Source organism: Pseudomonas koreensis, from assembly GCF_025447595.1.
GTDB lineage: Bacteria > Pseudomonadota > Gammaproteobacteria > Pseudomonadales > Pseudomonadaceae > Aquipseudomonas > Aquipseudomonas koreensis_H.
This window is the reverse complement of record NZ_JAOEJU010000033.1, coordinates 1-56,211: the sequence shown is the minus strand read 5'-3', so window position 1 is coordinate 56,211 and position 56,211 is coordinate 1. Positions and strand designations below refer to the sequence as shown.

The following is a 56,211-nucleotide window of genomic DNA, read 5'->3' as shown; positions in this document are numbered from 1 at the left end:
ACATTTCTCTATAAAGCCTGCCTGGTTGCAGCAAGTGCACGGGATTGCCGTGGCGCATGCTGATCCGTCCGTGGTGGCCACGGCCGACGCGAGTTGGACGGATACTCCTGGAATTGCTTGTGCGGCAATGACAGCCGATTGCCTGCCGGCGCTGTTCTGCGACCGTGCCGGTACTCGCGTTGCTGCGGCTCATGCCGGTTGGCGTGGACTGGCGGCCGGCGTGCTGGAAGCCACCCTCGAAAGCCTGGATGTGCCAGCCGAAGACGTACTGGTCTGGCTCGGCCCGGCTATCGGCCCGCAAGCTTTCGAAGTCGGCCCGGAAGTCCGGGAAATCTTCATCAATCAATTGCCCGAAGCCGAGACAGCCTTTGTCCCGAGCCACAACGCCGGCAAGTTCATGGCCGACATCTATAAGCTGGCACGGCTGCGTCTGGCGGTTCGTGGTGTCACCGCTGTTTATGGCGGCGGTTTCTGTACCGTGACCGATCCGCGCTTCTTCTCTTATCGCCGTGCATCGCGCACTGGTCGCTTCGCCTCCCTGGTTTGGCTCACCCGCTAGACTTGCCTGATCTGCATCACACCTCTGACGCTTGAATCTTCCAGAATCGACCGCATCTATAGCGGTATCTGGCAGGTTTCTTTATTCAGGATGGTTTTTAGGTCCGGCCTGCTCAAAAGGAAGGTGACCCATGCGTATAGACCGTTTAACCAGCAAATTGCAGTTGGCGTTGTCCGATGCCCAATCCCTGGCTGTCGGCCACGATCATCCGGCCATCGAGCCGGCGCATTTGATGCAAGCCATGCTTGAACAGCAGGGTGGTTCGATCAAACCCCTGTTGATGCAGGTGGGCTTCGACGTCAACAGCTTGCGTAAAGAGCTGACCAAAGAGCTCGATCAATTACCGAAAATCCAGAACCCGACCGGCGACGTGAACATGTCGCAGGATCTGGCGCGTCTGCTCAACCAGGCCGACCGTCTGGCCCAGCAGAAGGGCGACCAGTTCATTTCCAGCGAGCTGGTGCTGCTCGCCGCGATGGACGAGAACAGCAAGCTTGGCAAGTTGCTGCTCGGCCAGGGCGTGAGCAAAAAAGCCCTGGAGAATGCAATCAACAACCTGCGCGGTGGCGAGGCGGTCAATGACGCCAACCACGAAGAGTCGCGTCAGGCGCTGGATAAATACACCGTCGACCTGACCAAGCGCGCCGAAGACGGCAAACTCGATCCGGTGATCGGCCGTGACGACGAGATCCGTCGCACCATTCAGGTTCTGCAACGCCGCACCAAGAACAACCCGGTGCTGATCGGTGAGCCTGGCGTGGGTAAAACCGCAATTGCCGAAGGGCTGGCCCAGCGCATCATCAATGGCGAAGTGCCGGATGGCCTGCGCGGCAAACGTCTGCTGTCCCTCGATATGGGGGCGCTGATTGCCGGTGCCAAATATCGCGGCGAGTTCGAAGAGCGCCTGAAAGCGCTGCTCAACGAGCTGTCGAAGCAGGAAGGGCAGATCATTCTGTTCATCGACGAACTGCACACCATGGTCGGCGCCGGCAAGGGCGAAGGCTCGATGGACGCCGGCAACATGCTCAAACCGGCGCTGGCCCGTGGTGAGTTGCATTGCGTCGGCGCAACTACGCTCAACGAGTACCGCCAATATATAGAGAAGGACGCGGCCCTCGAGCGGCGCTTCCAGAAAGTACTGGTGGATGAGCCGAGCGAAGAAGACACCATCGCGATCCTGCGTGGCCTCAAAGAGCGTTACGAGGTTCACCACAAGGTGGCGATCACTGACGGCGCGATTATCGCGGCGGCCAAGCTCAGCCACCGCTACATCACTGACCGGCAGCTGCCGGACAAGGCGATCGACCTGATCGACGAAGCGGCCAGCCGCATCCGCATGGAGATCGACTCCAAGCCGGAAGTGCTGGATCGTCTGGAGCGGCGCCTGATTCAACTGAAAGTTGAATCTCAGGCCCTGAAGAAAGAAAGCGACGAAGCGGCGATCAAACGCCTGGAAAAACTCCAGGAAGAAATCGTCCGCCACGAGCGGGAGTATTCGGACCTGGAAGAAATCTGGAACTCGGAAAAAGCCGAGGTGCAGGGTTCTGCGCAGATTCAGCAGAAGATCGAACAGTCCCGTCAGGAACTGGAAGCCGCGCGCCGTAAAGGCGACCTGAACCGCATGGCCGAGTTGCAGTACGGGGTGATCCCGGATCTGGAGCGCAGCCTGCAAATGGTCGACCAGCACGGCAAGAGCGAAAACCAGTTGCTGCGCAGCAAGGTGACCGAAGAGGAAATCGCCGAAGTCGTTTCGAAGTGGACCGGTATTCCAGTGTCGAAAATGCTCGAAGGCGAGCGCGACAAGCTGATGAAGATGGAAAGCTTGTTGCATCAACGCGTGATCGGCCAGGACGAAGCGGTGGTTGCCGTGGCCAACGCGGTGCGGCGTTCCCGTGCCGGGCTGTCCGACCCGAATCGCCCGAGCGGCTCGTTCATGTTCCTCGGCCCGACCGGTGTCGGTAAAACCGAGCTGTGCAAGGCGCTGGCCGAATTCCTCTTCGATACGGAAGAGGCGATGGTGCGGATCGACATGTCCGAGTTCATGGAGAAACATTCCGTGGCACGGCTGATCGGTGCGCCACCAGGCTACGTCGGTTATGAAGAGGGCGGTTACCTGACCGAAGCGGTACGGCGCAAGCCTTACTCGGTGATCCTGCTGGACGAAGTCGAGAAGGCGCACCCGGATGTGTTCAACATCCTGTTGCAAGTGCTGGAGGATGGACGCCTGACCGACAGTCACGGCCGCACGGTGGACTTCCGCAATACCGTGATCGTCATGACCTCCAACCTCGGTTCGATGCAGATCCAGGAACTGGTAGGCGATCGTGAAGCGCAACGTGCAGCGGTGATGGACGCGATTTCCACCCACTTCCGTCCGGAGTTCATCAACCGGGTCGACGAAGTGGTGATCTTCGAGCCATTGGCGCGGGATCAGATCGCGGGCATTACCGAGATCCAGCTGGGCCGTCTGCGCAGCCGTCTGGCCGAGCGCGAGCTGAAGCTGGAACTGAGCCCGGAGGCGATGGACAAGCTGATTGCCGTCGGTTACGACCCGGTCTATGGCGCACGACCGCTGAAGCGTGCGATCCAGCGCTGGATCGAGAACCCGTTGGCGCAGTTGATTCTGTCGGGACGTTTCCTGCCGGGCGAGACCGCGACCGGCGTCGTAGAGAACGACGAGATCACGTTCAACTGACGCTCGACGGTGTTGAAGTAATCAAGGCCTCGCATTGCGAGGCCTTTTTTTTCGCCAGGCTGTTGAACTCAAAGGAAAAGGCTTGTAAAGTGCGCCCCGCAGTCAGTCACCCACAGGGTTTCAGCTCACTGAGCAGAAATCTGAAATAAGTTGCAAATCATTAACTTGAAAGCAATTTAGGGGGTTGACAGAGGTGTTCTAGGTTGTAGAATAGCGCGCCTCAGACACACGAACGCAGCGATGCGGACGAAGTCGAGAAGCTGCAAGTTTCACCGTTGTAAATTGAAATATGTAGTTCCGTGATAGCTCAGTCGGTAGAGCAAATGACTGTTAATCATTGGGTCCCAGGTTCGAGTCCTGGTCACGGAGCCAATTTCAAGCCGGGGTATAGCGCAGTCCGGTAGCGCGCCTGCTTTGGGAGCAGGATGTCAGGAGTTCGAATCCCCTTACCCCGACCATTTTTGGGTCGTTAGCTCAGTTGGTAGAGCAGTTGGCTTTTAACCAATTGGTCGTAGGTTCGAATCCCACACGACCCACCATTTTTGAAACCAGGTAACACTGGGATCGAATCTTAAGATCAGAGGCCAAAAGCGCTGATCGAAGAAGGCGATCTTTGAAAGATCGCCTTTTTTTTACCGGGGTATAGCGCAGTCCGGTAGCGCGCCTGCTTTGGGAGCAGGATGTCAGGAGTTCGAATCCCCTTACCCCGACCATATTAATAATCCTCGTATCGAAAGATACGGGGATTTTTTTTGCCCTCCGGAAATGTTTCATTCAAGTCATCGTACAACTTGCCGATAGCCCGCTAACCAAAGGGGCCTGCCGCATCAAAACGCCCCTGAATTCTGCCAATACAAGAAAAAGGGCGTTCGTCATGTTGCTTCGTCAGTTGAATATTGCTCCCCGCGCTGCTCTGGGATTTGCCCTCATCGCGGTGCTGGTGGCGTTGCTCGGGGTGTTTGCGCTGGGGCAGATGTCGAGCATCCGCGACAGCGAAGTGGCGGTGGAGACGCAGTGGCTGCCGAGCATTCGTGGTGGCGACGAGATTCGCGAGATCATGTTGCGCATTCGCACTATCTCCCTGCGCATGGCGCTGGATCAGGATCCGGCCAACATCGCCACGTACCGCAGCCAGATGGACACCCGAGACAAGGAATTGAGCGAGAAAATCGCGGCCTACGATCGGCTGGTCACTACACCTGAAGGCCGGCAGATATATGACCAGTTCAAGAAAACCTTCGCTGCCTATCGCACCGGAATCGCACAGTCATTCACCCTTGCCGACCAAGGAAAGCGTGACGAGCTGACCAAACTGCTGCTGGTCGACATGAAAACCGTGGTCGACGGCTCCGGCAAACAACTCAACGACCTGGCGGATCTGTTCGCCCGGCAGGTCGCCGCCGAAAGCCAGAACTCAGCCGCCCATTACGATACCTCGCGCACCATCGTGACTTTGTTCATCGCTCTGGCGGCACTGGCAACCGTAGCTCTGGCCATGTTGCTGACCCGCAGCATCGTTCGCCCCCTGAGCGCCGCCGTCGACGCTGCTGAACACGTCGCCAAAGGTGATCTGACCCGCCCGATCGAAACCCACGGCAACGATGAAGTCAGCCGCTTGCTCAAGGCGTTGGCGACCATGCAGCAGAACCTGCGCGAAACCCTGCAAGGCATCAGCGGTTCGGCCACGCAACTGGCGACCGCTTCCGACGAACTGAGCGCGGTCACCCACGACAGCACGCAAGGACTGCAACAACAGAACAACGAAATCGAACAGGCCGCCATTGCCGTTAACGAGATGACCACGGCGGTCGAGGAAGTCGCCCGCAATGCGGTGTCGACGTCCGACGCTACCCGTCAATCCAGCGAGTCGGCACAACTGGGACAGGAACGTGTCAGCGAAACCGCGAGCGCCATCAACGCCTTGGCGAGCGAAGTCGAACACACCGGCGAGCTGGTGCAATCACTGGCTAACCAGTCGCAAGACATCGGCAAAGTGCTGGACGTGATTCGTGCGATCGCTGAACAGACCAACCTGTTGGCACTCAACGCTGCCATTGAAGCGGCCCGGGCCGGGGAGAGTGGACGCGGGTTTGCGGTGGTCGCCGACGAAGTCCGCGCGCTGGCTTATCGCACACAGCAATCGACCCAGGAAATCGAGCAGATGGTGCAGGGCATGCGCAACGGTTCAAGCCTGGCGCTGGAGTCGATGCAGGCCAGTGCCTCGCGCGCCGCCACCACCCTGGTGCTGGCCGAGCGGGCCGGTGAAGCGTTGCAGACGATCACGGCCTCGGTACACGAAATCCACGAGCGCAATCTGGTGATCGCCAGCGCCGCCGAAGAACAGGCGCAAGTGGCGCGGGAAGTAGATCGAAATCTGGTGAACATTCGCGATCTGTCGGTGCGCTCGGCGGCGGGTGCCGATCAAACCAACGCGTCGAGCCATGAACTGTCGCAACTGGCCAATGCCCTGCAAGGCATGGTGCGACGCTTCCAGCTGTAATCATGCAGGCGTGAAAAAGCCGCGCTTCTCGTCGGAGAAGACGCGGCTTTGTTTTGTCGGGCGTCTGAGAAATCAGACACCGTCCTGGTCTTTCAGGTGTTCGAACAGACCTTTCGGCATTTTCTTGCCGTTGGCTTCGAAGTTGGCTTTGACGTTGTTGTACGCCTCTTGCTCGTCGATGAAGCCGTCGTGGTTGGTGTCGATCTTGTCGAAGTCGGACTTCGGCGCGACCTTCAGGAACTCGGCGCGAGAGACCTTGCCGTCGCCATCGGTGTCGGTCTTGGCCATCGACGCATCGCCGCATTTGCCTTCACCGCATTTGCCTTCCGGGGTTTTCACCGAGGTCTCGGCCGAGGCGACCATGTAGCCTTGGGCCAAAGGTTGCGCGGCGAACACCGAGCCGGACAGCATCAGGCCGCCGGCCAGTACGGCACCGACCAGGCCAAGGGAGTTTTTGCCGATTTTCGAAGTATGGGACATTGCATTCTCCTTCGGTTGCACAGCGCAACCACACGTTAAGGGCGATCAAGCCGGAGCAGGTGTGCTCGGGTGTGGCCATTAAGCAGTGGCGGTGTATCGCGTCTGTGTCGAGGAGTGGGGGCGTTTGTAATCGAAGGTGCGAACATGTGGCGCAGATACAGTAGGAAACAGAGCTTTCAATCAACACAAATCATTGTGGGAGCGAGCTTGTTCGCGAATGAGGCGGGTCAGCCGATGCATTTATCGACTGATCCACCGTCTTCGTGAGCAAGCTCACTCCCACAGGGTGTTACATCAGTGCAGCTTCAGGCGTGGCTCGGTGCCGCGTCCGATCTTGCTGCCCAGCATCAGCATCGCCGTGCGGAACGGCCCGTACAGCGCCATCTGGTGCATGCGGTACAGCGACACGTAAAACATCCGCGCGAGCCAGCCTTCGAGCATCACGCTGCCGGTCAGGTTGCCCATCAAGTTACCCACAGCCGAAAAACGCGACAGCGAAATCAGCGAGCCGTAGTCGGTGTACTTGTACTCCGGCAGGGTCTTGCCTTCGATCCGCAGTTTCAGCGACTTGGCCAACAGCGACGCCTGTTGATGCGCAGCCTGGGCCCGTGGCGGAACGTTGCGATCCGAGCCCGGTTGCGGGCACGCGGCGCAGTCACCGAAGGCGAAGATGTTCTCGTCGCGGGTGGTTTGCAGCGTCGGCAGTACTTGCAGTTGGTTGATGCGGTTGGTTTCCAGGCCGTCGATATCCTTGAGGAAACCCGGTGCGCGAATCCCGGCAGCCCAGACTTTCAGACTGGCCTTGATCTCGTTGCCATCGGCGGTGATCAGGCTGTCGGCGGTAACCTGGCTGACCGAAGCGTTGGTCATCACGTTGACCCCGAGTTTCTCCAGGGTCTTGTGCACCGGCCCGCTGATCCGCTCCGGCAGCGCTGGCAGCACTCGAGGCCCGGCTTCGATCAGGGTGATGTGCATGTTTTCCGGTTTGATCCGGTCCAGACCGTAAGCCGCCAGTTCATGGGCGGCGTTGTGCAGCTCGGCGGCCAGTTCGACGCCTGTGGCGCCCGCGCCGACGATGGCCACGCTGATCTGCTGGACCGCATCGGTCTGCCCGGCGTGGGCACGCAGATAGTGGTTGAGCAGTTGCTGGTGGAAGCGCTCGGCCTGTTTGCGGGTGTCGAGGAACAGGCAGTGCTGCGCCGCGCCCTGGGTGCCGAAATCGTTGGTGGTGCTGCCGACCGCTATCACCAGCGAGTCGTAGGGCACTTCCCGCGCCGGGACCAGCTCAACGCCGTTTTCGTCGTAGGTGGCAGCCAGCTGGATCTTCTTCTGCTCACGGTCGAGCCCGCTCATGCGCCCCAGCTGGAACTCGAAGTGGTTCCATTTGGCCTGGGCGACATAGTTGAGTTCGTCTTCGGAAGAGTTCAGCGATCCGGCGGCCACTTCGTGCAACAGCGGTTTCCAGATGTGCGTGAGGTTCGCGTCGACCAGCATGATGCTGGCGGTGCCGCGTTTGCCCAGAGTCTTACCCAGACGGGTAGCCAACTCCAGACCGCCGGCGCCGCCGCCGACAATGACAATACGATGGGACATAGGAATAGCTCGCAAGGTTTTTAAAGGAAATCTTTGTCGTCGTAACCCGAGCGAGCGCGATGCAGCTCATAGCGTCAGGTAACTGATAAATCGGCTCAGCAGGCCCAGACCAATGGTCACTGCCAGCACCAGCACCAGGAGCATCCACGGCCGGAATGGCCGGCGCTCGACACGGTGTTGGGACAACTGCAGGTACTCTTCGACATGCTTCTGGTCTTCGGGGTTCAGGCGGCTGGTCATAAAGGCCTCGTCAGGTAGACGTTACTGAATGAGAACACGCTACAGCGGTTTTCAACCGGGATTGAACGCAGCATAGCCACTGTCCGGGACCGGTTCGACAGATACACTGTCCCCGAGGCGAATGATCCCGCTTTGTAACACTCGCGCGGTGATTCCGCCATGTCCGCGCACGGCCTGGAACGTTCCGGGGCCGAGGTTGTTTTGCAGACGCGCACACGGCTGGCACCAGCCTGTGGTTTCGAAAATCGCCTGACCAATGCGAAAGCGCCGCCCCTTGAGGCTGAACAGGTTGATCCCGCTTATAACGAGATTGCGCCGCAGATCTTCAGGCGTGACCGGTTGTTCGGCCGACCGGCCCATCAAGGCACTGATGACAGCCAGATGTTCCCACTGAATCAGCGTCACCTGCCGCGCATTGCGCACCCCGGGACGAGCATGGTCGCCGGTGAGCCCCGCTTCGAGCCGCGCTTCCACTGCGTCAAGCGCGAGCATCGGCCCCCGTGACTCGGGGCGCACGCCAATCCAGCGCACGCATCCGGTCTGCGGGACATCGGCAATCAGTTGTTGAAGTGGCGTCACAGGCTGATCCCGACATCGAACACGATGCTGCGCCCCAGGTTACCGCGCAGGAAATCCGGGGCATCGGGATGGGCGAACAGCACCCGGGCAAAAGTCGGCCCGACCAGCGACAGTGAGCGCCAGCCCTGACGCAGGTATTCGGTGGGCGGCGGAAAATGGCTGTTGAGGTCGAGCACTTCGCGTTTGAGGCTGGCGAAGGCAATGATGTCCAGCTCGCCCAGGTCCATGCCGCGTTCTTTGTAGTTGTGCGCTTTCTTGCGCAAGGTCGGCGCCAGTCTCAGCAGAAATTCATTGGCCGGAATCCGCCGCGGCTTGGCTTCACGGCGTACCAGTTGGCTGAGGGAAAACGCACTGCGCCGACGTTGCAGCTCATCGCGCCATTCGTCGTTGAGCCGACGGCCCTCGTCGAGGACGAAAAACACCTCGAAATTGGCGTCGCGAAACAACACGTCCGGCGGCTCACCGGCGGGGGCGAATTCGTCGGCACGATACGGAATATTCAAGCCTTGCAGAAGGCGCTGGCAGACCCAACGCTCACGCTCCCATTTGCGGGCATTGGACAGGAAGGCGTTGGCTTGCTCGGCCGCGATGGTCAGCAGGCGTAAATAATCTGAGTCATCCATAGGCCCAAGCTTAGCGTTCAATTGCGACAAGCAGAAAGCTTTGCATCGGCAGATGTTCCGCCGTGCAGGTGTAGACTCCGCCGCAGGAGCGCCAATCAAAGGAGTCTGCGGTGCGAATCAAGGTGATGGGATCATGATCGGTGCAGAACTGCTGTCATCGGCAAGTCTGACCCTCGGCTGGCTGATTTACCTGCCGGTCCTGCTCTGGGCGATTGTCCGCGCACCGTGGGTCGAACTGTTCAGCGACAACCGTCGTCAGCATTTGCTGTTCGGCACGGTGTTCGCGTTGTTTCTGCTGTGGCTGGTGCGCAGGGATTTCGACACCGGAGTGTCTTACCACTTCATCGGCATGACAGCGGTGACGCTCCTGCTGGACTGGCCGCTGGCAATCGTCGGTGGACTGGTGGCGCAGTCGGGACTGGTGCTGTTGGGGCGTCAGGATCTGGTGGCCGTCGGGGTCAACGGCGCCTTGCTGATCCTGTTGCCGGTGCTGATCACCGAATGCGTGGCGATCCTGGTCGAGCGTGCACAGCCGCGCAATCCGTTCGTGTACATTTTCTGTTCCGGCTTTTTCGCCGCGGCGCTGTCGGCGTTGTTCTGTCTGACACTGAGCCTGACGTTGCTCTGGTACGACGGTCTGTTTGCCATGCCCGAATGGCTTGAGGATTTCATCGGTTACCTGTGGTTGCTGATTTTTCCCGAAGCCTTCATCAACGGCATGGTGGTCAGCGCTTTGGTGGTGTTCTGCCCGGAATGGCTGGAAACGTTCAACCGCACCCGCTACCTTTCGGCGCCCTGGAAGGACGACGATCCCAAGTCTTGATCCACATCAAATCCACTCTGCGCGCGGCATTTCATGCTCGGCCAAATCCCTTCAGGAGCAGCGGCATGAGCGTGTACGAGTGGGCGAAGCAGGAAACCCGGCAGAGTCTGGAGATGGCGCAGGAGGTGGGGTTCGATCCGGGCCTGAGCCTGCGCGCCTTGCTCAGTGCGGTGGTGCAGCAGAGCAAGGCGGTGCGTAACGCCGAAGACCTGGCTGACGAGTTGCGCTTTCTGGCCGAAAACCTCGACGACGATCAGGACTACGGCTTCATGCGGCCCTGAGCGGGATCAGTGACGCGGGTCGAAATCGCCGGAAAACAGTTCGTCCTCGGCATCCGGGGTCACCGGAATCTTGTGTTCTTCCGACGCCCAGGCGCCGAGGTCGATCAGCTTGCAGCGGTCCGAGCAGAACGGACGGTATTTGTTTTCCGGGGTGAATTCCACGGGCGCGCCGCAAGTCGGGCAGTTGACGGTTGGGGTCTGGCTCATGATTGGCCTCCGGATAAAGTCAGGTAAAAGTGATGCAGGCGCTCGACCTCGCTGTGCAGCCAGGCGAGGTCGCGGTCGTTGAACACCACGTCGTCGGCACGGCTGACGCGGTCTTCGCGGCTGGACTGGGCCTTGAGGATCGCTTGGACCTGCTGTTCGCTGGTCTGGTCACGCTGCAAGGTGCGTTCGATCTGCAGTTGTTGCGGGGCGTCGATCACCAGGATTCGCTGGGTCATCGTGTATTGCCCGGACTCGATCAGCAGCGGCGAGACCAGAATTGCGTAAGGCGATTGTGCCAGCGCCAGGTGATGGGCGATTTCTTCGGCGATCAGCGGATGCAGCAGCGCTTCGAGCCAGCGCCGTTGCTCCGGCACCTCAAAGATCAGTTTGCGCAGGGCCGCACGATCCAGCGTGCCATCGGCCTGCAGCACATCCGGGCCGAAGTGCTCGGCGATCTTCGCCAGCGCCGGACGGCCCGGTTCGACCACCCAGCGCGCCGCGTGATCGGCGTCCACCACGTGGACACCAAGATCGATGAAGTGCTGGGCGGCGGCGCTTTTGCCGCTGCCGATGCCGCCGGTCAGGCCGAGAATCCAGGGTTTTTCCACAGGGGTATTCATTTCAAACCGACAAACTGCCAATAGAAGCCGGTTATTTGACCACCCCAGAGCAAGGCAATCCAGCCGGCAATTGCCAGATACGGGCCGAAGGGGATCGGCGTCGAGGTTTTCTGGTCACGCAGCTTGAGCAAAATCACCCCAAGCACGGCGCCCACCAGCGAGGACAAGAGGATGGTCAGCGGCAGAATCTGCCAGCCACCCCAGGCCCCGAGCAGCGCCAGCAGCTTGAAATCGCCGTGACCGATGCCGTCCTTGCCGGTGATCAACTTGAACAGCCAGAACACCGACCACAGCGCCATGTAACCCAGCACCGCGCCCCACAGCGCGTCGTGCAGCGACACGAATAGCTCGAAGCTGTTGACGATCAGTCCCAGCCACAGCAGCGGCAGCACCAGCACGTCGGGCAGCAATTGATGTTCGGTGTCGATCAGGCTCATGGCCAACAGGCCCCAGGTCAGCACGATCAGCAGGCACGCCGGCCAGCCGAAACCCAAGTGCCAGGCGATGAACGCCGAGAGCAGGCCGCTGGCCAGTTCGGTCAGCGGGTAGCGTTTGCTGATCGGTGCGCTGCAACTCGAGCAGCGCCCGCGCAGGAACACGTAACTCAACACGGGAATGTTTTCCCACGCCCGGATCCGGTGGCCACAGTGCGGGCATTGCGAATGCGGCAGCATCAGGTTGTAGGTGGGCAAAGGCGCTTCACCGGGTAGCCCCAAAACATCGTGGGCCTGCTGGCGCCATTCACGCTCGAGCATTTTCGGCAGGCGCCAGATCAACACGTTGAGGAAACTGCCGACCACCAGCCCCAACAGCAGGGCGGTGAAGACAAAGGCCAGCGGATACAGGCTGAAGAGTTCGTTGATAGGCATGTCAGATCGCTGAGCCGAGTTGGAAGATCGGCAGGTACATCGCCACCACCAGACCGCCGACAATCACCCCGAGTACCACCATGATGAATGGCTCCATCAGGCTGGTGAGGTTGTCGACCATATTGTCCACTTCGTCCTCATAGAAACCCGCGACCTTGTCGAGCATCTCGTCCAGCGCGCCGGACTCTTCGCCGATAGCAGTCATTTGCACCGCCATGTTCGGAAAAATGCCGGTGGAGCGCATCGAGAAATTCAGCTGCATGCCGGTGGAAACATCCTGGCGGATGCGCAGCACGGCGCGCTTGAATACCACGTTGCCGGTGGCCCCGGCCACAGAGTCCAGCGCTTCCACCAGCGGCACGCCAGCCGCGAAGGTGGTCGACAGGGTGCGGGCAAACCGCGCCACAGCGGACTTGTACATCAATGTGCCCACCAGCGGCAGCTTGAGAAACCAGGCGTCGCGCCGGTCGCGCAGGGCCTGGGATTTTTTCAGTGCGTGACGTAAACCGAAAAAACCGCCAACCAGTGCTCCGAGAATCGCCCACCACCATTGCTGCATGAATTCCGAGAGGCCGATGACCATCAGGGTGAATGCCGGCAATTCGGCACCGAAGCCGGAGAACACTGACTGGAATTGCGGCACCACTTTGACCAGCAGAATCCCGGTGACCACCGCAGCCACCAGCACCACGGCGGTCGGATAGGTCATGGCCTTTTTGATCTTGGCCTTGAGGCTTTCGCTCTTTTCCTTGTAGGTCGCGACCCGTTCCAGCAAGGTATCGAGGGCACCGGACTGCTCGCCGGCATCCACCAGGTTGCAGTACAGCTCATCGAAGTATTGTGGCTTCTTGCGTAGTGAAGCGGCGAAGCTGTTACCGGCTGCCACCTCTTGTTTTACCTCGTCCACCAGTTTGCGCATGGCCGGGTTTTCGAAGCCTTCGCCAATGATGTCGAACGACTGCAACAGTGGGACGCCGGCCTTCATCATGGTCGCCATCTGCCGGGTGAACAGAGCGATGTCCTGAGCCTTGATGCGCTTGCCCAGGCTCAGCAGCGAGGCGGATTTCTTGCGCACCTTGCCGGGGTTGATGCCTTGCTTGCGCAATTGAGCCTTGATCAACGCGGGATTCTGGCCGCTCAACTCGCCGGTCACCTTGCTGCCTTTGCGGTCCGTGCCTTCCCAGGCGTAGATGCTGATTTTCGCTGCCTTGACCGCCATGTTCAGTCCTTGGTGACCCGGTTGATTTCTTCAAGGCTGGTAATGCCTTGCATGGCCTTGATCAGGCCCGATGTGCGCAAGTCGTTGAAACCGTCCCGGCGCATCTGGGTATCGATTTCCAGCGAGTTGCCCTCGGCCATGATCAGGTGTTGCAGCTCAGGGGTGTTTTTCACCACTTCATAAATTCCCACGCGACCCTTGTACCCGCCGTTGCAGTGATCGCAACCGGAGGGCTCATAGATCGTGAATTGGCCGATGCGTTCCTCGGGAAAACCTTCCTTTATCAGGGTTTCGCGGGGGATCTCGATGGGCTTCTTGCAGTGGCTACAGAGTTTTCGCGCCAGCCGCTGGGCAATGATCAGGCTCACCGAGGTCGCGATGTTGAAGCCGGGAATGCCCATGTTGTGCAGACGGGTCAGGGTTTCCGCTGCGCTGTTGGTATGCAGGGTGGACAGCACGAGGTGCCCGGTCTGGGCCGCCTTGATCGCGATTTCGGCGGTTTCGATATCGCGGATCTCGCCGACCATGATCACGTCCGGGTCCTGACGCAGAAACGAGCGCAAGGCTTGAGCGAAGTCCATACCTTGCCGGGGATTGACGTTGACCTGGTTGATGCCTTCCATATTGATCTCCACCGGGTCTTCGGCGGTGGAGATGTTGATGTCGACGGTATTGAGGATGTTCAGCCCGGTGTACAGCGACACGGTCTTGCCTGAGCCGGTGGGGCCGGTGACCAGAATCATGCCTTGTGGTTGCTTGAGGGCGGCCATGTACAGGTCTTTCTGCTCCGGCTCGTAGCCGAGGGCATCGATGCCGATCTGGGCGCTGGACGGGTCGAGAATCCGCATCACCACTTTCTCGCCCCAGAGCGTGGGCAGGGTGTTGACCCGGAAATCGATCGACTTGCTCTTCGACAGGCGCATCTTGATCCGCCCGTCCTGAGGCTTGCGCCGTTCCGAAATGTCGAGGCTGGCCATTACCTTGAGGCGGGCGGCTATTCGCCCGGCCAGTTGAATCGGCGCCTTGGCCACCTCACGCAGGATGCCGTCGGTGCGTACCCGCACCCGGTAGTTCTTCTCATAGGGCTCAAAGTGCAGGTCGGAGGCGCCGCCCCTGATCGCATCCAGCAGCATCTTGTGGACGAATCGCACCACCGGGGCATCGTCGGCATCAAGCCCGCCTATCGCTTCTTGCCTGTTGTCGTCGATCGACTCGATGTCCACTCCGTCGAGGTCGACGTCCCCCATTTCCTCCAGGCCGGTAGCATGATGGTCGAAGAATTTTTCGATGGCATCGGTGAGCTTGTCGTCCTCCACCAAAATGGCTTCGGTGCTCAGCCCGGTGCTGAACTGAATGTCGTTGATCGCCTGATGATTGCTCGGGTCGGAAATCCCCACGAACAGCTTGTTGCCGCGCCGCCAGAGGGGCAGGGCATGGTGCTGGCGCACCAGTTTTTCGCTGACCAGCCCTTTGGGCTGGGTTTCCTTGTCGAGGCAGTTGAGGTCGAGAAATGCCATGCCGAAATGTTCCGAGGCGATCTCGGCGACCTGCCAGCTCTTCACCAGTTTGTTCTGCACCAGGTAGCTGACCAGCGACACGCGATTGCGCTGCGCCTGTTGCCAAGCTTGCTGGGCACTCTTTTCCGTGAGCAATTCGGCCTGCACCAATTGTTTGGCCAGACCGCTCAGAGCGATGTCATTCATGGGGTTTCCACGTGCTTGCCGTTCATGACTTATAGCCTAGTCAAGTGACAGCGCCAAACACGGGAGGTGCAGGTGACAAAAAGTGTCAGATAGTGCGGTTACGGGTTGTAGGAATCGGCACGTCAGCCGGAGGACGACCAGCAGGCCGGGGCTGCAAGCGCTTGGCACGGGCTGTGCTGAGTCCTGTTCAGATCATGAGATTCCGACTCATGCATGGAGCGTGTCTATGAAGAAACAACAAGGTTTCACTCTGATCGAGCTGCTGATCGTTGTGGCGATCATCGGTATTCTGGCCACCATCGCGTTGCCGCAATATTCCAAATATCAGGCGCGGTCCAAGGTGACTGCCGGTCTCGCAGAGATTTCAGCGCTTAAAGTGCCCTTTGAAGACACCATTAATCAGGGGACAGATCCTTCACTTACAAACGTTGCCGGTGGCAACACCACAACATCGAATTGCACACTGACTGCTTCGGGAACCGCATCGACGGGTGCCGGCACCATTACATGCACGCTGCTTAATGCTCCAGGTCCTGTGCTGGGCAAAACCATTACGCTCACCCGCTCTGGCGCGGCCACGGGCGCTACGTCGGGTGTCTGGACATGTGCTTCGACGGTCAACAATGAATACGCACCGAGAGGTTGCCCTGGCAGCGGCGCTTGATACCTGAGCGATACAGCAAGAAATGCCCCGCTTCGCGGGGCATTTCTTATTGCGCGGCAGCTCACAAAAGCTTCAATAATTTCAGGGTGTTAGGAACTTTCTGAAAAGCCGCAACTTGCATGTAGATATTTCACAGGTCATGCAAATTGCATGATTTCGAAAATATCTCATATTCTTAACTTGTTGATTTTAAAGGGAATATTTCGATCTTAAAAGTTGGCACAGCGTTCGCAATATCTCCGGTAACCCTGCTGACAAGACATCCAGCAGACTTTCCAGAAAAACAGGAGTTACTCGTATGAAGAAGTTCGCTATCACTGCCGCTGCTGCTACCGCGCTGACCCTGACCATGGCTTCCGGTGCATTTGCTCAATCGACTCAGGCCACTCAGGCGCCAATGACCCTGGCTGCCGGTGAAGTCACCAAGGCTAAAGAAGCTACTTCCGATACCTGGATCACTACCAAAGTCAAAAGCGACCTGGTAACCGAAAAAGGCATTCCTGGTACCGACATCAAAGTCGAAACCAACAAAGGTGTGGTTTCCCTGTCCTCTGAGGTCGCCATCACCGAAGCCCAGAAAACCACCGCAGTGAACATCACCAAGAAAATCAAAGGCGTGAAAGCGGTCTCCGCTGACGGCCTGAAAGCCGAGTAAGGCAAGACTTCTCGCCTGGACCGGGAGAAGACGCGACAGGCGGGCCGAGCAATACGTCTGCCGCACTTTAGAGTTCATGCGAACGGCCACACGGAATGTGGCCATTACAGGCCCCGGCATTCATGTCGGGGCCTGTTCTATTTCAGAGACGGGAAAAGCGGAGAGGTCAGTTGCCGCGCTTGCTGTTGATCTGCTTCAGGCGATTGCCTTCGAAGCGCAGGTATTGATACATGCCGTTGCTCGGGCCGTAGGTCCATTCCTCGACCTGAAACTCTTCACGACGATTGGCGCTGCGTTTGTAACCGAGCAGATCGCGACTGACCGGCTCGCCACACTTCTGCAGCACCTCGCTGGCACGGTCGCCAAGGCTCACCAGTTGGCTGCCGCAGCGCAGGGTATCGGACGCCGCGGCCTGACTGGCGATTAACGCCAGTCCCAGTGCAGTCAGCCACTTGCACTTCATTACTCGGCATCCAGATGCATTTGTGTCACCACCCGGCCGTCGCTCTCCGCTTCGCCGAGGTTGGCGTCGATGAAGTACACGCGATCGTCGGCCAGTTGGCCCTTGTCCACCAGGTAATCCTTGATGCTGCTGGCCCGGTCCTGACCGAGCTGGCGCAGCAGCACGTCGCTGGAACTCCAGAACTTGATTACGTCGGCGCGCATTTTTGCCGTGCGTTCTTCCTTGCCCAGATCCTTCCATTCGGCCGGTGGCTGGGTTTTCAGGCGGGTGCGGTAGATGCCTTCAAGCAGCGGGCCTTTTTCGTTATCCGGTACCTGAATCAGCGAAGCCTGAGCCGGCACCTTGTCGCCCCGGCGCTGGAGCATCTTGTAGTAGTTGTACTGGTATTCACGTTCCAGGCGCTGTTCGGCGATCAACGGGCCGTCGCTGCTCTGGGCGGCGGTGCCTTCGATTTCCAGGCGCAGGGCAGGACGCTCCTTCAGCGCTTGCGACAGCTTCACCAGCGCGGCTTCGGCGTCTTTGCTCAGGTCGCTGGAGCCCGGTGCGAAGGACACGGTGCCGAGGTCTTCGGAACCACCACCGCTGACCAGTCCGCCGATCAGCTTGAACGGTGCGGCGGCGGCTTTGACGATCAAATTGCGCAGGGTCTGCCAGACAATCGGCATTACGCTGAATTGCGGGTTGTTCAGGTCGCCGGTCACCGGCAGCTCGATAGAGATCTTGCCGTCGACGTCCTTGAGCAGGGCAATCGCCAGTTTCAGCGGCAGGCTCACGGCATCCGGGCTGTCGACCTTCTCACCCAGTTGCAGTTGCTCGACCACCACTTTGTTTTCGGCCTTGAGCTGGCCTTTGGTGATCAGGTAGTGCAGATCAAGATTGAGTCGGCCCTTGCGGATCCGGTAGCCGGCGAACTTGCCGGAGTACGGCGTCAGAGTGGTCAGCTCGACCCGTTTGAAACTGGTGGCGATGTCGAGGCTGGCCATCGGGTCGAACGGATTGACCGCGCCTTTGATGGTCACCGGCGCATAGCGGTCGACCTTGCCCTTGATGTCGACACTGGCGGGCTTCGCCTGACGGCTGTCGATGGTGCCGATCTGACCGTTGAGTTGCTGGATCGCAGTGGCAAAGTTCGGGGTCAGGCTGAAGTCGGCGAAGTTGGCCGAGCCGTCATTGATCGCGATGCCACCGATGTGAATACCCAGCGGTTTGTCATTGCTCGCCGGTTTCGCCGCGGCTGTCTTTGCCCCGGAATCGGCCGGTTGCGGGATCAGCAGGTCGTCGATGTTGGTGGTGCGGTCATCGTTGATCATGAACCGCGCATACGGCTGGAACAGGTTGACCTTGTCGATCGACAGGCTGTCGCCGTGCTGATAGTTCAGGCCTTCCACCACCACTTGCTGCCACTTGAGGAAGTCGCGGGTTTTCAGGGTGTCGAGGGTGTGTAACTGATCGACCTGAGCACGACCGGTGACGCTGAGGGCCAGCGGGTCGGTGCTTTTCAGGTTCACTTTCAGGTCGCTGCCGAGCATGCCGCTGCGTAGTTCGAGACGAATGAACGGGTTGATGTACGACTGCGCGACCCGCAGGTCGATGTCCTGGGTTTTCACGTTGAGCTGCGCGGTGACCGGGGCCAGATTGACCACGCCGTCGGCGCTGATCTTGCCTTGCTTGCCCAGGCCGGTGTCGAGTTTGAGGTTGAAAGGCGAGCCATTGAGGCTGTCGAAATTCTGCAGATCGACGTTCAGCGGCGTGACATCCAGGGTGACTTCCGGCTTCGCCGAGCGATCGGCCAGATGCACTTTATAGTCACGCAGTTGCACGTCCTTGAGCAGCACTTGCCATGGCTTGCTCGGCGCAGTCGGCTCGGGTTTCGGCGAGTCGGCAGCGGCCGGAGTGCTTTTCGGTTCCGCAGCCGCTTTGGCGGCAGGTTTTGATGGCTGGCTGGCGAACAGTTTCTGCCAGTCCAGTTGTCCGTCCGCTTCCAGGGCTGCCCAGGTTTCCAGTTTCTGGCTGCGGATCTTGCCGACCACCACTTGCTGTTTGGCTAGGTCCACGGTGGTGTCGCTGACGTCGAGGCGCTCGAGTTTCGCCAGTTGACGCCCGTCCGGCGCCTTGATGGCGAACGGGGCGATGTTGACCGCGACGTTGCTCAGCAGCAGTTCGGTTTCCTTGGACAGGTTGAGCTTGTAGTCGGTGCTCAGGCTGACGACACCCTCTTCCAGCACCAGTGGCACGGCGTCGCGCACGTAGGGCCAGAAGGCTTTCATCTTGCCGTCGGTGATCTTGAGAGTGCCTTCGGAAGCGATCGGAACCAGGCTGAAGTTGCCTTTCCAGTCGATCTGCCCACCGGCCGGGCCGATCGCGACGAGGGTCATGTCAGCGTTGTCTTCGGGCAGGGTGCTGAGGTTTTTCAGCTCGAAGTCGAGCTTGTCGTAGACGAACTCGATCGGTTCGCTCGGACGTGCATCCACGAAATGCAGGTTGCCGCCGGCCAGCTGGATCCGGTCGATGCGCAGCGGAAACGGTTTGGCGTCGGGATCGGCCGGGGTGGGCTCGCTGGCCGGGAGCTTGAACAAGCCGAGAAGATTGAGCTGGCCGTCTTTGGCGAACAGGATCTCGGTTTTGGATTTTTCCAGTTCGATGTCGGACAGATGCAGGGCCTTGGTCCACAGGCTGTCGAGTTGCAGGTTGGCGTACAGACGTTCGAAACCGACCTGTTCCTTGCCTGGCTCGCCGATCACCAGGCCCCAAAGCGTGAGTTCAAGGCTGAACGGGTTGAGCTCGATGCGCTGCAGATGCGCCGGCACCGTGGCGTAGTTGGCCAGTTGCTGATTCACCACCCTGAGCGCAATGCCCGGCAAAATCAGGAACCCCAGCAGGCTGTAGAGGGCCAGGGCAGTCAACAGGGCGCCAATCGCGCGAATCAATCCTTTGGGCATGTGCGGCTTCATCTGTCTGAATCGGAGTGCCTTGGAGTATGGCACGCGATTCCGGTTCCGAAGTACATCGCGCGAGACAGGATTGTTCAGATTTGTCTGCAATTTCTGTAGGAGCTTCCGAAGGCTGCTCCTGCAGGGGTAAAGATCAGAGCTGCAGGATCAGTGTCTTCAACGGCGGTTGTTGATCCCGCGAAGGGAAGTCGGCACCTGGCGTCATCACGCTCCATTCACGCACCGGCCGCCCGGCTTTTTCAGCGCAGCGCAGCACCTGTTCACGCCAGTCGTCCATGCTGACTTTCGCCAGGTTGTTGCAGCAGATCAGCACGCCATTCTCGGCAGTGGTCAGCAGGGCAGGCTTGAGCAGGCTCTGATAATCGCGCAGCAGGTCGACGGTGCCGAAAGCGCTCTTGGCCCACGCGGGTGGGTCTAGCAGCACGAGGTCGTACTGGCGCTGTTCGAGTCGCTGATAGCTCGGCAGTTTCTGCCCGCGACGCTGGCTGATCGGCAGACCGGCCAGTTGGCGGATCGCCGGGAAGTAGTCGGACTGGATGAATTCCATGGTCGGCAACTGCGGATTGAGCTGACCGTTCTCGCGGCCGACCGCCAGATTGCCCTCGGCGAAATCCAGGTTGCACACTTCGCGCGCACCGCCGGCCGCTGCGCTCAGACCGACGCCGCAGGTGTAGGCAAACAGGTTGAGTACGCTTTTGCCCTTGGCGTGATCCTTGACCCAGCCGCGGGTGTTGCGCAGGTCGAGGAACAGCAGCGGATCCTGCCCGGAGTGGCGTCCGCGCACTCGATAATTCAGGCCCCATTCGTGGCCGACCAGATCGGCCAGTGCCGCGTCGTCGGCGCGGTAGACGCTGTCTTCGCGGTCGATTCGCGAGTTGCCATGGGAGCGGTCGTTGTAGATCAGAAGGGTTTCAAGGCCCAGGGTCTGGTTGACCATGGCGTGCAGTTGCAGCAGGTCTTCGCGCGCCAGGGTCTGGTGGAAACTTTGCACCATCAGTTGCGGGCCGTAGCGGTCGATGGTCAGGCCGCCGGCACCTTCCTGGCTGCCGTGGAACAGCCGATAGCAGTCGGTGCCCTGGCGGTGCAGCTCGGCGAGCAGATCCTGGCGTTGATCGAGGGCGGCGCGCAGCGCCAGGTTCAAGGAAGACATGCGGGCGCCTTGCTGGAGGGTATCGGGGCGCGGGAGTTTAGCAGTTTGGCAGGCAGTCGAGGGGTTCCCATCGCGAGCAGGCTCGCTCCCACAGACGATCATAAGTCCTGGTGGGAGCGAGCTTGCTCGCGATGCTTTTGCGCCCTTACTGGTTCAAGCGTTTATCGATCAAGCCCTGCACCACGCTCGGATCTGCCAGCGTCGAGGTGTCGCCGAGGCTGTCGAGTTCGTTGCAGGCGATCTTGCGCAGGATCCGCCGCATGATCTTGCCCGAGCGGGTCTTCGGCAGGGCGGGCGCCCACTGGATCAGGTCCGGTTTGGCGAAGCTGCCGATTTCCTTGCTGACGTGGGCCAGCAGTTCTTTCTTCAGTTCATCGTTGGGCTCGGTGCCATTCATCGGTGTGACGAACGCATAAATCCCCTGACCTTTGACGTCGTGGGGATAACCGACCACGGCGGCCTCGGCGATGCTGTCGTGCAGCACCAGCGCACTTTCCACCTCGGCGGTGCCGATGCGATGGCCGGAGACATTGATCACGTCATCGATGCGCCCGGTGATCCAGTAATCGCCGTCTTCGTCGCGGCGGGCGCCGTCGCCGGTGAAGTAGTAGCCGGGGTAGGGCTTGAAGTAGGTGTCGACCATGCGCTGCGGATCGCCGTAGACGCTGCGGATCTGCGCCGGCCAGCTCGACTTGATCGCCAACACGCCACTGCCGGCGCCTTTGATTTCCTTGCCGTGCTCATCGAGCAGCACCGGTTGCACGCCGAACATCGGTTGGGTGGCGCAACCCGGTTTGATCCGCTGGGCGCTGACCAGCGGGCTGAGCATGATGCCGCCGGTCTCGGTCTGCCACCACGTATCGACAATCGGGCAGCGCTGTTCGCCGACCACGTTGAAATACCATTCCCACGCTTCCGGGTTGATCGGCTCACCGACACTACCGAGCAATCTGAGGCTTTCGCGCGACGTTTCCTGCAAGGGCCCGGCGCCTTCGCGCATCAACGCGCGCAGGGCGGTGGGGGCGGTGTAGAAGATGTTGACCTTGTGTTTGTCGATCACCTGCCAGAACCGCGAAGTGCTCGGATAGCTCGGCACGCCTTCGAAGATCAGGGTGGTGGCGCCGTTGGCCAGCGGGCCGTAGACGATGTAACTGTGGCCGGTGACCCAGCCGACATCGGCGGTGCACCAAAACACTTCGCCGTCGCGGTAGTCGAGCACGTACTTGAAGGTCATCGCCGCTTGCAGCAGGTAACCGCCGGTGGTGTGCAGCACGCCTTTGGGTTTGCCGGTGCTGCCGGAGGTGTAGAGGATGAACAGCGGGTCTTCGGCGTCCATCGGTTCCGGCGGGCAATCGTCGCTGACGTCGCGCACCGCCTGGTGATACCAGAGATCTCGACCATCAACCCAGTCGACTTTGTTCTGGGTACGCTCGACCACCACGACGGTGCTGACATTCGGGCAATTCTGCAGGGCCTTGTCGACATTCTGTTTCAGCGGCACGAATTTGCCACCACGCACGCCTTCGTCGGCCGTGATCACGGTGCGGCAGTCGGCATCGAGAATGCGGTCGCGCAGGGAGTCCGGGGAGAAACCACCAAACACCACCGAGTGAATTGCACCGATTCGCGCGCACGCCAGCATCGCGTAAGCGGCTTCGGGGATCATCGGCATGTAGATGCACACCCGGTCGCCTTTTTTCACGCCACGGCTTTTCAGCACGTTGGCCAGGCGGCAGACGTGGTGATGGAGTTTGCTGTAGGTGATTTGCGTCGATTCGGCAGGGTCGTCGCCTTCCCAGAGGATGGCGGTCTGATCGCCGCGCTTTTCCAGATGGCGGTCGATGCAGTTGTAGCTGACGTTCAGTTTGCCACCGGCAAACCAGTTGGCTTCGCCGGACTTCAGGTCATAGCGCTGGACGGTCTGCCACGGCGTGCTCCAGTCGAGGAAGCGGGTGGCCTGTTCGGCCCAGAAGGTGCTGGGGTGTTCAATGGATTCGCGGTACAGGCGCTGGTAGTCGTCCTGACTCAACTGTGCAGCCCGGCGGACGGCATCGGCTTTGGGGAACGTGCTGATATCGAACATGACGGTTCCTTATTCTTGTTGTGCGACAAGGATAAAGATGCGCCGAGAGGTCAACAGGTTCAAGTCACGCGCAAAACAACTGTGGGAGCGAGCTTGCTCGCGATAGCGGAGTTTCAGTCAACGTTGATGTTGAATGAATAACCGAAATCGCGAGCAAGCTCGCTCCCACAGGGTTACTACAGCGCGATCAAATCAGCCGCGGTGACGGCCGCGGAAGTAGTTGATCAGGCCTTGGGTGGACGGGTCTTCAGCGGCGGTTTCTTCGCTGCCGACCAGGCGGTTGTAGACGCCTTTGCCCAGTTCCTTGCCTAGTTCCACGCCCCACTGGTCGAAGGCGTTGATGCCCCAGACCACGCTTTGCACGAAGACTTTGTGTTCGTACATCGCCACCAGTGCGCCGAGACGACGCGGGCTGATGCGCTCGACCACCAGGGTGTTGCTCGGACGGTTGCCCGGGATCACCTTGTGCGGTGCGATCTTCTGCACCTGGTCTTCGCTCATGCCTTTATCGCGCAGTTCCGCTTCGGCTTCCGGCAGGGTCTTGCCGAGCATCAGCGCCTGGCTCTGCGACAGACAGTTGGCGTACAGCCACTGGTGGTGGTCGGAAACCGGGTTGAAGCTGACGATCGGCACAATGAAGTCGGCCGGGATCAGTTGGGTGCCCTGGTGCAGCAACTGGTGGTAAGCGTGCTGACCGTTGCAGCCGACGCCGCCCCAGATCACTGGTCCAGTGTCGGTCGACACCGGGGTGCCGTCCTGACGCACGCTCTTGCCGTTGGATTCCATGTCCAGTTGTTGCAAGTGCTTGGTGATGTTACGCAGGTAGTGGTCGTATGGCAGGATCGCGTGGCTCTGCGCGCCCCAGAAGTTGCCGTACCACACGCCGAGCAGGGCCAGCAGTACCGGCATGTTCTGTTCGAACGGCGCGCTCTGGAAATGCTGGTCCATGGTGTAGGCACCGGACAGCAGTTCCTTGAAGTTGGACATGCCGATGGCCAGCGCGATTGGCAGGCCGATGGCCGACCACAGCGAGTAACGGCCGCCGACCCAGTCCCACATCGGGAAGATGTTTTCTTCGCGGATACCGAAGGCCACGGCTGCCGCGTTGTTGCTCGATACGGCGATGAAGTGGCGATACAGCTCGGCTTCGGAACCACCCTGAGCCAGGTACCAGGCGCGGGCGGCCTGGGCGTTTTTCAGGGTTTCGAGGGTGTTGAACGATTTCGACGAAACGATGAACAGCGTGGTCTCGGCGCGCAGTTTTTGCGTCAGCTCGTGGAATTCGCTGCCGTCGATGTTTGCCAGGTAATGGCAACGCACGCCTTTCTGGGCGTAGGACAGCAGGGCTTCGGAGACCAGTTCGGGGCCGAGGAACGAGCCACCGATGCCGATGTTCACAACGTCGGTGATCGGCTTCTCGGTGTAACCGCGCCACAGACCGTCGTGGATGCGGCCCACGAGATCGGTGATCTGGTTCAGCACCTTGTGTACTTCAGGCATCACGTTGACGCCGTTGACCGACAGCTTGTCGCCGACCGGGCGACGCAGGGCGGTGTGCAGCGCCGGGCGGCCTTCGGAGGAGTTGACGATTTCGCCGTCGAAAAGCGCTTTGATCGCGCCCTTGAGATCGACTTCATTGGCCAGGCCCACCAGCAGGTTGCGGGTCTCGGCGTTGATCAGGTTCTTCGAATAGTCGAGAAACAGTCCGCAGCTGCTGAGGGTGAACTGATTGAAGCGCTGCGGATCGGCGTTGAACGCTTCGCGCATGCTGAAATCCTGCATGGCCTGGCGGTGATCTTTCAACGCTTGCCAGGCAGGCAGAGCGGTAACGTCATGAGGAGTGCGGTAGTACGCCATCGCTGCGGTTTTCCTTTTTACTTGAACGGCCTTTTGAACTCTGAAAAGACCTCCCCGCCATGTTTGGGCGAGGGGGCAACTGCGTCGACACGATTACTTTGGCGCAGGGCGAATACAGTAAACCCAGCGCCGCGATCTGTCTTGGCTTTGTCTGACCTGTTTTCGGTACTTTTTTAACATTGATAACAGACGGGGCCGACAGACGGCGGGTAATGCGAGCAAGTCCCTGCTTATCGCGTGGAGTCGAACGGCGGCAGTTTGCCCGATGGGCAGGTGCTCAGCAATACGGTCTGGAAGCGCGTGCAGACGCTGTGGAAGCGGGGTGGCTCCCACAGCGTTTGCCGGTGTTCAGGCGGGGGTATCGAGATTCAGATGCAGGTTGTCGATCAACCGGGTGGTGCCGAGGAAGGCCGCGACCAGAATCACCAGATCACGATCGTCCGCCGTCGCCGGACGCAGGGTCAGGGCGTGGCGGATCTCCAGGTAGTCCGGACGCAGGCCGGCGGCTTCCAGTTGCTGGCGTTGCGCCTGGATCAGGGCAGGGAAGTCGCGTTCACCCTGCTTGATCGACTCGGCAATGCTGCTCAGGGTGCGATAGACCACCGGCGCCACGGCGCGCTGCTCTTCACTGAGGAAACCGTTGCGCGACGACAGCGCCAGCCCGTCGGCGGCGCGTACGGTCGGCTCGCCGATGATCTGGATCGGCATGTTCAGGTCGTGCACCAGCGCGCGGATTACCGCCAGTTGCTGGAAGTCTTTCTGGCCGAAGATCGCCAGGTCCGGCTGAACCATGTTGAACAGCTTGCTGACCACCGTTGCCACGCCTTCGAAGTGCCCCGGACGGCTGGCGCCGCACAGGCCTTCGGACAGTTGCGGCACGCTGACCCGGGTCTGACCGGCCATGCCGTCGGGGTACATTTCTTCGACAGTCGGGGCGAACAGCAGATCACACCCGGCTTCCAGCAGTTTTTCCTGATCCGCCGCCAGGGTGCGCGGGTACTTGTCGAGGTCTTCGCCGGCGCCGAACTGCAGCGGGTTGACGAAAATGCTCGCAACCACGAAGTCCACTCGCTGTTTGGCCTTGGTGATCAGCGCGATGTGGCCGCTGTGCAGGTTGCCCATGGTCGGCACGAAGCCGATGCGCTTGCCTTCACTGCGGGCGCGCGCCACGGCGGCGCGCAGTTCACGTACGGTTTTGACGGTGTTCATGCAGAGAATCCGTGTTCGATCCCGGGGAAAGTGGTGGCTTTGACTTCACTGACGTAAGCCTTCAGCGCGGACTGGATGCTGTCCTGGCCCTGCATGAAGTTCTTCACGAATTTCGGTACGCGGCCGCTGATCGACAGGCCGAGCATGTCGTGCAGTACCAGCACCTGACCGTCGGTGGCGTTGCCGGCGCCGATACCGATCACCGGAATCTTCACCGCCTGGCTGATTTCAGCCGCCAGTTCGCTCGGCACGCATTCGAGCAGCAGCATGGCTGCACCGGCCTGCTCCAGCGAGATCGCGTCGGCGCGCATCTGGCGTGCCTGGTTCTCGTTGCGCCCCTGCACTTTATAACCACCGAGAATGTTCACGGCTTGCGGGGTCAGGCCCATGTGGGCGCAGACCGGAACACCGCGTTCGGCCAGCAGGCGGATCGAGTCCGCCAGCCACAAGGCGCCTTCGACTTTGACCATGTGCGCGCCGGCCTGCATGAGCAGGGCGCTGTTGGTCATGGTTTGTTCGAGGGTGGCGTTGGCCATGAACGGCAGGTCGGCCAGGATCAGGGCATCTGAGTTGCCGCGTTTGACGCTGGCAACGTGGTAGGCCATTTCTGCGGTGGTCACCGGCAGGGTGCTGTCGTGACCCTGCAGGACCATGCCGAGGGAGTCGCCCACCAGCAGCACTTCGACACCGGCCTCGTTGCAGGCGTGGGCGAAGGTCGCGTCATAGCAGGTCAGCATGGTGATCTTTTCACCTTTCTGCTTGAGGCTCTGGAGCGTGGTCAGGGTGATGGCTGGCATGTAAGAAATCCTCGTTCAGGCGCTCTGGAAACTACTGCGAGTAACGCGCGTGATTCGTCATCTATTCAGGCGCACGCTCTTTTGTCGTGCTTATAAGGCCTGGATTGCGCCCTTGTATGCCGGGTTGGCGGCAGCGGGACGCCTATAGTCGTGATGAGGCCTCAGGAAGTCAATTGCATGTGTTACCGCATTGTTACGAGGGGAGTGTTACCGGCGTTACTGATGCGATTCAGCGGGCCAACGGGCCTGATCCACAGGATTTTCGTCCTACAAAAAAACCTGTGGGAGCGAGCTTGCTCGCGAAAGCGGTCAGTCAGCCAATGCAGATATTGACGGTCAGATTGCCTTCGCGAGCAAGCTCGCTCCCACAGGGTGTGGTATCAGTTTGAGGTAATGCGTTCGAGGCCGACGAACGGGCAGGCTGCGAGAAGATCGGCAAGAGCACGGCCATCGGCCAGACGCAGATCTTCAGGCGCCAGTTCGGCCAGGGGATAGAGAACGAACGCGCGTTCCTGCATGTGGTAATGCGGGACTTTCAGGCGCGGTTCGTCGATCAGGCGATCACCGAACAGCAGGATGTCCAGATCCAGCGTGCGCGGGCCCCAACGCTCCAGGCGTTCGCGGCCCTGATCGTTTTCGATCGCCTGCAAGGCATCGAGCAGATCCAGCGGGGCAAGCGCGCTATCGAGTGCGGCGACCGCGTTGGTGTAACGCGGTTGGCCCGGTAGCAGCGAGTCGCTCTGGTAGAAGGCAGACACGCCAACCAGTTCGGTGTCGGGCAATTGCCCCAGCGCGTCGACCGCGCTGCGCAGTTGTTCGGCCGGGTCAGCCAGATTGCTGCCCATGCCGATGTAGATGCGTTCCATCACTTATTCGCCCGTGGCGCTCGGTGCGCCAGCACGTTTGCGCTTGGAACCGCTGCTGCGACGACGCTTGCGCGGAGCGCCACTGGCGTCATCACCCTTGCCGCTGAGGTCACGGATCATGTCGCGACGTTCGCTGTCGTTGGCGTCCTGATAATCGGTCCACCATTCGCCCAGGCCATCAGTCTGCTCGCCAGCGCTTTCACGCAGCAGCAGGAAGTCGTAGCCGGCGCGGAAGCGCGGATTGTCCAGCAGCAGGTCGGCGCGTTTGCCGCTGCGGCGTGGCAGGCGTTCCTGCATGTCCCAGATCTCGCGGATCGGCATGGTGAAACGTTTTGGAATCGCGATGCGCTGGCACTGTTCGGCGATCAGTTCGTGAGCGCCTTCCTGCATGGCCGGAATCGGCGGCATGCCGCGCTCTTGCAGACGCAACACGCGGGCCGGCAGGGCAGGCCACAGCAGGGCGGCGAACAGGAACGCCGGGGTCACCGGTTTGTTCTGTTTGATCCGCAGGTCGGTGTTGGTCAGTGCTTCGCTGATCAGCGTGTGGGTGTATTCCGGGTTGTGTTCCAGTGCATCGGCACTGGCCGGGAACAGCGGCGCGAACAGTTGCAGGTCGACCAGCATCTCGAACGTGATGGCGCCATGACCGGAGAGGAACAGCTTGAGCACTTCCTCGAACAGGCGGGCCGACGGGATCTCGCGCAGCATCGGCGCCAGTTCGCGGATCGGCTGGACGGTGTGCTTCTCGATACCGAAATTGAGCTTGGCGGCGAAACGCACGGCCCGCAGCATCCGCACCGGGTCTTCCTGGTAACGCTGCTTCGGGTCGCCGATCAGACGGATCAGGTGATTGCGGATGTCGTGCACGCCGTTGGCGTAGTCGAGGATGCGCTCGCTGACCGGATCGTAATACAGGGCGTTGATGGTGAAGTCGCGGCGTTGCGCGTCTTCTTCCAGGGTGCCGTAGACGTTGTCACGCAGAATGCGCCCGCTCTCGTTGCGCGAAGACTGGTTGCTGTCTTCGTCGTCTTCGTTTTGCGGGTGATTGGCGCGGAAGGTCGCGACTTCAATGATTTCGCGACCGAAATGGATATGTACCAGCTTGAAGCGGCGGCCGATGATCCGCGCATTGCGGAATTCGGCGCGAACCTGCTCGGGGGTGGCGCTGGTGGCGACGTCGAAGTCTTTGGGCGTGATGCCCAGCAGCATGTCTCGCACGCAACCGCCAACCAGGTAGGCCTGGTAGCCGGCGCCCTGCAGACGTTCGACGATGTTGACCGCGTAACGGCTGAATTGCGCCTTCTGCAGCGAATGTTGGCCGCTGTTGAGGACTTCAGGCGTGCTACGGATGTGTTGCGTACGACGCAGGGGAGTTCGGAATGACTGGAACAGCTTCTTCAGCATGGGATGCACTGTTTGAAGGAATGTTCGGCCATACCAGAGAATGACCGCATGATGGGCCGGGATTCTAGCATTTAGTCGAGGGATGGTGTAGGACGCTGCCGTTTTGCGCTGCAAGCCGCAGGCTAGAGGGGGTGAAGATGCGTCAGAAGGGGGGATTTGCCGTGAAGGAGAAACTACAAGGGGAGCCGAAGCTCCCCAAGAAGTAGTTGCGTGCTCTTTTTATTATTGATTCGGGCTTCTTGTTTTTGTTGAGTGCCCTCGCCATGAAGCTTTTCCTTCATGACCCTCCCAATCGGGAGCCAAGAGCAAACGGATTGCTTTGGTCGCTGTGTTGCAGTGATCTTGCGATCCAACCAGTACAGGCTCTGTCTTAAGACAGTTTTTGTTGTTCTCGGCCTGGTCGTGGGGCTAGCCCCAAATACAACGCCTCTCCAAAAGAATCAGTTAGCTGCGCCTCTCGCCGTCTTGTTTTTATTGTGCGTGAGTCGATTCGTCTTATTTTTATTGTCTTGTGCATTGCTTGTTATTGTTCTTGTACCAAACATATAGCAGGTGCCGTGCCAACTTTTGCGAACCCCAATAAAACAAGGGGTTAGGTCGATATAACCGTTTTCGCAGGGCGAAAAAAAGCCGGGGTTTCGTTACCGATAACCCCGGCTTCTGTTACGCGAAAAGACTGAGGTAACAGTTTTTTCACATCTTCAACGGTAACCCGCACACTCGACAGGTAACGTTCAGCTCTCGCTGGCGACCCCGGTCTTGCGCCGTGGAATGCCCAGACGTTGACGGCGCTCCCACAGGCATTTGCGGCTGACGCCCAGTTTGCGCGCCAGTTCGGTCTCGGTCATGTGGTCCTGATGCTCGAGCACGAAATGCTGGAAGTAGTCTTCCAGTGACAGGTCTTCGGTCGGCTCGTGGCTGCTGTTGCTGGCGTTACCGGCCGGTTGTGCTGGCAGGCCGATGAATTCGTCGTCCTCCAGATCGCCCAGCTCGATGTCGATGCCCAGCAGGTCGGCCGAGATTTCCGGGCTTTCGCTCAGAATCACCGCGCGCTCGACGGCGTTTTCCAACTCCCGCACGTTACCCGGCCAGGAATAGTGCCGGATCGCCTGTTCGGCATCGGCGGCAAATTTCAGGTCGGTGCGGTTGATACGCGCGCTCTGGCGAGCGAGGAACGCATTGGCGATTTCGTTGACGTCGGCGCCACGCTCGCGCAGGGCTGGCAGTTTCAACGCGATCACGTGGAGGCGGTAGTACAAGTCCTCACGGAACTGGCCGATTTTCGCCAGGCTCTTGAGGTCCCGGTGGGTCGCAGCAATCAACCGGACATCGACCTTCTGCGACTGGACCGAGCCAACCCGGCGAATCTCGCCTTCCTGTAACACGCGCAGCAGGCGAGCCTGGGCTTCCAGTGGCAATTCGCCGATCTCGTCGAGAAACAGCGTGCCGCCGTCCGCCGCTTCCACCAGACCCGCGCGACCTGCGCTGGCGCCAGTGAACGCACCTTTCTCGTGGCCGAACAGTTCGGACTCGATCAGGCTTTCCGGGATGGCTGCGCAGTTCACCGAGATCATCGGTGCCTTGGCGCGTTTCGACAGGTTGTGCAGGGCGCGGGCCACCAGTTCTTTACCGGTGCCGGACTCGCCCTGGATCAGCACGTTGGAATCGGTCGGGGCGACTTTACGAATCTTGCCGTAAAGATCCTGCATCGGCGGACACGAGCCGATGATGCCGATTTCGCCATTGCTGTTGTCGATGGCGGATTTGCCGCTGCCATTGGCCGATTTGGCCGGAGCTGCTTCGCCGGCGGCAGGCGCCGACTGGCGATCACGCAGGATCCGCGCGACAGCCTGAAGCATTTCATCGTGGTCGAAAGGCTTGGCGATGTAATCCACCGCGCCCATTTTCATCGAGTCGACCGCAGAGCGCAGGCTGGCGTAGCTGGTCATGATCAGCACCGGCGTGCCCTGGCCGAGCTTGATCAGCTCGGTGCCCGGAGCGCCCGGCAGACGCAGGTCGCTAACGATCAGATCGAAAGTGGGAATACTGAAGCGTTCTTGTGCTTCCTGCACTGAACCGGCTTCGCTGACCTGGTACTGGTTGCGTTCCAGCAGGCGGCGCAAGGCGGAGCGGATAATGGTTTCGTCTTCGACGATCAAAATGTGCGGCATTGATTCGATACTCTCGACGGTCTCAGTTCACAGCGGACGTCGCTTCGACATGGCGCGGCAATGTCACCCGGATACGGGTGCCGCGCTGGCTCTGAACATCAGCCGGGCTGTCGATGGTGATTTGTCCATAATGCTCTTCAACGATGGAATAGACCAGTGCAAGGCCCAGACCGGTGCCTTCGCCAGGATCCTTGGTGGTGAAGAAGGGTTCGAACAATCGGTCCATGATGCTCGACGGAATACCGCTGCCTTCGTCTTCGACGATCAGATCGACCGTGTGTTCGCCGGCTTCGCTCTTGACCCGCACCGCACTGCCGGCAGGCGAGGCATCACGGGCGTTGGAGAGCAGATTGATCAGTACCTGGGCGAGCCGCTGCGGGTCGCCTTCGACCCAGTGATCGGGATCGCACAGGTTGTAGAACTGGACTTCGAAATTGCGTCGGTTGAGGGCCAGCAGGCCGATGGCGTCCTGGGCGACTTCCGCCAGACAGACGGGCTCGTCGCTGTGCTGATGGCTGCCGGCGTGGGCGAAACTCATCAGCGACTGGACGATGCGTGACACGCGTTTGGTCTGTTCTAGGATCTGGCCGCTGATTTCCGTCAGCTCACCATCCTCTTCGCGTTCTTCCCGCAGGTTTTGCGCGAGGCAGGCGATGCCGGTGATCGGGTTGCCGATTTCGTGAGCAACACCCGCCGCGAGTCGGCCGATGCTGGCCAGGCGCTCGGAATGCACCAGTTTGTCTTCGAGCATCTGGGTTTCGGTCAGGTCTTCCACCAGCAGCACCAGGCCGCTATTGCCCGGTGCCAGCGGTTCGTCGATGGCTGCTTTGTGCAGGTTCAGCCAGCGGGTCTGGCCGTCGAGGGCCAGGTGTTGTTTGTGCAAGTGTTCGTCGGGCAGGTGGATGAAGCCTTGCAACAGATCTTTCCACGGATTGGCGATGGTGCTCAGGCGCGAGCCCACCACCCGTTGCGCAGCAATCCCGGTCAGCTCTTCCATGGCCTTGTTCCACATCAGGATTTCCTGATCCTTGGCCAGTGAGCAGACGCCCATCGGCAGTTCCTGCAGGGTCTGGCGGTGGTAGCGGCGCAGGGCATCGAGTTCGGCCGCCAGACCGGTCAGGCGCGAGTGGTAATCCTCGAGGCGGCTTTCGATGAAGTGAATGTCTTCGGTGACGTAGTTTTCGCCGCCGGCCTTGTACGGCAGGAAGGTTTCCACCATGTCCTGGGCGACGCTCGGACCCATCAGGCCAGAGAGGTTGGCTTCGATCCGGTCACGCAGTCGGCGCAAGGCATAGGGGCGGCGTTCGTCGAACGGCAAATAAAGGTCGCGCAGGGCCTGTTCAACTTCCTTCTGCGCAGCCTTGGCGCCCAGCGGCTTGGCCAACTGAGTGGCGAATTCCTGCGGGGAGGCGGCGTGCAATTCGCGGCGTTGCGGGCGTCGTACGTTGTCCACCGCGCAGGCTTCGGCGGCGCTGGCCTCTTCCGGGCTGGCATTGGTGAACAGCGAAATCAGCGTGAACATCAGGACGTTTGCCGCCAGCGAGGCGATGGCCGCCATGTGCCAGCTGGTGTCGTCCAGCACGTAGATCATGTTCAGCAGCGGAATATAGAAGCCCTGCAGATTGCCGACCAGCGGCAAGAGCATGGTCACGACCCACACCACAATCCCCGCCAGCAGACCGGCGATAAAGCCGCGGCGATTGGCGGTCGGCCAGTACAGTACCGACAGCACACCCGGTAGGAATTGCAGGGTCGCAACGAAGGCAACGATGCCGAGGTTGGCCAGATCCTGCTCGGCGCCGAGCATCAGGTAGAAGCAGAAACCGGCCATGATGATCGCGACGATCAGCGCCCGGCGGGTCCATTTCAACCAGCGATAAATATTGCCCTCGGCCGGTGGCTGATAGAGCGGCAGCACCAGATGGTTCAAGGCCATGCCCGACAGCGCCAGCGTGGTGACGATGATCAGGCCGCTGGCCGCCGACAGACCGCCGACATAGGCCAGCAACGCCAGCGACTTGCTGTTGGCGGCGATGCCGATACCGAGGGTGAAGTATTCCGGATTGGTGGTGGCGCCGAGTTTCAGGCCGGCCCAGAGAATCAGCGGCACTGCCAGGCTCATCAACAGCAGGAACAGCGGCAGCCCCCAGCTCGCGCTGACCAGCGAGCGCGGGTTGAGGTTTTCGGTGAAGGTCATGTGATACATGTGCGGCATCACGATCGCCGACGCAAAGAACACCAGCAGCAACGTGCGCCACGGGCCTTCCTGCAACGGGGTGTGCAGGGCGGCGAGGGCGGTCTGGTTCTGCAGCAGCCACAGTTCAAGCTGTTGCGGGCCGTCGAATACGCCGTACAAGGCGTAGAGGCCGACACCGCCGAGGGCCGCCAGTTTGATCACCGACTCGAAGGCAATCGCGAACACCAGCCCTTCGTGTTTTTCACGGGTGGCGATATGACGGGAACCGAAGAAGATCGTGAACAGGATGATCAGTGCGCAGAACGCCAGGGCCACGCGATTCTGCACCGGTTCGCCGGTGAGGATGCCGATGGAGTCGGCCACCGCCTGGATCTGCAACGCCAGCAACGGCAATACGCCGATCAGCATGAATATCGTTGTCAGCGCACCGGCCCAGGTGCTGCGAAAGCGGAAGGCAAACAAGTCCGCCAGCGAAGACAGTTGATAAGTGCGGGTGATCTTCAGAATCGGATACAGCAGCACCGGCGCCAGCAGAAAGGCGCCGGATACCCCGAGATAACTGGACAGAAAACCGTAGCCGTACTGATACGCCAGACCGACCGTGCCGTAGAACGCCCATGCACTGGCGTAGACCCCCAGCGACAGGGTGTAGGTCAACGGATGGCGAATGATCGCCCGCGGGATCATGCCCCGTTCACTGATCCATGCCACCCCGAACAGCGCGGCCAGGTAGGCGGCGCTAATCAGCAGCATCTGGGTCAGGCTAAAGCTCATCGGCATCTTTTTGGCTCTGCAGGATGAAGGTCACGACAATCAGGATCAGCCAGAGCAGATAAGGGCGATACCAGGCGCCCGTAGCGTCGATCCACCAATCCATGATGGCGGGAGAAAACAGGTAGATCCCCACGACCAGAAGCAGGACCAAGCGATAGATGTACATCCCGGCCTCTCTTTTTTATGCGCGTGCCCGAAAACGTGCGGCGATGGTAACGGATGGGCGCGCCACTGCAAGTGTCGTCACAGCAGTTGCGCTTCGGGCAGGGTCAGTGTGCGCGGGATTTTCAAGGCATCCCAGTGGGCGCTGCCCCAGTTCAACAGTTCTTGCGGCGAGGCGTGGGCCAGTTCGGGCCCAGGGTTTTGCCCCAATGCGCGCAAGGCCCGCAGCAGCAGTGGTGTGGCCTGATCGGCTTCCAGCGGTGGCGAGCGGTAGGACTTGCCGAGCTTGTTGCCGTCGGGCTGGGTAATCAGCGGCAGATGCAGATAACGCGGCTGGCGCAGTCCCAGCAGTTCTTGCAGATAGAGCTGGCGCGGCGTCGAGTCGAGCAGATCGGCGCCGCGCACGATGTCGGTGATGCCCTGCCAGGCGTCGTCCAGCACCACCGCCAGTTGGTAGGCGTAGAGGCCGTCGCGGCGGCGGATCACGAAGTCACCCACGTCGCGGCCCAGATGCTGACGGTATTCGCCCTGCACCCGGTCGATGAAATGGTATTCGAGCTCCGGCACGCGCAGGCGAATCGCTGCGTCTTCCTGACCATGGCCGGCGTTGCGGCACAGTCCCGGGTAAATGCCGTGGTACGGCTCCAGTTGTTTGCGCGAACAGGTGCAGGCATACGCGAGGCCGTGATTGAACAGGCTGTCGAGCACTTGGGCATAGGCTTCGTGCCGGTCGCTCTGGCGGACCATTTCGCCGTCCCATTCGAAGCCATAGCTTTCCAGTGCCTTGAGAATCGCCGCTTGCGCGCCCGGCTCTTCACGGGGCGGATCGAGATCTTCCATGCGCACCAGCCAGCGGCCACCCACCGAGCGTGCGTCCAGATAAGAGGCCAGGGCGGCGACCAGCGAACCGAAGTGCAGGTGCCCGCTGGGAGTCGGGGCAAAGCGGCCAATGTAGGCGGGGGTAGTCATGGAAGTGTTGTCACTGTTTCGGAATTTGGCATGCAAACCGGTGGAGGCGAGCCTGCTCGCGATAGCAATAGACCAGTCAATAGTAAAGTTGAATGTAATACGGCTATCGCGAGCAGGCTCGCTCCTACAGGAGGCAGAAACAAAAACGGAGCGTTCGCACGCTCCGTTTTTCGTTCAGGCCGGGATTATTTGCCGACCTGTTTTTCCTTGATTTCCGCCAGGTTCTTGCAGTCGACGCACATGTCGGCAGTCGGGCGGGCTTCAAGGCGCTTGACGCCGATCTCGATGCCGCAAGAGTCGCACCAGCCGTACTCTTCGTCTTCGATCAGTTGCAGGGTCTTGTCGATCTTCTTGATCAGTTTGCGCTCGCGGTCGCGGGCACGCAGCTCGAGGGCGAACTCTTCTTCCTGGCTGGCACGGTCGGCCGGATCTGGAAAGTTGGCCGCTTCGTCTTTCATGTGATCAACAGTGCGGTCGACTTCCTGCATCAAGTCCAGTTTCCACTTGGTCAGGATCTTGGTGAAGTGCGCGCGCATTGGAGCGCCCATGTACTCTTCGCCCGCTTTCGGGACGTAGGGTTCGAAACCGCTGAGTGTCTGACTTGCCTGTTGCTTTGCTTGGGTGGGCATGAAATGGACCGCCTCTACTCTTGTAATCCATTGCGCAGGATTGCTCCATCACCGACACCTGCCGGCCCTGCGGCTGCAAGCGGGCGAACTTACCAGATCAATTCGGCCCGCGCTACTCCCGGATGTCGAGCGCGCGGCCAGTGGGGCTTGCAAATGTTTGCCAAGCCATGTCCGGCAATGTTGCAGACCTGCTCAATCACTGATTTTAGTCAATCCTGGAGCGTACGCGCGGGTCGTTACAGTCCAGTGTTCTTGTGGCTGTGACCGCTGCGGGTTCTCGCTCGTTCCGGCAGATGGGTAGAATCGTTTCTTTTCCCTCGTTGAAGGAAGGCCAATGGCTCAGCCCTACAGTGCGCGCAGTCGTGCGATCGAACCGTTCCATGTGATGGCGTTGCTGGCGCGGGCCAATGAATTGCAGGCCGCCGGCCACGACGTGATCCACCTGGAAATCGGCGAACCGGACTTCACCACCGCCGAGCCGATCATTCGCGCGGGCCAGCAAGCCCTGACGGCCGGAAAAACCCGCTACACCGCAGCCCGTGGCATTCCCGAGCTGCGCGAGGCGATTTCCGGTTTCTATCAAACGCGCTACGGCCTGAACATAGATCCTCGACGGATTCTCATCACGCCTGGCGGTTCCGGTGCGTTGCTGCTGGCCAGTGCGTTGCTGGTGGATCCGGGCAAGCACTGGCTGCTGGCTGACCCTGGCTATCCTTGCAACCGGCATTTTCTGCGGTTGGTTGAAGGCGCGGCGCAGCTTGTGCCCGTCGGCCCGGACGTTCGCTATCAACTGACGCCGGACCTGGTGGCGCGCCACTGGGATCACGACAGCGTCGGTGCGCTGGTCGCCTCGCCAGCCAACCCGACCGGTACGATTCTGACCCGCGATGAACTGGCCGGGTTATCCACAGCCATCAAGGCGCGTCACGGGCATCTGGTGGTGGACGAGATCTACCACGGCCTGACTTATGGCACCGACGCAGCCAGTGTGCTGGAAGTGGACGACAGTGCGTTTGTCCTCAACAGTTTCTCCAAATATTTCGGCATGACCGGATGGCGCCTCGGCTGGCTGGTGGCGCCGGATGCGGCGGTCAGTGAACTGGAAAAACTTGCGCAGAACCTCTACATCAGTGCGCCAAGCATGGCCCAGCATGCGGCGCTGGCCTGTTTCGAGCCGGACACCATCGCGATTCTCGAAGAGCGCCGCGCCGAGTTCGGCCGTCGTCGTGACTTCCTGCTGCCGGCACTGCGCGAACTGGGTTTCAACATCGCCGTGGAGCCGGAAGGCGCATTCTATTTGTATGCCGATATCAGCCAGTTTGGCGGCGATGCCTTCGCATTCTGCCGGCATTTCCTTGAAACCGAACATGTAGCGTTTACGCCGGGGCTGGATTTCGGCCGCTATCAGGCCGGGCATCACGTGCGCTTTGCCTACACACAAAACCTCCCTCGCCTACAGGAAGCGGTGGAACGCATCGCCCGTGGCTTGAAGAGCTGGCAAGGCTGATGCGCTTTCATCCTCCTCTCGAAGAAGGCCGGTTGATCCGCCGTTACAAGCGTTTTCTCGCCGATATCGAAACCGTTGGCGGCGAGTTGCTGACCATTCATTGCCCGAACACCGGCTCGATGCTCAATTGCCAGGTCGAGGGCGGGCAGGTCTGGTTCAGTCGCTCCAATGATCCGAAGCGCAAGCTGCCCGGCACTTGGGAAGTCGGCGAAACCCCGCAGGGCCGGCTGTTTTGCGTGAACACCGGTCGCGCCAACGCACTGGTCGAAGAAGCCTTGCAGGCGGGCGTCATCAATGAGTTGAACGGTTTTACCGGGCTCAAGCGCGAAGTGGCGTACGGACAGGAAAAGAGCCGGATCGATTTTCGCCTCGACTATCCGACGGGCCCGGCCTATGTGGAAGTGAAAAGCGTCACCCTCGGCTTCGACGGCACGGCGGTGGCAGCGTTTCCCGATGCGGTGACTCAGCGCGGAGCCAAGCATTTGCGTGAGCTGGCGCATCTGGCTCGGGACGGGATTCGCGCGGTGCAGTTGTATTGCGTCAATCTCACCGGTATCGAGGCGGTGCGTCCTGCCGAGGAGATCGACCCGGCCTACGCCGCTGCGCTGCGTGAGGCAGTCGCGTGCGGGGTTGAAGTACTGGCGTATGGCGTGCGTTTGAGCCATGAAGAGATGGTGATCGACCGGCGCCTGGACGTGCTGCTCAACGGTTAAACATCGATCCACAGCCCTTGCGCGTCTTCACGGCAAGGGATGGCCGTCAGCGATTGCCCTGCGCAGGGGCCGGCGACGCATTCTCCGTCCTCGATCAGAAACAGTGCGCCGTGGGTGGCGCACTGGATCAGGCTGTTGCTCGGGTCGAGAAACTGGTCGGGGTGCCATTCCAGGCCAACGCCCCGATGAGGGCAGCGATTGAGGTAGACATACGTCTGCCCCGCACGGCGCACGGCAAACAGTTTTTTCCCGTCGATATCGAAACCGCGACTGCCGCCCTCAATCAGATCGGCACCCTCGCAAAGAAACTTCATGGCTATCCTCAAGTGTCGGCTCGTGTCCGGATATGTCCGAGCTTGACGTTCAAATGCAAACAATTATCAAATGGCCGCCTTCGCCCGTGGCGAGGTGACCGCTGCCGAGGATACTTGGCCTGCCGTTCCGATGCCCGGGAAAACCTTTCAAGGAAGCTGTCTATGCGCCTGAGTACACGCGTTGCCGTGCTGTGTGTCGGACTTTTGGTCAGCCACCAGGCTGCAGCGGCCGAGTTGCCGCAACGTTGGGTCAGCGCCGGCGGCGCCTTGTCGGAGTGGGTGAGTGCTCTGGGTGGCGAGTCCAGGTTGGTGGGCGTCGACACCACCAGCCAGCATCCGGAAACACTCAAGTCGCTGCCGAGCATAGGTTATCAGCGCAGCCTGTCGGCTGAAGGCATTCTCAGCCTGCGTCCGGACATTCTGATCGGCACCGAAGAAATGGGCCCGCCGCCGGTAATCTCGCAGGTTCGCAGCGCCAAGGTGCAGGTGGAATTGTTCTCGGCTCAGCCGGATCTGCCGACGCTGGAAAAAAACGTCACCCATCTGGGTCAGTTGCTGGGCGCCGAAAGCCAGGCCGCGCAATTGCTGCAAAGTTATCAACAGCAACTCGATGCACAAAAGGCGCGTGTGACTGAGGCGCAGGCCAAGCAGAAAGCGCCGGGCGTGCTGTTGCTGCTCGGCCATGCCGGCGGCAAACCGCTGATCGCCGGCAAGGACACCGCCGCCGACTGGCTGCTGCAACAGGCGGGCGGGCATAACCTTGCGACGCACACCGGCTACAAGCCGTTTTCCGTGGAGTCCCTGGCCAGTCTCGATCCTGAAGTGCTGGTGTTCGCTGACCGTGCGCTGACTGGCGAGGCGGCGAAAGCGGCGCTGTTCAAGGAAAATCCGATCCTCAATTCCAGCCGTGCGGCCAAGACCGGACGCGTGCTGGAGCTGGACCCGACGTTACTGGTAGGCGGGCTCGGGCCGCGTTTGCCGGCTGCACTCAAGACCCTGTCTGACGGTTTCTACCCGGTCCAGAGCGGCCAATGACCACGTTGGTCAAGCCCCGTGGCTTGTTCATCGGCCTGATCCTCCTGTGTCTGCTGGCGATCTGGCTGTCGCTGGCGTTGGGGCCGGTCAGTCTGCCGTTGGTCGATACCTTGCGTGCGGCGCTGCGCATGATCGGTATACCGCTGGCGCCGGACGGACTGGAACAGGCTGAGCTGATTCTCGGGCAGATTCGTCTGCCGCGTACGTTGCTCGGACTGGCAGTCGGCGGTGTGCTGGCGTTGTCAGGGGTGGCGATGCAGGGGCTGTTTCGCAATCCCTTGGCCGATCCGGGGTTGGTCGGCGTCTCGAGCGGCGCGGCGTTGGGTGCGGCGGTGGCGATTGTCGGCGGTTCGTTTTTTGGCGGATTGCCGGAGTGGTTCGGGCCTTATCTGCTGTCGGTTTGCGCGTTTCTCGGTGGTCTTGGCGTAACGGCGTTGGTCTATCGACTAGGCCGCCGTAATGGGCAAACGAACGTTGCGACCATGTTGCTGGCGGGTATCGCTCTGACGGCGTTGGCCAGCTCGGCGGTGGGGCTGTTTACCTATCTGGCCGACGACGCGACATTGCGCACGTTGACGTTCTGGAACCTGGGTAGCCTTAACGGCGCGAGCTATGCGCGGTTGTGGCCGCTGCTGATCATCACCGCCGGTATTGCGGTTTGGCTTCCGCGTCGGGCGAAGGCGCTCAATGCGTTGTTGCTCGGCGAATCGGAAGCCGGGCATCTGGGGATCGATGTCGAGCGGCTCAAGCGCGAACTGGTGTTCTGCACGGCGCTGGGCGTCGGTGCAGCCGTGGCGGCGGCGGGCATGATCGGTTTTGTCGGGCTGGTAGTGCCGCATCTGGTGCGCTTGCTCGCGGGGCCGGATCATCGGGTATTGCTGCCGGCATCGGTACTGGCCGGGGCGAGCCTGTTGCTGCTGGCGGATCTGGTGGCGCGGCTGGCGCTGGCGCCGGCGGAGCTGCCGATCGGCATTGTCACCGCGTTCATCGGTGCGCCGTTCTTCCTTTATCTGTTACTGCGAGGGCGTGCCTGATGTTGCGTGCGCACAACCTGCATATCCGCCGTGGCCGCAAAACCGTTCTGGCCGACGTCAGTCTGCAACTCGAACCGGGCGAAGTGCTGGGTGTGCTGGGGCCGAACGGCGCCGGTAAGAGTACTTTGCTCGGCGCGTTGTGCGGTGAATTGAGCGCGCACGAGGGGGAGGTGCTGCTGGACGGTGAGGTCTTGAGCCATTGGAGCGGTATTCAACGTGCCCAGCGGCTGGCGGTGTTGCCGCAGGTATCGACGCTGGATTTCGCCTTTCGAGTTGAAGAAGTGGTTGGCATGGGGCGTCTGCCCTATCAGAGCGGGCGGGTGCGCGATGACGAGATCGTCGCTGCCGCGTTATTGGCGGCCGATGCCGGGCATCTGAGTGGTCGCAGTTATCTGGCGCTGTCCGGCGGCGAGCGTCAGCGGGTGCATCTGGCGCGGGTGCTGGCGCAGCTCTGGCCGGGGCAGGCGGGGCAGACTTTGCTGCTTGATGAGCCGACCTCGATGCTTGATCCATTGCATCAACACACGACGCTGCAAGCGGTGCGCGAATTTGCCGATCGCGGCGCGGCGGTGCTGGTGATCCTGCATGATCTGAATCTGGCGGCGCGCTATTGTGATCGAATCCTGCTGCTGGAGGGCGGGCGCCCGGTGGCGCTGGATACGCCGCAACAGGTGTTGCGTCCGGAATCGCTGAAGGCGGTTTTCGGTCTGGAAGTACTGGTGCAGCCGCACCCGGAGCGCGGGCATCCGCTGATCATCGCCCGCTGATTTCGTCATCGAGGTGAGGGTATGCGCGGGATTTTGCTGTTGGCGGTGTTGTGGCTTGCGGGTTGCCAGCATGTTGCGGCGCCGCCGGTCGTGGGCGAGATCCGTGATTTGCGCAGTGGTGAGAGTCTGACGGCGCAGCAATTACTGGCCCAACTGAGCACTCCATCGCGGGTGATTATTGGCGAACAGCATGACAACGCCGATCACCATGCCCTTCAATTGTGGCTGTTGCAGAACCTCGAAGCGGCGCGCCCTCAGGGCAGTCTCCTGTTGGAAATGCTGACGCCAGATCAACAGTCGCGCGTCGATGACGTGCGCCATGCCGCAACGCCACCGGTTGATCTTCCCGCTGCATTGGCCTGGCAGGACGGTTGGGACTGGAATCTCTACGGACCGATTGTGCGGTTCGCCCTGACGCAATCCTGGCCATTGCTGGCGGCCAATCTCGATAACATCGAAATTCGCGCGTTCTATCGTGATCCTCCGGTTTTGAGCGGTGAGCGCAGCAACGCCAAATCTGTGAGAGAGACGCTGTTGCAGCAGATCGGCGATTCTCACTGCGGCCTGCTGCCGTCATCACAAATGCCGGCGATGCTGGCCGTTCAGCAACAACGGGATCGGCGCATGGCCTCGCGTTTGTTGGCGGCGCCCGCGCCTGCCTTGTTATTGGCGGGTGCGTATCACGCACGCAAGGATGTGGGTGTGCCGCTGCATGTGCTGGATCTGGGCGCGCCCGATGCGCCGACGGTGCTGATGCTGGCGGAGCAGGGCAGTCAGGTTACGGCGGAGATGGCTGATTATGTATGGTTCACACCGGCCACGCCGAAACCGGATTATTGCACCGAGATGCGTAAACAGTTCGGCAAGAATTGACTTTTCCACAGGCAAAAAAAAGACCCGGTAAAAACCGGGTCAAATAACCGTGATTAGCCTGATGAGGAGATAATCTGAGAGTCCGAACCAAGGGCTTTTCAGAATATCGACTGATCTCGCGACCAGTTGTGATAATAATAGCGATTCTCATTACCAAGTCAACTGCTGTTTTTTCATTTCTTTGGTTTTGTCCCGGCAATGGCGTAAACGCCCCGTGAATACGGGCATCAGCCTTGGCTGTCGAGTCCCGTGAGCTGCTTGTTCAACTGGTCGATACGCCGCGCCATGCTTTCGATCAGGGAATGGGCGATTTTCGGATTGGTGCGGGTCATGCTCAGAAACTGATCGCCGGGAATCAGCATTACAGTGCTTGCCTCCCGGGCAATGACCGTCGCGTTGCGCGGCTCGCCGGTGAATACAGCCATTGCGCCGAATATTTCATCCCTGGGTACGTCGCCTACCTTGTGCCCGTTAACAAACGCTTCGGCGTGTCCTTCGACAATTACGAACACATGATCAGCGATGTCGCCTTGGCGGATCAGAACGTCCCCGGCTTCAACCCGCTTGAAACCGTTGGTGCTGCGAAACTCGCGCGGCTTGAACTCGGCAACGGCGTGGGCTAGCAGCGCCATTTGTCCGAGCAGGTAGCGCAGAAACTGCTCAGAGCGCGACGTTTCGCCGTACACATGTTGAAACAAATCGCTTCGGCGATAGGGCAGTAATGTCAGCGGGTTGTCTGAGTGCAGCGTGCAATCCGCCCATTCCGGCCCCTGTTGCAGGCCGATCAAATCTCCTTCATGCCAATAGAACAGACCGCGACCACCCAGTCGGCCAGTGATGACACCTTGCGTGAGCAGGAACAACTGGTCGTCCGGCAAACGTGCCAACAGATCATCCGTGGCTTCCAGTTCCATGGCCGGCCCGCACGGCGGCAGGCCTTCGAGCCATTGCGCAGGCAAGCTCTGCAAGTGGTTGATCAATGCATCGGCCTGCGCCGATTTTTCCCCGAGCAGGTACATGAGTGCGGCGCCTGTCAGTTCTTGTGGCGAGAAGAAATGGCTTCCAGTTGCTTGTTCAAAGCGTCCTTGCGTTCGGCGGGAATGTCATTCCAGTGCACGTCCATCAACGCCCCTTCGATCGCATACAACAACACCTTCGACGCCCGGAACCCGCGCGTGCGCACGGCCCGATAGGCATCCACGGCGCCCAGGCGACGCAGATCCGAGGCGCTGTGGATGCCCACGGCATGCAGCCATTGCGCCGACGTCTTGCCAAGATTCTTCAGGTGTTGCAGTTCATCATTCATCAAGCCTCCTTGCGACGGCCGAATGGTGCGTGGGCGAGCTTCTCAGGAGTGTAGCCATCAGTAGGAAAAGCGTGGTTGTTTGGTCGGATTCAACTCAAACGCTTCTAAGAAACGTCAGTTTGCGCTGATGAATCGGGATGGGGAGGGCGAGGGATAATTACCAATAGCACGCAGTCCAGCGCAAAGCGGGGGCGCTGGACGAGTTGGGTGTTCCGAGACTCAGCGAGTGCGATAACGCAGGCGCGTACCGAAATTCATCGACATCAGGATTTCGTCTGCACTCAACTCTGGCGGGAAGTACGCCCCGGAAATCTGCGCATGAGCAAGGCTCGCACCTTCCAACGAGGCGTTGCGAAAGTCGATGCCGCGCAGATCGGCGGAACGGAAGTAGGCGTCCCGGAAATCCACGCCATCGGCGTTCAATTCACGCAGGTCGAGTCCACGAAAGTCACCACCAACCATGTCGATCGGGCCGTCTTTCGGGCGTTCATTGTTAAAGCCTGTGATGTCGTCTTTGTGCAGCAAGGCATAAAGCGGGGTGTCGAGAAGTTTCGGCTGGCTCATGTCAAATCACCTGTTGGTTTTATGACGCCAGTATAGTGCCACTATTTGACGACCGTGAAGCGAGCGAGGGCTTCACGGCCGAAATAGTTTCTTACAGACCTGGCAGGCGCTGGCGGATCTGCGCCACGACGGTATCCAGAGTGCCGGATTCATTGGTCTGCACGCGTTTGCTGCGCAGGATTTCTTCCGGCGTCAGTGCTTCGCGGTTGGCCTGTTGTGCTTCGATCACGGCGAGGGTCGCGTCGGACGGATCCTTCTTGTCCGCCTGACGAATCGCCAGCCAGCTCTCGATCACGGCTTGCGGAGCGTTGCAGTCGAGGATCAGGAACGGCGCTCCAGTGGCTTCGGCGACCTTGGCGGCGCTGTCACGTTGTTCGCGCTTGAGGTAAGTGGCATCGATCACCACCGGGAAACCGGCGTGCAGGATCACTTCGGCGATTTCATGCAGGCGAGCATAAGTCGCGGTGCTGGCATCGGCGCTGTAGATCCCGGCCTGAACATCATTGGCAACGGTTTGCTCGCCGAACAGACGTTTGCGCTCGACATCGGAACGCAGACGGATCGCGCCCAGCGCTTCGACCAGGCGCATGGCCACGTGGCTTTTGCCTACAGCGGAAACGCCGTGGGTAATCGCCATGAAGCGCGAAGGAATAGTGCTGTAGCTTTCCGCCAGATTAGCGTAGTTGCGGTACTGGCGAAGGGTGGTTGCGCGCTGTACCGGAGTCGCATCGGCCGGCATGCTGAACAGTGCGACTTTCGCACGTACCAATGCGCGGTAAGCCTTGTAGAAGTTCAACACTTCCAGGCCCTGATAGTCGCCGGTCAGTTCCAGGTACTGGCTGATGAAACGACGAGCCAGGGATTTCAGGCCACGGTCTTCCAGGTCCATCGCCAGAAAGCCGGTGTCGGCCCAGACGTCGGTGAAGCGGAACGGTTCGTTGAATTCGATGCAGTCGAAGATCACGACCTTGCCGTCGATCAGCGTGGCGTTGCCCAAGTGAATGTCACCGTGGCACTCGCGGGTGAAGCCGTCGGCCTTGCGTTGGGCGAACAGCGGCTTCAGGCGATCAAAGCTGCTTTCGGCCCACGCTTGCAGGGCCTCGAGTTGCAGCAGGTCGTTCTTGTCGCTGAGGAACGGCAGGATCTGTTCGAAGTTCTGGCGCACCGGCGCCATTACGCTTTCAGGCGTACCGGCATCGTGCTCGGCTGGAACTTTCGGCGCGTTGAGGTGGAAGCGAGCGATCTGCTCGGCCATCGCGTCGACGTGTGCTGTGGTCAGCTCGCCGTTGGCTTGCAGTGTGCTGAGCAGACCGCTCTGCGGGAACTGACGCATTTTCAGCAGGTATTCGATGGCCGGGCCTTCGCCGCCCAGTTGCGGGGCTTCGGCACTTCCGGTCACTGGAATCACTTCCAGATACAAATCTTCGGTCAAGCGCTGGTTCAGACGCAGCTCTTCGCCGCAGAAGTGCTCACGGGAATCGAGGCCGGTGAAGTCGAGGAAACCGAAGTTCACCGGTTTCTTCACTTTATAGGCGTAGGGACCGGTGAGCAGTACCCACGAGATATGGGTTTCGATGACCTGGAACCCTTCGACGGGGTGCGGGTAGAGGGCCGGGTTTTGCAGGGCAGCGATCAGGGACTGGCTCACGGACGATCCTTCAGAGACTGGGGGAAATTCAAGGCGCTCATTATGGCCGCTCGCCAGCCCGACGCAAACCTCGGAGCGCTCCTGTTGAGTATGAATAAAGTGCGTATAATCCGCCGCCATGACTCGTACTCGATCCCCCCGTACCCCTAAAAAACCAGCTTCCCGGGGCCTGCGCCCATGGTTGGGCTGGGCCCTTAAACTCAGTCTGGTCGGCCTTGTGGTGCTGGCCGGCTTCGCCGTTTACCTCGATGCCGTGGTGCAGGAGAAGTTCTCCGGCAAGCGCTGGACCATCCCGGCCAAGGTATACGCGCGCCCGCTCGAGCTGTTCGTCGGACAAAAGCTGAGCAAGGACGATTTCCTCACCGAACTCGATGCCTTGGGCTATCGCCGCGAAGCCGTAAGCAACGGTCCTGGCGCGGCGGCGGTCAATGGCAACACGGTTGATCTGAATACTCGTGGCTTCCAGTTCTATGAAGGTCTCGAGAAACCGCAGCCGGTGCGCGTACGTTTCTCCGGCGATTACGTGGCCGAACTCTCGGCGACCAACGGTTCGAAGCTCTCCGTGGTACGCCTGGAGCCGCTGATGATCGGCGGCATCTACCCGAAAAACCTCGAAGACCGGATTCTGATCAAGCTAGATCAGGTACCGCCGTATCTGCTGGAAACCCTGGTCGCCGTGGAAGACCGGGATTTCTACAGCCACTGGGGCGTGTCGCCGAAATCGATTGCCCGCGCAGTCTGGGTCAACACCTCGGGCGGCAAGATGACCCAGGGTGGCAGTACGCTGACCCAGCAACTGGTCAAGAACTTCTACCTCACCAACGAGCGCAGCCTGACCCGCAAACTCACCGAAGCGATGATGGCGATGCTGCTCGAGCTGCATTACGACAAAAAGGAAATCCTTGAGGCGTACCTCAACGAAGTCTTTGTCGGTCAGGACGGCCAGCGTGCGGTGCACGGTTTCGGTCTGGCCAGCCAGTTCTTCTTCGCCCAACCCTTGTCCGAGCTGAAACTGCACCAGGTCGCGCTGTTGGTCGGCATGGTCAAAGGTCCGTCCTATTACAACCCGCGTCGCAACCCGGAGCGGGCGCTGGAGCGACGCAATCTGGTGCTCGACGTGCTTGAGCAGCAGGGTGTCGCTTCCGCCGAGCAGGTGGCCGCCGCGAAGAAAATGCCGCTGGGCGTGACCACGCGCGGCAAGCTGGCCGACAGCTCGTTCCCGGGCTTCATCGATCTGGTCAAACGCCAGTTGCGTGAAGACTACCGCGACGAAGACTTGACCGAGGAAGGCTTGCGGATCTTCACCAGTTTCGACCCGATCCTGCAGATGAAAGCCGAAGCCTCGGTCAACGACACCTTCAAGCGTCTGTCCGGTCGCAAGGGTTCCGACGACGTGGAAGCGGCGATGGTCGTGACCAACCCGGAAACCGGCGAAGTCCAGGCCATGATCGGTAGTCGCCAGGCGAGTTTTGCCGGGTTCAACCGCGCACTGGACGCGGTGCGGCCGATCGGCTCGTTGATAAAACCGGCGGTTTATCTGACGGCACTGGAGAAACCGAGTCAGTACACGCTCACCAGTTGGCTGTCGGACGACCCGCTTTCGATCAAAGGCGCGGATGGCCAGGTCTGGAAACCGCAGAACTATGACCGTCGCTCCCACGGCACAGTATTCCTGTATCAAGGGTTGGCACATTCCTACAACTTGTCGACCTCGCGTCTCGGTCTGGCGGTCGGTGTTCCGAATGTCCTCAAGACGCTGGGTCGCCTGGGCGTGACCCGCGAGTTTCCGGCGTTCCCGTCGATGTTGCTCGGCGCGGGCGGGATGACCCCGATCGAAGTTGCGACGATGTACCAGACCTTGGCCAACGGCGGCTTCAATACGCCGATGCGCGGGATCCGCAGCGTCCTGACTGCCGAAGGCGAGCCGCTCAAGCGTTATCCGTTCCAGATCGAGCAACGGTTCGATCCGGCCTCAATCTACCTGATCCAGAACGCCATGCAGCGGGTCATGCGTGAAGGCACCGGCAGTTCGGTTTATAACGTGTTGCCAAGGACCCTGACACTGGCGGGCAAGACCGGTACCAGTAACGATTCGCGCGACAGCTGGTTCGCCGGTTTCAGCCAGGATCTGCTGGCGGTGGTCTGGCTCGGCCGCGACGACAACGGCAAGACCCCGTTCACCGGGGCCACCGGTGCATTGCAGGTCTGGACCAGTTTCATGCGCAAGGCGGATCCGCTGCCGTTGGACATGCCACAGCCGGATAACGTGGTGCAGGCCTGGGTTGATTCGCGCACCGGTCAGGGCTCCGATGCCAACTGTCCGGGCGCCGTGCAGATGCCGTATATTCGCGGCAGCGAACCGCCACCCGGCGCTTCCTGTGCGGGCGAAAGCCCCGCCTCGGGCGAGTCGGTGATGGATTGGGTCAAGGGCTGGATGAATTAAGCAAAGAGGGTTTCAAGTGAACAAGTGGTTGATTCCAGCGGTGACCGCCGTGGCTTTGCTCAGCGGCTGCTCCACCGTACAGCGTGGTTCGATTCCGGTCGTGGATTCCGGCACCGCCGTGTCCAACAGTGAGCGCATTTCGGCCAATGGCGGTTTCCGTCAAACGACCGTGAAACGTCCTGCACAGGCCCAGACCCAGGCGATCCCGCAAGGCGATACCGGTGTGGTGGTGATGGTGCCGGGCGGCGCAGCGGCTTCGGCACCGATCAGCACCTCGCCGATCGTTCCGGGCCCGGCGTCGGGTGGCATCACGCCGGGACCGTACAACCCGTCGCCGGTCGAGTCGGCGCCAATCAACTCCGGCAGCTACAGCATGCCCTCTACGCCGAGCGGCATTCCTTCGGCCAGCAGCGGCGGCGGTCTGTCTGCCGATGAACAACTGGACGGCCCGGTTCTCGCACTGTTGAGCACTGCGCAACAGCAGCAGGCCGGTGGCGACCTCAACGGCGCGTCTTCCAGTCTGGAGCGTGCACAGCGTGTAGCGCCGCGCGAGCCGCAAGTGCTTTACCGTCTGGCGCAGGTGCGCATGGCTCAGGGCGATGCGCCGCAAGCCGAGCAGACCGCTCGTCGCGCACTGACCATGGCCAATGGTCGTCCGGACTTGCAGGCCAGCCTGTGGGAATTGATCGCTCAGGCACGTGAGAAACAAGGTGATTCCGCCGGCGCCACTCTGGCCCGTCAGAAGGCCAAGGTTGCGCTGTGATGGACAGTCGTTTCTCCAAAGTCGCCGATCAACTCCTGTTGATCGAGCGTGAACTGCGTGCCCAGGGCTGGTGGGATGATGTCCAGCCCTCGGTCGAAGCCCTGAGCAGTGTCGAGCCGTTTTCGGTCGACACCCTCGATTTCGAGCAGTGGCTGCAATGGATCTTCCTGCCGCGGATGAAGATGATCCTCGAACAGGATCTGCCATTGCCCAATGCCTCGGGCATTCAGGAAATGGCCGAGATGGTTTTTGCCCAGCGCAATCTGCACGGCAAGGATCGGCAGCTTCAGGTGTTGCTCAAAGAGTTCGACCTGCTGATCACTGCTTCGCGCTGAACCCGAAACTGCCAGTGGTTACTGGCAGTTTTCCGCAATCTGTTTTTGTGCCTCTGCAGTACGTTGCTGACGCTGGTCGTCGCTCAGCCGCCGCAACTCTCCCTCCACTTCCTCCCTCAAGCGCGGATTGTTCTGCAGTTGCGCGAGATTCGTGCGCGCCTGTTCGCAAAATGCCTTGAGCTGACTCTGTTGCTCGGCCACTTGCTTCTTGACCTTGTCATCGATGGCTTTCTGATCGCCCAGCGCGCCGCTGCCAGGTAATGCGGCAGGTATTGGTGCGGGAGAGGAGGGCGTCTTCACGGCGGTGGATGACTGCCCTTGTGGTGGCTGTTGATCGAAATGGGTGACGCCCTGGGCATCGACCCATTTGTAGATCTGACCGGCCATACACCAGGGGCTGGCGCCGATCAGCAGAGTTAAGAGAAGCGTTCGCATGCTGATTCCTTGGCAAAACTGCGCAATTGAAGCTAACAGAGTAGCGGTTTCCAGGTTTTTTCTTGCGTTCTCATGTGCTTACCCACAATTAAGCACATTGACGGCTTGACTTGCAGAGGGCGAAACAGAAGAATCCAAAGTCCGCTGTACAGGGACTGCCAGAAGCAGACCCTCTCGGCAGATCATGAGGCGCATATCCGCGTCGACCTGTTACACCCGCAACGCGTTACCTCGCGCTGGGTGGGAAAGGCCCGCAACACTTGGGACGATCCCAATACTTGCTCAGTCAGTGCTGACGTAGTCGGCGACCACCGTCGCTCATGCTCTGCCGAGAAGTAAACCTATTAAGACCCGTTCGCTTTTTTGTGGACGGTATTCTGGCGTTTTAGAGGTGAACAACGTGGAGCTTTTATCTGGCGGTGAGATGCTCGTCCGCTTTTTGCGTGACGAAGGCGTCAAATATATCTACGGGTACCCGGGTGGTGCTCTCCTTCATGTTTACGATGCCCTGTTCAAAGAACCGGAAGTGACCCACATCCTGGTTCGTCACGAACAAGCGGCTACCCATATGGCTGACGGCTACGCCCGTGCCACCGGTAAAGCCGGCGTGGTATTGGTGACTTCCGGTCCAGGCGCCACAAACGCCATCACCGGTATCGCCACTGCCTATATGGACTCGATTCCAATGGTGATCATTTCCGGTCAGGTGCCAAGCACCATGGTCGGCACCGACGCGTTCCAGGAAACCGACATGATCGGTATCTCCCGGCCGATCGTGAAGCACAGCTTCATGATCAAGCACGCTTCGGAAATCCCGGAAGTCATGAAGAAAGCCTTCTACCTGGCGCAATCCGGTCGTCCGGGCCCGGTCGTGGTCGATATCCCGAAAGACATGACCAACCCGGCCGAGAAGTTCGAATACATCTTCCCGAAGAAAGCCAAACTGCGTTCCTACAGCCCGGCCGTTCGCGGTCACTCCGGGCAAATCCGCAAGGCAGCAGAAATGCTCCTGGCGGCCAAGCGTCCCGTGCTGTACTCCGGCGGTGGCGTGATCCTCGGCAACGGCTCCGCGCCGCTGACCGAACTGGCGCAAATGCTCAACCTGCCGGTCACCAACACCCTGATGGGCCTGGGTGGCTACCCAGGTACTGATCGTCAGTTCATCGGCATGCTCGGCATGCACGGCAGCTACACCGCCAACCTTGCGATGCACCATGCCGACGTGATCCTGGCAGTCGGTGCGCGTTTCGATGATCGCGTGATCAACGGCGCGCCGAAGTTCTGCCCGAACGCCAAGATCATTCACATTGACATCGACCCGGCTTCGATTTCCAAGACCATCAAGGCCGACGTGCCAATCGTTGGTCCGGTGGAGAGCGTCCTGACCGAAATGGTCGCGATCCTCAAGGAAATCGGCGAAACCCCGAACAAGGACGCCGTTGCCAGCTGGTGGAAGCAAGTTGATGAATGGCGCGGTGATCGCGGCCTGTTCCCTTACGACAAGGGCGACGGCAGCATGATCAAGCCGCAGACCGTCATCGAAACCCTGTGCGAAGTGACCAAGGGCGACGCCTTTGTGACCTCCGACGTGGGTCAGCACCAGATGTTTGCTGCGCAGTACTACAAGTTCAACAAGCCGAACCGCTGGATCAACTCCGGTGGCCTGGGCACGATGGGCTTCGGTCTGCCGGCCGCGATGGGTATCGCGCTGAGCTTCCCTGACACCGATGTTGCGTGCGTCACCGGTGAAGGCAGTATCCAGATGAACATCCAGGAATTGTCGACCTGCCTGCAATACGGTTTGCCGGTCAAGATCGTCATCCTGAACAACGGTGTTCTGGGCATGGTTCGTCAGTGGCAGGACATGAGTTACGGCAGCCGTCACTCGCACTCCTACATGGAATCCTTGCCTGACTTCGTCAAGCTGGCTGAAGCCTATGGCCACGTCGGCGTGCGCATCACCGAATCGAAAGATTTGAAGTCGAAGATGGAAGAGGCGTTCGCCATGAAAGATCGCCTGGTGGTGATCGACATTTCGGTCGACACCAGCGAGCACGTCTATCCGATGCAGATCAAAGACGGCTCCATGCGCGATATGTGGCTGAGCAAGACGGAGCGTACCTAATCATGCGGCACATTATTTCCTTGCTTCTGGAAAACGAACCCGGTGCTTTGTCTCGCGTAGTCGGCCTGTTCTCGCAGCGCAACTACAACATTGAAAGCCTGACCGTGGCGCCAACCGAAGACCCGACCCTGTCGCGTCTGACGCTGACCACTGTCGGTCACGATGAAATCATCGAGCAGATCACCAAAAACCTGAACAAGCTGATCGAAGTGGTCAAGCTGGTGGACCTGTCGGAAAGCGCTCACATCGAGCGCGAACTGATGCTGGTCAAGGTCAAGGCCACTGGCGCCCAGCGCGCCGAGATCAAACGCACCACCGATATTTACCGTGGACAGATCGTCGACGTCAGCGCCAGCGTGTATACCGTTCAACTGACCGGTACCAGCGACAAGCTCGACAGCTTCATTCAGTCCATTGGCACCGCATCGATTCTGGAGACCGTCCGCAGTGGCGTCACCGGTATTGCCCGCGGCGACAAAGTACTCAGCATCTAAACCAAATTAGCGAATGGCCTGAACGGCCTGGATATAAAGGGGAAATTCATGAAAGTTTTCTACGATAAAGACTGCGACCTGTCGATCATCCAGGGCAAGAAAGTTGCCATCATCGGTTACGGTTCCCAGGGCCACGCCCAGGCGTGCAACCTGAAAGATTCCGGTGTCGACGTTACCGTCGGTCTGCGTAAAGGTTCGGCTACCGTTGCCAAGGCTGAAGCCCATGGCCTGAAAGTGACCGACGTGGCTGCCGCTGTTGCCGGCGCCGACCTGGTCATGATCCTGACCCCGGACGAGTTCCAGTCCCAGCTGTACAAGAACGAAATCGAGCCGAACATCAAGAAAGGCGCCACCCTGGCCTTCTCCCACGGTTTCGCGATCCACTACAACCAGGTTGTTCCGCGTGCCGACCTCGACGTGATCATGATCGCGCCGAAAGCCCCGGGCCACACCGTACGTTCCGAGTTCGTGAAGGGCGGCGGTATCCCTGACCTGATCGCGATCTACCAGGACGCCTCGGGCAACGCCAAGAACGTTGCGCTGTCCTACGCCGCCGGCGTTGGTGGCGGTCGTACCGGTATCATCGAAACCACCTTCAAGGACGAGACCGAAACTGACCTGTTCGGCGAGCAAGCCGTTCTGTGCGGCGGTACCGTTGAACTGGTAAAAGCCGGTTTCGAAACTCTGGTTGAAGCTGGCTACGCGCCGGAAATGGCCTACTTCGAGTGCCTGCACGAACTGAAACTGATCGTTGACCTCATGTACGAAGGCGGTATCGCCAACATGAACTACTCGATCTCCAACAACGCTGAATACGGCGAGTACGTGACGGGTCCGGAAGTGATCAACGCCGAATCCCGTCAGGCCATGCGCAACGCCCTGAAACGTATTCAGGACGGCGAATACGCCAAAATGTTCATCAGCGAAGGCGCAACCGGCTACCCTTCGATGACCGCCAAGCGTCGTAACAACGCCGCTCACGGTATCGAAATCATCGGCGAGCAACTGCGCTCCATGATGCCGTGGATCGGTGCCAACAAGATCGTCGACAAAGCCAAAAACTAAGTCGTCGAACCTTGTATGAAAAAAACGCGGCCTCGGCCGCGTTTTTTCGTATGGGCGGGCGGTTCTGGTATAAAGCTGCATCGTTTGTGGCCGAACCGTCGTCCCAGACACCTGTCGAAAATGTCCAATCCGTTGCAAGGTAATGTCCATGAGCGAACGTCCCGAAGAGCCGAACCAGGCTTCCGACGCCGAAAGCCTGCTGCCCATCGATGAGCACATCGAAGAAGGGCATGACGCAGAAGGCCGTAAAGTCCGGCATCGTGGTATCTATCTTCTGCCGAACCTGTTCACCACTGCGAACCTGTTCGCAGGGTTCTATTCCATCATCAACTCGATGAGTGCCCAGGCTGCGTTGAGTGCCGGGGACGCGGCGAACGCGAGCAAGTACTTCGCCTTTGCTGCCATCGCGATTTTTGTCGCCATGGTGCTCGACGGCCTTGATGGTCGCGTAGCGCGCATGACCAATACCCAAAGTGCGTTCGGCGCCGAGTACGACTCGCTGTCGGACATGGTCGCTTTTGGTGTCGCGCCGGCATTACTGGCATTCGGCTGGGCGCTGGGTGACATGGGCAAGGTCGGCTGGATGGTTGCCTTCATTTATGTGGCGGGTGCGGCATTGCGTCTGGCGCGCTTCAATACTCAGGTGGGGACTGCCGACAAGCGCTACTTCATCGGTCTTGCCAGCCCGGCTGCTGCCGGTGTAGTTGCGGGGATTGTCTGGGCGTTCAGCGATTACGGGATCCAGGGGTCGAAGATGTCGTTCCTGGTTGCGCTGATGGTAGCGGCCGCCGGGATGCTGATGGTCAGCAACATCAAGTACAACAGCTTCAAGGAGCTGGATCTGAAGGGGCGCGTACCTTTCGTGGCGATTCTCGCGGTGGTGCTGGTCTTTGCTGTGGTGTTCAGCGATCCGCCTCGCATTCTGCTGCTGGTGTTCCTCGCCTATGCCGCGTCGGGTCCGGTGCAGTATCTGTTGCATCTTCGTCGTCACAAACACGCCGAGTGATGTAATTTCCCTCATACTCCGCAGTCTATGGTGCATCTGTCCTCCAAAGCTGCGGAGTTGCCATGCTGATCAAAGTCCCCAAAGCGTCCGACTGCCATGAGTCGGACGTCACGCCTGAATCCATTTATCTCTCTCGCCGACAATTGCTCGGAGCGACTGCGGCCGGTTTGGCCGTGAGCTCTTTGCCGCGCTGGGCCAGTGCCGAAGAGGCTGCCCGCTATGCCGATGTCGACGCCGGAAAAGCGCCCGCCTGGTTTGCCGAGAAGTTGCCCTCTGTCAAATGGGGCGCGGTGAACGTCAAGGATGAGGCGATCACACCTTTCAAAGACGCCACCCATTACAACAACTTCTATGAGTTCGGCACCGACAAAGGTGATCCGGCGGCCAATGCCGGTTCGTTGAAAACCGAACCGTGGAGTGTTGTCGTGGACGGGGAGGTGGGTAAGCCGGGGCGTTATGCTCTGGAAGACTTCATGAAGCCTTACCAGCTGGAAGAGCGTATTTATCGCCTGCGCTGTGTCGAGGCGTGGTCGATGGTGATTCCCTGGATCGGTTTTCCCATCTCGGCACTGTTGAGGCAGGTAGAGCCTACTTCCAATGCCAAATACATTCGCTTCGAAACCTTGCAGGATCCGAAGAGCATGCCCGGGCAGCGTTCGGGATTTGCCCTGATCGACTGGCCTTATGTAGAAGGTTTGCGTCTGGATGAGGCGATGAATCCCTTGGCGATTCTGGCGGTGGGTATGTATGGCCGCGAATTGCCAAACCAGAACGGTGCGCCGTTGCGTCTGGTGGTGCCCTGGAAGTACGGCTTCAAGAGTGTCAAATCCATCGTGCGGATCAGTCTGGTCAGCGAGCAGCCGAAGACAACCTGGCAGAGCATTGCGGCGGATGAGTACGGGTTCTATGCGAATGTGAACCCTACCGTAGACCATCCGCGTTGGACTCAAGCGCGGGAGCGGCGACTGCCCAACAGTCTGTTCAAGCCGAATGTGCGTGATACGCAGATGTTCAACGGCTACTCGGATGAGGTCGCTTCTTTATATACAGGGCTCGATCTGCGGAAGAACTACTGATGCGATACCCGATCTGGCGCGTAGGTGTTTTCCTGGCTGCGGCGATCTGGCCGCTGTTCTGGTTTTATCAGGCTTTTGCGGATCTGCTTGGGCCAGATCCGGGGAAGGTTCTGGTTGATCGGCTGGGGCTTGGGACATTGGTATTGCTGTTGATCACCCTGAGTATGACGCCGCTGCAGAAACTTACGGGGTGGGCCGGGTGGATTGCTGTGCGCCGTCAGTTGGGGCTCTGGTGTTTTGCCTATGTGGTTCTGCATCTTTGCAGCTATATGGCGTTCATTCTCGGTTTCGACTGGTCGCAACTGAGTGTCGAGCTGCGCAAGCGTCCCTACATCATTGTGGGTGCTCTGGGTTTTCTTGGGTTGCTTGCATTGGCGGTTACCTCCAACCGATACAGTCAGCGTCGTTTAGGTACCCGCTGGAAGAAGTTGCACCGGCTGGTGTACGTGATTCTGGGGTTGGGATTGCTGCATATGTTGTGGATTGTGCGTGCTGATCTTAAGGAGTGGGCAGTCTATGCCTTTATAGGTATTTTCCTTTTGGCGTTACGTATTCCCCCCTTGACCCGACGGATCCCGCGTTTGATGGGTAAAAAGCAGGTATTTCAAGAAAAGCGAAATTAGGGGTTGACGGCAGATCCTGAGTCTCTATAATTCGCCCCACTTCCGGCGCAGTCGAAACGGAAAACTCCTTGAGATTCAATGAGTTAAGTAGGT

52 protein-coding genes and 4 tRNA genes (1 of these 56 only partly in view) are annotated in these 56,211 nt (G+C 60.0%); 26 read left to right on the top strand and 30 right to left on the bottom strand.

The window, feature by feature from the left end; genetic code table 11:
- The 7 genes from pgeF to N8H71_RS27015 all read left to right on the top strand — a co-directional run.
- Positions 1 to 559 carry the 3' portion of a peptidoglycan editing factor PgeF gene (gene pgeF / locus N8H71_RS27045; RefSeq protein WP_262196348.1) on the top strand. Its footprint begins 164 nt before the window's first position, so only the last 559 of its 723 coding nucleotides appear in the window; the start codon falls outside the window, past its left edge; it ends in the stop codon at positions 557 to 559.
- Positions 560 to 689: 130 nt separating this feature from the next.
- The gene (gene clpB / locus N8H71_RS27040) at positions 690 to 3,254 is read left to right on the top strand and encodes an ATP-dependent chaperone ClpB (protein WP_085712172.1); all 2,565 of its coding nucleotides are present in this window, start codon (positions 690 to 692) and stop codon (positions 3,252 to 3,254) included.
- A gap of 296 nt (positions 3,255 to 3,550) precedes the next feature.
- Positions 3,551 to 3,626 (top strand) — tRNA-Asn (locus N8H71_RS27035).
- A 9-nt stretch (positions 3,627 to 3,635) separates the two neighbouring features.
- Positions 3,636 to 3,712, top strand: a tRNA-Pro gene (locus N8H71_RS27030).
- A gap of 5 nt (positions 3,713 to 3,717) precedes the next feature.
- Positions 3,718 to 3,793, top strand: a tRNA-Lys gene (locus tag N8H71_RS27025).
- 97 nt (positions 3,794 to 3,890) lie between these two features.
- A tRNA-Pro gene (locus N8H71_RS27020) sits at positions 3,891 to 3,967 on the top strand.
- Positions 3,968 to 4,128: 161 nt separating this feature from the next.
- Positions 4,129 to 5,754, top strand: coding sequence for a methyl-accepting chemotaxis protein (locus N8H71_RS27015; RefSeq protein ID WP_262196347.1), 1,626 nt, complete (start codon positions 4,129 to 4,131; stop codon positions 5,752 to 5,754).
- 72 nt (positions 5,755 to 5,826) lie between these two features.
- On the opposite strand, the gene N8H71_RS27010 is transcribed toward N8H71_RS27015, so the two are convergent.
- From N8H71_RS27010 to N8H71_RS26990, 5 genes are all read right to left on the bottom strand, one after another.
- On the bottom strand, positions 5,827 to 6,234 hold the full coding sequence (locus N8H71_RS27010) for an HvfA family oxazolone/thioamide-modified RiPP metallophore (RefSeq protein WP_262196346.1): 408 nt from the start codon (positions 6,232 to 6,234) through the stop codon (positions 5,827 to 5,829).
- Positions 6,235 to 6,528: 294 nt separating this feature from the next.
- Entirely contained in the window at positions 6,529 to 7,827 is a 1,299-nt protein-coding gene (locus N8H71_RS27005; protein ID WP_085689761.1) for an NAD(P)/FAD-dependent oxidoreductase, read from the bottom strand.
- Between the two features lie 66 nt (positions 7,828 to 7,893).
- Complete coding sequence (locus N8H71_RS27000; protein WP_007909875.1) at positions 7,894 to 8,067, bottom strand: DUF3094 domain-containing protein; 174 nt, start codon at positions 8,065 to 8,067, stop codon at positions 7,894 to 7,896.
- 51 nt (positions 8,068 to 8,118) lie between these two features.
- The gene (locus N8H71_RS26995; RefSeq protein WP_102686306.1) at positions 8,119 to 8,646 is read right to left on the bottom strand and encodes an MOSC domain-containing protein; all 528 of its coding nucleotides are present in this window, start codon (positions 8,644 to 8,646) and stop codon (positions 8,119 to 8,121) included.
- Positions 8,643 to 9,269: a DUF1780 domain-containing protein gene (locus tag N8H71_RS26990; protein ID WP_007959580.1), complete on the bottom strand. Its 627-nt coding sequence runs from the start codon at positions 9,267 to 9,269 to the stop codon at positions 8,643 to 8,645. The genes N8H71_RS26995 and N8H71_RS26990 overlap by 4 nt, the downstream gene beginning before the upstream one ends.
- Positions 9,270 to 9,402: 133 nt before the next feature.
- Between N8H71_RS26990 and N8H71_RS26985 the strand changes: the two genes are divergently transcribed.
- Positions 9,403 to 10,092 (top strand): energy-coupling factor ABC transporter permease, encoded by a 690-nt coding sequence (locus N8H71_RS26985; protein ID WP_262196344.1) that lies wholly within the window; start codon positions 9,403 to 9,405, stop codon positions 10,090 to 10,092.
- Positions 10,093 to 10,157: 65 nt separating this feature from the next.
- Entirely contained in the window at positions 10,158 to 10,373 is a 216-nt protein-coding gene (locus N8H71_RS26980) for a hypothetical protein (RefSeq protein ID WP_197870613.1), read from the top strand.
- A 6-nt stretch (positions 10,374 to 10,379) separates the two neighbouring features.
- Here N8H71_RS26980 and yacG read toward each other — a convergent pair whose 3' ends face one another.
- The 5 genes from yacG to pilB are packed head-to-tail and all read right to left on the bottom strand — an operon-like array spanning position 10,380 to position 14,991.
- Entirely contained in the window at positions 10,380 to 10,580 is a 201-nt protein-coding gene (gene yacG / locus N8H71_RS26975; protein WP_262196342.1) for a DNA gyrase inhibitor YacG, read from the bottom strand.
- On the bottom strand, positions 10,577 to 11,200 hold the full coding sequence (gene coaE, locus N8H71_RS26970; protein WP_262196341.1) for a dephospho-CoA kinase: 624 nt from the start codon (positions 11,198 to 11,200) through the stop codon (positions 10,577 to 10,579). The genes yacG and coaE overlap by 4 nt, the downstream gene beginning before the upstream one ends.
- Positions 11,197 to 12,069 (bottom strand): prepilin peptidase, encoded by an 873-nt coding sequence (locus N8H71_RS26965; RefSeq protein WP_262196339.1) that lies wholly within the window; start codon positions 12,067 to 12,069, stop codon positions 11,197 to 11,199. Before N8H71_RS26965 ends, coaE begins: the two co-directional genes overlap by 4 nt.
- 1 nt (position 12,070) lies before the next feature.
- Positions 12,071 to 13,288, bottom strand: a complete 1,218-nt coding sequence (locus N8H71_RS26960) for a type II secretion system F family protein (protein WP_262196337.1) — start codon at positions 13,286 to 13,288, stop codon at positions 12,071 to 12,073.
- A 2-nt stretch (positions 13,289 to 13,290) separates the two neighbouring features.
- On the bottom strand, positions 13,291 to 14,991 hold the full coding sequence (gene pilB / locus N8H71_RS26955; protein ID WP_262196335.1) for a type IV-A pilus assembly ATPase PilB: 1,701 nt from the start codon (positions 14,989 to 14,991) through the stop codon (positions 13,291 to 13,293).
- Between the two features lie 226 nt (positions 14,992 to 15,217).
- Between pilB and N8H71_RS26950 the strand changes: the two genes are divergently transcribed.
- Together N8H71_RS26950 and N8H71_RS26945 are read left to right on the top strand one after the other, a co-directional pair.
- Complete coding sequence (locus N8H71_RS26950) at positions 15,218 to 15,655, top strand: pilin (protein WP_262196333.1); 438 nt, start codon at positions 15,218 to 15,220, stop codon at positions 15,653 to 15,655.
- 298 nt (positions 15,656 to 15,953) lie between these two features.
- A complete protein-coding gene (locus N8H71_RS26945) occupies positions 15,954 to 16,310 on the top strand; it encodes a BON domain-containing protein (RefSeq protein WP_007959598.1) in 357 nt (118 codons plus the stop codon).
- Positions 16,311 to 16,476: 166 nt separating this feature from the next.
- On the opposite strand, the gene N8H71_RS26940 is transcribed toward N8H71_RS26945, so the two are convergent.
- The 14 genes from N8H71_RS26940 to dksA all read right to left on the bottom strand — a co-directional run bounded on the left by N8H71_RS26940 (position 16,477) and on the right by dksA (position 35,992).
- Positions 16,477 to 16,773, bottom strand: a complete 297-nt coding sequence (locus N8H71_RS26940) for a DUF2845 domain-containing protein (RefSeq protein WP_262196331.1) — start codon at positions 16,771 to 16,773, stop codon at positions 16,477 to 16,479.
- Positions 16,773 to 19,724 (bottom strand): DUF748 domain-containing protein, encoded by a 2,952-nt coding sequence (locus tag N8H71_RS26935; RefSeq protein WP_262196330.1) that lies wholly within the window; start codon positions 19,722 to 19,724, stop codon positions 16,773 to 16,775. The genes N8H71_RS26940 and N8H71_RS26935 overlap by 1 nt, the downstream gene beginning before the upstream one ends.
- 133 nt (positions 19,725 to 19,857) lie before the next feature.
- Positions 19,858 to 20,874: a class I SAM-dependent rRNA methyltransferase gene (locus N8H71_RS26930; RefSeq protein WP_262196329.1), complete on the bottom strand. Its 1,017-nt coding sequence runs from the start codon at positions 20,872 to 20,874 to the stop codon at positions 19,858 to 19,860.
- A 145-nt stretch (positions 20,875 to 21,019) separates the two neighbouring features.
- On the bottom strand, positions 21,020 to 22,957 hold the full coding sequence (acs, locus tag N8H71_RS26925; RefSeq protein ID WP_262196328.1) for an acetate--CoA ligase: 1,938 nt from the start codon (positions 22,955 to 22,957) through the stop codon (positions 21,020 to 21,022).
- 192 nt (positions 22,958 to 23,149) lie between these two features.
- The gene (pgi, locus tag N8H71_RS26920; protein WP_262196326.1) at positions 23,150 to 24,814 is read right to left on the bottom strand and encodes a glucose-6-phosphate isomerase; all 1,665 of its coding nucleotides are present in this window, start codon (positions 24,812 to 24,814) and stop codon (positions 23,150 to 23,152) included.
- Positions 24,815 to 25,162: 348 nt separating this feature from the next.
- Positions 25,163 to 26,023, bottom strand: coding sequence for a pantoate--beta-alanine ligase (gene panC / locus N8H71_RS26915; protein WP_262196325.1), 861 nt, complete (start codon positions 26,021 to 26,023; stop codon positions 25,163 to 25,165).
- Complete coding sequence (panB, locus tag N8H71_RS26910) at positions 26,020 to 26,820, bottom strand: 3-methyl-2-oxobutanoate hydroxymethyltransferase (protein WP_262196323.1); 801 nt, start codon at positions 26,818 to 26,820, stop codon at positions 26,020 to 26,022. The genes panC and panB overlap by 4 nt, the downstream gene beginning before the upstream one ends.
- 380 nt (positions 26,821 to 27,200) lie before the next feature.
- Positions 27,201 to 27,686 (bottom strand): 2-amino-4-hydroxy-6-hydroxymethyldihydropteridine diphosphokinase, encoded by a 486-nt coding sequence (folK, locus tag N8H71_RS26905; protein WP_262196321.1) that lies wholly within the window; start codon positions 27,684 to 27,686, stop codon positions 27,201 to 27,203.
- Positions 27,687 to 27,689: 3 nt separating this feature from the next.
- Complete coding sequence (locus N8H71_RS26900; RefSeq protein WP_007959609.1) at positions 27,690 to 29,090, bottom strand: polynucleotide adenylyltransferase PcnB; 1,401 nt, start codon at positions 29,088 to 29,090, stop codon at positions 27,690 to 27,692.
- Positions 29,091 to 29,824: 734 nt separating this feature from the next.
- Positions 29,825 to 31,261, bottom strand: a complete 1,437-nt coding sequence (locus N8H71_RS26895; protein WP_011335968.1) for a sigma-54-dependent transcriptional regulator — start codon at positions 31,259 to 31,261, stop codon at positions 29,825 to 29,827.
- A 22-nt stretch (positions 31,262 to 31,283) separates the two neighbouring features.
- On the bottom strand, positions 31,284 to 34,238 hold the full coding sequence (locus N8H71_RS26890; protein ID WP_007959612.1) for a sensor histidine kinase: 2,955 nt from the start codon (positions 34,236 to 34,238) through the stop codon (positions 31,284 to 31,286).
- The gene (locus N8H71_RS26885; protein WP_003176118.1) at positions 34,222 to 34,398 is read right to left on the bottom strand and encodes a hypothetical protein; all 177 of its coding nucleotides are present in this window, start codon (positions 34,396 to 34,398) and stop codon (positions 34,222 to 34,224) included. Before N8H71_RS26885 ends, N8H71_RS26890 begins: the two co-directional genes overlap by 17 nt.
- Positions 34,399 to 34,475: 77 nt before the next feature.
- On the bottom strand, positions 34,476 to 35,363 hold the full coding sequence (gene gluQRS, locus N8H71_RS26880) for a tRNA glutamyl-Q(34) synthetase GluQRS (protein ID WP_262196319.1): 888 nt from the start codon (positions 35,361 to 35,363) through the stop codon (positions 34,476 to 34,478).
- A gap of 185 nt (positions 35,364 to 35,548) precedes the next feature.
- Positions 35,549 to 35,992 (bottom strand): RNA polymerase-binding protein DksA, encoded by a 444-nt coding sequence (dksA, locus tag N8H71_RS26875; protein WP_007959616.1) that lies wholly within the window; start codon positions 35,990 to 35,992, stop codon positions 35,549 to 35,551.
- A gap of 334 nt (positions 35,993 to 36,326) precedes the next feature.
- On the opposite strand from dksA, the gene N8H71_RS26870 reads away from it, so the two are divergent.
- The gene (locus N8H71_RS26870; RefSeq protein WP_197870637.1) at positions 36,327 to 37,499 is read left to right on the top strand and encodes a pyridoxal phosphate-dependent aminotransferase; all 1,173 of its coding nucleotides are present in this window, start codon (positions 36,327 to 36,329) and stop codon (positions 37,497 to 37,499) included.
- Entirely contained in the window at positions 37,499 to 38,212 is a 714-nt protein-coding gene (gene sfsA / locus N8H71_RS26865) for a DNA/RNA nuclease SfsA (RefSeq protein ID WP_262196316.1), read from the top strand. The genes N8H71_RS26870 and sfsA overlap by 1 nt, the downstream gene beginning before the upstream one ends.
- Here the strand turns inward: sfsA and N8H71_RS26860 are convergent.
- On the bottom strand, positions 38,209 to 38,526 hold the full coding sequence (locus N8H71_RS26860) for a Rieske (2Fe-2S) protein (protein ID WP_262196315.1): 318 nt from the start codon (positions 38,524 to 38,526) through the stop codon (positions 38,209 to 38,211). The genes sfsA and N8H71_RS26860 overlap by 4 nt on opposite strands.
- Before the next feature lie 162 nt (positions 38,527 to 38,688).
- Between N8H71_RS26860 and N8H71_RS26855 the strand changes: the two genes are divergently transcribed.
- Genes N8H71_RS26855 through N8H71_RS26840 form a run of 4 tightly spaced genes read left to right on the top strand, consistent with a single transcriptional unit; the run spans position 38,689 to position 42,235 of the window.
- Entirely contained in the window at positions 38,689 to 39,561 is an 873-nt protein-coding gene (locus N8H71_RS26855; RefSeq protein WP_262196314.1) for a heme/hemin ABC transporter substrate-binding protein, read from the top strand.
- Positions 39,562 to 39,611: 50 nt separating this feature from the next.
- On the top strand, positions 39,612 to 40,595 hold the full coding sequence (locus tag N8H71_RS26850; RefSeq protein ID WP_262196350.1) for a FecCD family ABC transporter permease: 984 nt from the start codon (positions 39,612 to 39,614) through the stop codon (positions 40,593 to 40,595).
- Positions 40,595 to 41,362 carry a heme ABC transporter ATP-binding protein gene (locus N8H71_RS26845; RefSeq protein WP_262196312.1) on the top strand — a complete coding sequence of 256 codons (768 nt, stop codon included), beginning with the start codon at positions 40,595 to 40,597 and terminating at the stop codon, positions 41,360 to 41,362. The genes N8H71_RS26850 and N8H71_RS26845 overlap by 1 nt, the downstream gene beginning before the upstream one ends.
- A gap of 21 nt (positions 41,363 to 41,383) precedes the next feature.
- Positions 41,384 to 42,235 (top strand): ChaN family lipoprotein, encoded by an 852-nt coding sequence (locus tag N8H71_RS26840; protein WP_262196311.1) that lies wholly within the window; start codon positions 41,384 to 41,386, stop codon positions 42,233 to 42,235.
- A 227-nt stretch (positions 42,236 to 42,462) separates the two neighbouring features.
- Here the strand turns inward: N8H71_RS26840 and N8H71_RS26835 are convergent, their stop codons facing one another.
- The 4 genes from N8H71_RS26835 to N8H71_RS26820 all read right to left on the bottom strand — a co-directional run bounded on the left by N8H71_RS26835 (position 42,463) and on the right by N8H71_RS26820 (position 45,753).
- The gene (locus N8H71_RS26835; protein ID WP_262196309.1) at positions 42,463 to 43,254 is read right to left on the bottom strand and encodes a Crp/Fnr family transcriptional regulator; all 792 of its coding nucleotides are present in this window, start codon (positions 43,252 to 43,254) and stop codon (positions 42,463 to 42,465) included.
- A 14-nt stretch (positions 43,255 to 43,268) separates the two neighbouring features.
- The gene (locus N8H71_RS26830; protein ID WP_003228231.1) at positions 43,269 to 43,541 is read right to left on the bottom strand and encodes a TfoX/Sxy family protein; all 273 of its coding nucleotides are present in this window, start codon (positions 43,539 to 43,541) and stop codon (positions 43,269 to 43,271) included.
- A gap of 219 nt (positions 43,542 to 43,760) precedes the next feature.
- On the bottom strand, positions 43,761 to 44,105 hold the full coding sequence (locus N8H71_RS26825; protein ID WP_007959639.1) for a pentapeptide repeat-containing protein: 345 nt from the start codon (positions 44,103 to 44,105) through the stop codon (positions 43,761 to 43,763).
- A 91-nt stretch (positions 44,106 to 44,196) separates the two neighbouring features.
- Positions 44,197 to 45,753, bottom strand: coding sequence for an AAA family ATPase (locus N8H71_RS26820; protein WP_262196307.1), 1,557 nt, complete (start codon positions 45,751 to 45,753; stop codon positions 44,197 to 44,199).
- 118 nt (positions 45,754 to 45,871) lie between these two features.
- On the opposite strand from N8H71_RS26820, the gene mrcB reads away from it, so the two are divergent.
- From mrcB to N8H71_RS26805, 3 genes are read left to right on the top strand one after another with little or no spacing between them, the layout of a single operon-like run.
- Positions 45,872 to 48,196, top strand: a complete 2,325-nt coding sequence (gene mrcB, locus N8H71_RS26815; RefSeq protein ID WP_115079221.1) for a penicillin-binding protein 1B — start codon at positions 45,872 to 45,874, stop codon at positions 48,194 to 48,196.
- 16 nt (positions 48,197 to 48,212) lie between these two features.
- On the top strand, positions 48,213 to 48,959 hold the full coding sequence (locus N8H71_RS26810; RefSeq protein ID WP_262196306.1) for a hypothetical protein: 747 nt from the start codon (positions 48,213 to 48,215) through the stop codon (positions 48,957 to 48,959).
- Positions 48,959 to 49,294, top strand: a complete 336-nt coding sequence (locus N8H71_RS26805; protein ID WP_039771612.1) for a YqcC family protein — start codon at positions 48,959 to 48,961, stop codon at positions 49,292 to 49,294. Before N8H71_RS26810 ends, N8H71_RS26805 begins: the two co-directional genes overlap by 1 nt.
- A gap of 18 nt (positions 49,295 to 49,312) precedes the next feature.
- Here the strand turns inward: N8H71_RS26805 and N8H71_RS26800 are convergent, their stop codons facing one another.
- Positions 49,313 to 49,729 (bottom strand): DUF4124 domain-containing protein, encoded by a 417-nt coding sequence (locus N8H71_RS26800; RefSeq protein WP_262196305.1) that lies wholly within the window; start codon positions 49,727 to 49,729, stop codon positions 49,313 to 49,315.
- 400 nt (positions 49,730 to 50,129) lie between these two features.
- Here N8H71_RS26800 and N8H71_RS26795 point away from each other — a divergent pair, with 400 nt between their 5' ends.
- The 6 genes from N8H71_RS26795 (at position 50,130) to msrQ (ending at position 56,118) form a co-directional block, all read left to right on the top strand.
- The gene (locus N8H71_RS26795) at positions 50,130 to 51,854 is read left to right on the top strand and encodes an acetolactate synthase 3 large subunit (RefSeq protein ID WP_262196303.1); all 1,725 of its coding nucleotides are present in this window, start codon (positions 50,130 to 50,132) and stop codon (positions 51,852 to 51,854) included.
- A gap of 2 nt (positions 51,855 to 51,856) precedes the next feature.
- The gene (gene ilvN, locus N8H71_RS26790) at positions 51,857 to 52,348 is read left to right on the top strand and encodes an acetolactate synthase small subunit (protein WP_003205610.1); all 492 of its coding nucleotides are present in this window, start codon (positions 51,857 to 51,859) and stop codon (positions 52,346 to 52,348) included.
- Between the two features lie 48 nt (positions 52,349 to 52,396).
- The gene (ilvC, locus tag N8H71_RS26785) at positions 52,397 to 53,413 is read left to right on the top strand and encodes a ketol-acid reductoisomerase (protein ID WP_007959661.1); all 1,017 of its coding nucleotides are present in this window, start codon (positions 52,397 to 52,399) and stop codon (positions 53,411 to 53,413) included.
- A gap of 148 nt (positions 53,414 to 53,561) precedes the next feature.
- Positions 53,562 to 54,419 carry a CDP-diacylglycerol--serine O-phosphatidyltransferase gene (gene pssA / locus N8H71_RS26780; protein ID WP_039771608.1) on the top strand — a complete coding sequence of 286 codons (858 nt, stop codon included), beginning with the start codon at positions 53,562 to 53,564 and terminating at the stop codon, positions 54,417 to 54,419.
- Positions 54,420 to 54,481: 62 nt separating this feature from the next.
- On the top strand, positions 54,482 to 55,495 hold the full coding sequence (msrP, locus tag N8H71_RS26775; RefSeq protein WP_262196301.1) for a protein-methionine-sulfoxide reductase catalytic subunit MsrP: 1,014 nt from the start codon (positions 54,482 to 54,484) through the stop codon (positions 55,493 to 55,495).
- Entirely contained in the window at positions 55,495 to 56,118 is a 624-nt protein-coding gene (msrQ, locus tag N8H71_RS26770; RefSeq protein WP_262196300.1) for a protein-methionine-sulfoxide reductase heme-binding subunit MsrQ, read from the top strand. The genes msrP and msrQ overlap by 1 nt, the downstream gene beginning before the upstream one ends.
- Positions 56,119 to 56,211: the final 93 nt, after the last annotated feature.

Bases quoted from the DNA above. Each gene is read 5' to 3' on its own strand.
- N8H71_RS26885 (WP_003176118.1), bottom strand. From the start codon at position 34,398: ATGTACATCTATCGCTTGGTCCTGCTTCTGGTCGTGGGGATCTACCTG.
- N8H71_RS27000 (WP_007909875.1), bottom strand. From the start codon at position 8,067: ATGACCAGCCGCCTGAACCCCGAAGACCAGAAGCATGTCGAAGAGTAC.
- pilB (WP_262196335.1), bottom strand. From the start codon at position 14,991: ATGAATGACATCGCTCTGAGCGGTCTGGCCAAACAATTGGTGCAGGCC.
- N8H71_RS26900 (WP_007959609.1), bottom strand. From the start codon at position 29,090: ATGCTGAAGAAGCTGTTCCAGTCATTCCGAACTCCCCTGCGTCGTACG.
- N8H71_RS26930 (WP_262196329.1), bottom strand. From the start codon at position 20,874: ATGTCTTCCTTGAACCTGGCGCTGCGCGCCGCCCTCGATCAACGCCAG.
- N8H71_RS26890 (WP_007959612.1), bottom strand. From the start codon at position 34,238: ATGCCGATGAGCTTTAGCCTGACCCAGATGCTGCTGATTAGCGCCGCC.
- clpB (WP_085712172.1), top strand. From the start codon at position 690: ATGCGTATAGACCGTTTAACCAGCAAATTGCAGTTGGCGTTGTCCGAT.
- N8H71_RS26950 (WP_262196333.1), top strand. From the start codon at position 15,218: ATGAAGAAACAACAAGGTTTCACTCTGATCGAGCTGCTGATCGTTGTG.
- panB (WP_262196323.1), bottom strand. From the start codon at position 26,820: ATGCCAGCCATCACCCTGACCACGCTCCAGAGCCTCAAGCAGAAAGGT.
- panC (WP_262196325.1), bottom strand. From the start codon at position 26,023: ATGAACACCGTCAAAACCGTACGTGAACTGCGCGCCGCCGTGGCGCGC.
- sfsA (WP_262196316.1), top strand. From the start codon at position 37,499: ATGCGCTTTCATCCTCCTCTCGAAGAAGGCCGGTTGATCCGCCGTTAC.
- N8H71_RS26935 (WP_262196330.1), bottom strand. From the start codon at position 19,724: ATGAAGCCGCACATGCCCAAAGGATTGATTCGCGCGATTGGCGCCCTG.
- N8H71_RS26980 (WP_197870613.1), top strand. From the start codon at position 10,158: ATGAGCGTGTACGAGTGGGCGAAGCAGGAAACCCGGCAGAGTCTGGAG.
- N8H71_RS26960 (WP_262196337.1), bottom strand. From the start codon at position 13,288: ATGGCGGTCAAGGCAGCGAAAATCAGCATCTACGCCTGGGAAGGCACG.
- N8H71_RS27015 (WP_262196347.1), top strand. From the start codon at position 4,129: ATGTTGCTTCGTCAGTTGAATATTGCTCCCCGCGCTGCTCTGGGATTT.
- mrcB (WP_115079221.1), top strand. From the start codon at position 45,872: ATGACTCGTACTCGATCCCCCCGTACCCCTAAAAAACCAGCTTCCCGG.
- N8H71_RS26830 (WP_003228231.1), bottom strand. From the start codon at position 43,541: ATGAATGATGAACTGCAACACCTGAAGAATCTTGGCAAGACGTCGGCG.
- N8H71_RS26840 (WP_262196311.1), top strand. From the start codon at position 41,384: ATGCGCGGGATTTTGCTGTTGGCGGTGTTGTGGCTTGCGGGTTGCCAG.
- msrP (WP_262196301.1), top strand. From the start codon at position 54,482: ATGCTGATCAAAGTCCCCAAAGCGTCCGACTGCCATGAGTCGGACGTC.
- msrQ (WP_262196300.1), top strand. From the start codon at position 55,495: ATGCGATACCCGATCTGGCGCGTAGGTGTTTTCCTGGCTGCGGCGATC.
- dksA (WP_007959616.1), bottom strand. From the start codon at position 35,992: ATGCCCACCCAAGCAAAGCAACAGGCAAGTCAGACACTCAGCGGTTTC.
- N8H71_RS26855 (WP_262196314.1), top strand. From the start codon at position 38,689: ATGCGCCTGAGTACACGCGTTGCCGTGCTGTGTGTCGGACTTTTGGTC.
- ilvN (WP_003205610.1), top strand. From the start codon at position 51,857: ATGCGGCACATTATTTCCTTGCTTCTGGAAAACGAACCCGGTGCTTTG.
- N8H71_RS26895 (WP_011335968.1), bottom strand. From the start codon at position 31,261: ATGCCGCACATTTTGATCGTCGAAGACGAAACCATTATCCGCTCCGCC.
- N8H71_RS26990 (WP_007959580.1), bottom strand. From the start codon at position 9,269: ATGGATGACTCAGATTATTTACGCCTGCTGACCATCGCGGCCGAGCAA.
- gluQRS (WP_262196319.1), bottom strand. From the start codon at position 35,363: ATGACTACCCCCGCCTACATTGGCCGCTTTGCCCCGACTCCCAGCGGG.
- yacG (WP_262196342.1), bottom strand. From the start codon at position 10,580: ATGAGCCAGACCCCAACCGTCAACTGCCCGACTTGCGGCGCGCCCGTG.
- N8H71_RS26845 (WP_262196312.1), top strand. From the start codon at position 40,595: ATGTTGCGTGCGCACAACCTGCATATCCGCCGTGGCCGCAAAACCGTT.
- N8H71_RS26860 (WP_262196315.1), bottom strand. From the start codon at position 38,526: ATGAAGTTTCTTTGCGAGGGTGCCGATCTGATTGAGGGCGGCAGTCGC.
- N8H71_RS26945 (WP_007959598.1), top strand. From the start codon at position 15,954: ATGAAGAAGTTCGCTATCACTGCCGCTGCTGCTACCGCGCTGACCCTG.
- N8H71_RS26805 (WP_039771612.1), top strand. From the start codon at position 48,959: ATGGACAGTCGTTTCTCCAAAGTCGCCGATCAACTCCTGTTGATCGAG.
- pgi (WP_262196326.1), bottom strand. From the start codon at position 24,814: ATGGCGTACTACCGCACTCCTCATGACGTTACCGCTCTGCCTGCCTGG.
- N8H71_RS27005 (WP_085689761.1), bottom strand. From the start codon at position 7,827: ATGTCCCATCGTATTGTCATTGTCGGCGGCGGCGCCGGCGGTCTGGAG.
- acs (WP_262196328.1), bottom strand. From the start codon at position 22,957: ATGTTCGATATCAGCACGTTCCCCAAAGCCGATGCCGTCCGCCGGGCT.
- N8H71_RS26835 (WP_262196309.1), bottom strand. From the start codon at position 43,254: ATGTACCTGCTCGGGGAAAAATCGGCGCAGGCCGATGCATTGATCAAC.
- pssA (WP_039771608.1), top strand. From the start codon at position 53,562: ATGAGCGAACGTCCCGAAGAGCCGAACCAGGCTTCCGACGCCGAAAGC.
- N8H71_RS26940 (WP_262196331.1), bottom strand. From the start codon at position 16,773: ATGAAGTGCAAGTGGCTGACTGCACTGGGACTGGCGTTAATCGCCAGT.
- coaE (WP_262196341.1), bottom strand. From the start codon at position 11,200: ATGAATACCCCTGTGGAAAAACCCTGGATTCTCGGCCTGACCGGCGGC.
- N8H71_RS26965 (WP_262196339.1), bottom strand. From the start codon at position 12,069: ATGCCTATCAACGAACTCTTCAGCCTGTATCCGCTGGCCTTTGTCTTC.
- folK (WP_262196321.1), bottom strand. From the start codon at position 27,686: ATGGAACGCATCTACATCGGCATGGGCAGCAATCTGGCTGACCCGGCC.
- N8H71_RS26800 (WP_262196305.1), bottom strand. From the start codon at position 49,729: ATGCGAACGCTTCTCTTAACTCTGCTGATCGGCGCCAGCCCCTGGTGT.
- ilvC (WP_007959661.1), top strand. From the start codon at position 52,397: ATGAAAGTTTTCTACGATAAAGACTGCGACCTGTCGATCATCCAGGGC.
- N8H71_RS27010 (WP_262196346.1), bottom strand. From the start codon at position 6,234: ATGTCCCATACTTCGAAAATCGGCAAAAACTCCCTTGGCCTGGTCGGT.
- N8H71_RS26870 (WP_197870637.1), top strand. From the start codon at position 36,327: ATGGCTCAGCCCTACAGTGCGCGCAGTCGTGCGATCGAACCGTTCCAT.
- N8H71_RS26985 (WP_262196344.1), top strand. From the start codon at position 9,403: ATGATCGGTGCAGAACTGCTGTCATCGGCAAGTCTGACCCTCGGCTGG.
- N8H71_RS26825 (WP_007959639.1), bottom strand. From the start codon at position 44,105: ATGAGCCAGCCGAAACTTCTCGACACCCCGCTTTATGCCTTGCTGCAC.